The organism is Acidobacteriota bacterium (assembly GCA_022340665.1).
Classification (GTDB): Bacteria; Acidobacteriota; Thermoanaerobaculia; order Thermoanaerobaculales; family Sulfomarinibacteraceae; genus Sulfomarinibacter.
In genome coordinates this window covers 57,672-115,342 of record JAJDNM010000132.1, presented here as the reverse complement: position 1 = coordinate 115,342, position 57,671 = coordinate 57,672, and the positions used below count along the sequence as shown (strand labels likewise).

The following is a 57,671-nucleotide window of genomic DNA, read 5'->3' as shown; positions in this document are numbered from 1 at the left end:
CGTGGGTGATTATTGCAGAGATTCGAATAGACCGTACCTCACGAAACAGTACGGACTCCGGAAATTTAGGTTCAGAATGATTTCAGAAGCACAGCGGAGACGCCGCGGGAATCCGCATCCTGGTAGGCGTCCCGGAGCGACTGGTCGAGCTTCTCCGCGGCCGCAGGCGGCAGGGCCCTGCAATTCACGAGCTCGATGTCTTGCCAGCCGGTCCTGCGAAGGTAGGCATCCGCTGGCGCGTAGGCCGATCCTTCATCCTCACAATCGACGAAAACGATCAGGGTGTGCCGGAGTTCCGCGTCGGAACCGCCTGCATCCCGAGCGTTCGCGGTCACCTTGAGTACGTGAATCACCTGCCTATTTTATTTTAAACCGATAGGGACCGGCCATTTTCTCTGCTTGAAAGCGCCAAGAGGAAGTCGGCGGCCGCCGGGGCCCAGTCTTCCGGCGAGGGGCAGCTGGCCGCCGAGTCCGACCAGCAACTCCTCAGCATGTCGGTGTCGACGATCCCGGGACTGACGGTCACCGCGGCCAGCCCTGGCGGCAGCTCCTGCGCGAGCGCCTGGGTCAGGCCTTCGACTGCCCACTTGCTGGCGCAATAAGGCGCGACCTCGGGCGCCGTCGAACGTCCCCAACCGGAGCTCATGTTGACGATGACCCCGCGTTGGTTGGCGATCATCGCCGGCAGAAAGGCGCGAATCACGTTGGCGGTGCCACCGACGTTAATGTCCAGGACCTTCGAGAATTCATCGGCCGGCACCTCCCACAACGGCGCGTTTCGGTTGATGACGCCCGCGTTGTTGATCAGCAGGTCTGGTGGCGTCATATGGGAGAGCACTTCTTGCGCCCAGTCCGCGACCTCATCCCATTTGGCGACGTCGACGCTATCGAATCGGTGTGGGGGGCCATGGGATGCGCCAAGTGTTTCGATCTCGGCCGGCGATCGCCCGCATCCAACCACCGTGTGGCCGAGCTTGATCAGTTGATTCGTCAGCGCGTGGCCGATGCCACGAGTCGCACCGGTGAGGACGACGATTCGTCGTGCCCTGTCTTCCCCGGTCATCATCCCTCCCAGATCTGAATCCTGTGAGATCTTCGGAATTCTACGGACGCCTTCCCCGGAGGTGCCACTTGATGGCGACGAACGGGAAGCCGAAGAAGATCAGGTTCAGGCCCTTCATGACCGTCATCGAGTAGAGGAAGAAGAGATCGAACTCCTTCCTCGTGATGTCGAACAGGCGAGCGTGAATCGAGTGGACAACATCTCCCAGAACGAGCCACACCACCCAGGTGAAGATCATCGCCCCGATGGTGATGAAGAAGGTTCTGAGAAGAATATCTGCCACGGTGTCGAGTGTCGTTGCCGCGTCTTCGGACAGTGCTTGCTTCATTCGCTCCCCCCCGATCTCACGAGTTTTCCTTCGATTGGACCACCGCGCCTACTATCCAGCATCCAGCATCGAGCATCCAGCATCCAGCATCGAGCATCCAGTATCGGGTGGTTGGGTGGACGTATTCCTGCTGAGCCCCAAGGGCGAAGCCGGGTGGTATAACCTTTCCCACCGGAGGTTGGAATGAAGGTCATCGTACTTGGAGCCGGCAGGGTTGGGGAGGCGATCGTCAAAGACCTGGCCGACAGCGGCCGCTTCGAGGTCACGGCGGCAGACCTGTCGCAGAATGCGCTCGAATCTCTTTCCACGATCCCCGGAGTGACGATCGAGCGTGCCGACCTCGCAGCGCCGGGCGAGATCGCTCGTCTGGTCACCGGCCAGGATATTGCCGTTGGTGCGGTGCCGGGGCCGATGGGGTTTGCGACTCTCGGCCGGGTGATCGAGACCGGCGTCGACGTGGTCGACATCTCGTTCTTCGAAGAGGAACCTTGGTCGCTCAACCAGCTCGCCACGGACCGCGGTGTGACCGCGGTGATGGACTGCGGAGTGGCGCCCGGCAGCTCGAGCCTGATTCTCGGAAGAATCGAGGCTTCCTGGGAAAGGGTCGACGCATTCCGGTGTTACGTCGGCGGGTTGCCGGTGGCACGGCACTGGCCCTACGAGTACAAGGCGGTATTCTCGCCGATCGACGTCATTGCCGAGTACACGCGCCCGGCCCGGTTCAAGGTGAACGGCGAAATTGTCACCATGCCCGCTCTGACAGAGGTCGAGCACCTCGATTTTGAGGAGATCGGGACCCTCGAGGCCTTCAATACCGACGGCTTGCGGACACTTCTCAAGACGTCGAAGGTCCCCGACATGATCGAAAAGACACTGCGCTATCCGGGTCATTCGGAAAGCATGCGCATGTTGGCCAACATCGGATTCTTCAGCGAAGAGTCGCTCGAGGTCGAGGGGGTGCCGGTGCGGCCGGTCGACCTCACGGCGAAGCTCCTGATTCCCGCGTGGCAGCTCGACGAAGGCGACAAGGATCTGACTGTGTTGCGGGTCGAGGTGGAGGGCCTGGTCGAGGGCGAGCACGTGGTGCGGCGGTACGACCTGCTCGATCGTTACGACTCCGAGTCGAACATCACGTCGATGGCTCGTACGACCGGTTACACCTGTACGGCCATGGTCAACGCCTTGGCTGAGGGGCTGTACCCGGATCCCGGCCTGTCGCCGCCCGAACTGGTCGGGCGCAACGAGGAGTGTTTCTTCTACATCTTCGACTACCTGGCCGCCCGCGGTGTTCGTTTCGAGGTCACCGAGCAGATGCTGTAGCGAGCCATCGCGTTAAACATCACGCGGACACTCCAAACTCGATGTGCATTCGGTCCAAAAGGGGTGGGTGGATCGAGCATCGAGCATCCAGCATCGAGTGTCCAGCATCGAGCATCCAGCATTTAGCATCAGAGCAAATCGACCCCGCCGTGGGATGCGAGGGTTCGTTGCACGAGCTCCGTCAGAAGCGTTTCTTTTTGATCGAGCTCGAGCTCGAGGGCGCGGGCCACCACAGGCCAGGCGGCGGTCAGGAGGAACAGAGGCGCCGCGAGGCTGAGAAACAGGAGCCTGCCCTCGCCGCTGGCGCGCGGGTTGTCACCGTGCCCCAGCGACGCCGCGAGACGCTCGAATGCCGTCCGCAGGGGAGGGGTCAGTGATTCGACGGCGACCGTTCCGCCATCCGCAAGATCCCGCAACAGGAGGCGGGCGATGGCGTCGTCGGTTTGCAGGCGATCGAGGAACCGTCGAAGGGCGTCGATCACGCTGATGGTCTCGCGATCATCATTCCCGTCGTTCGTCGGTGGCCCCATTTCGGCCAGAGTGGCGGCAGCCCGACGCAAAACCGCCCGGTACAGTTGTCGCTTGCCGCCAAAATGGTAGGACACCGCGCCGGGATTGGCGCGTGCAAGGTTGCAGATGTCGCGCACCGAGGCTCCCCGGTAGCCGTTGTCGGCGAAGAGGCGGGTCGCGGAGTGAAGCAGTCGTTCACGGGTCGTTAAATTCATACAGTTGTTTGTATCAATTTTTCGCTAAATCATCAAGTCGTCCTCACTATTGCGCTCTCGAAGGCACAATTGGATCGATGGAACCGATGTGGAGAGAGTATAAAGACCAGCAAATCTAGAGAAATGTTTTTAAATCAGTTATTTAACAATTTATGACAAACGATTGTACGAATCTGGATCACCTTTCTTGACTTCGATCGGGTCGCCCAATAGGATCGGTACACAGGATGGGACAGAGCGGTTCGAGTACGGTTGCCGTCATTCCGGCGCGTTGGGCCTCCACGCGGTTTCCGGGGAAGCCGATGGCGGAATTGGCTGGCGAGCCAATGATCGTGCACGTCGTACGCCGTGCGTCCGAGGCGACCATGGTCGATCACGTGATCGTCGCCACCGATGATGCGCGGATCGCCGAGGCGGCGGCGTCGGCGGGCGCTGAAGCGGTGATGACCGGGGAGTGCCCTTCGGGAACCGATCGGGTGGCGGCAGCCATTGCACACCGCGACGAGTGGGAGATCGTGGTCAACGTCCAGGGAGACGAACCGCTGCTCGCCGGCGACAACATCGACGTTCTGGTCGAAGGTCTCCTGGCGAACGAGTCATTCCGGATGTCGACCCTGTGCCGCCCGCTTGAAGCGGAGCGGGTCGAGGACCCGAATGCGGTCAAGGTGGTCCGAGATCACCGGGGCCGTGCACTCTATTTTTCGCGTTCGCCGATCCCATACCCCCTCCATCGCGAGGTGGCGTGGCAGATGTGGCGCCTCCACCTCGGAATCTACGGCTTCCGACGGGATGCTCTGGCGGATTTCGTGTCGCTGCCACCGTCAGAGCTCGAATTGGCTGAAGGGCTCGAGCAGCTGCGGGCCCTGGAAAACGGAATCGAGATTCTGGTTCTCGACGCGCCGCAAGCGGCCTTCGGGGTGGACACGCCGGAGGATCTCGAGCGTGTCGAAAAGATCATCAACGAAGATTGAGCAGGAGGAGTCGAGATGGCGACAAAGTACGTGTTTTTCACCGGGGGCGTTGTTTCGGGCCTGGGCAAGGGCATCTCGGCCTCCTCTCTGGCGGCGCTGATGGAGGCTCACGGCTACTCGGTCACGATGCTCAAGATCGACCCCTACGTCAACGTCGATCCGGGCACCATGTCACCCTTCCAACACGGCGAGGTCTTCGTCACCGACGACGGAGCCGAGACCGACCTTGATCTCGGTCATTACGAGAGGTTCACCTCGGCGACGATGGCCAAAAAGAACAACTTCACCACCGGTAAGATCTACCAGACAGTGATCGAAAAGGAGCGCCGCGGGGACTACCTCGGCAAGACTGTTCAGGTGATCCCGCACATCACCGACGAGATCAAGGACGGCATCCGCGCTCTCGGTGGAGACGTCGATTTCGTGGTCGTCGAGATCGGTGGCACGGTCGGCGACATCGAGTCCCTGCCGTTCCTCGAGGCCATCCGCCAGTTCCGCTCCGAGGCGGGACGCGGCAACGTCCTCAATATCCACCTCACCCTGGTTCCCTATATCAAGGGTTCCGACGAGCTCAAGACCAAGCCTACCCAGCACTCGGTCAAAGGCCTCCTGCAGATCGGCATCCAGCCCGACATCCTGCTCTGTCGGGTCGACCGGCCGCTGCCGGAGGATTTGCGGGAAAAGATCGCCCTCTTCTGCAACGTCGAAAAGCGGCAGGTGATCCCGGCCCAGGACGCGGACACGATCTATGACGTGCCGCTCAAGCTCGCGGCAGAGGGTTTCGATGAAATCGTGCTCGAGATGCTCAACCTCCCGAAGGGTCAGCGCGATCTCAGTCGCTGGCGCGGGGTCGTCGACGCAACCAGAGCCGCCACCGAAGAGGTCACGGTCGGTATCGTCGGCAAGTACGTGGACCTGGCCGACTCCTACAAGTCGCTGAACGAGGCCCTGATCCACGGTGGCCTCGCCAACGGAGTGAAGACCAATCTGGCTTTCATCGACTCGGAGGACCTCGAGGGTTCCGGCTATCCTGGAGAGCTCTTCGAGGTCGACGCGATCCTCGTGCCGGGCGGTTTCGGCAAGCGGGGAATCGAGGGCATGATCCGCGCCATCGAGTTCGCACGCGGCCACAAGATTCCGTTCTTCGGTATCTGTCTCGGGCTGCAGACTGCGATCGTAGAGTTTGCCCGCAATGTCTGCGGCCTCGCCGGAGCCCACTCCACCGAGTTCGTGAGCCAGCCACCCTATAAGGTCATCTACAAGATGCGCGAGCTGGTCGGGGTCGACCAGATGGGCGGCACCATGCGCCTCGGCAAGTACCCGTGTCGCCTGACGCCGGGCTCCAACGCATGGGATATGTACGGGTCGGACGAGGTGTGGGAGCGCCATCGCCATCGCTACGAGGTCAACCCTGAATACGTGCCGCTCTTCGAGGAGAAGGGGTTGGTGGTGAGCGGGAAGTCGCCGGACCGCATATTCGTTGAGGTCATCGAGCTGCAGGATCATCCGTGGTTCCTAGCCTGCCAATTCCATCCCGAGTTCAAGTCGAGACCGTACGATCCGCACCCGATATTCAGTTCGTTCATCGGTGCCGCGGTCGAGTACCGAAACCGGCGCCTCGCCGAAGAGGCCACCGACGACGAGGTCGCCGAGGTTGCGGCAACGGCCGAGGACGACGTGGACGAGGTCATCGACGCTGGCGAATCCGTCGCGGAATCGGTACGGGAGCCGCTGGAGGCCTGATCTCCTAACGTTAGAACGTTCAACGTTTAACGTTCAAACGTTTGAAGGCGGGTGCTAAACTTCCCCCATGACGATCGAGAGCTTCGACCTGATAGACGGCATCACGATCGGCGGTGGTGCGAGGCCCATCTACATCGCCGGACCGTGCGTCATCGAATCGCTGGATTTCGTCATTGAGGTCGCGAGCAGGATTCGCGAGATTGCCGAGCGCCACGGCGTGCCGCTGGTGTTCAAGTCCTCCTTCGACAAGGCCAACCGCTCCGCGGAGTCGAGCTTTCGCGGCATTGGCGAAAAAGCCGGCCTCGAGGCCCTCCAGGCAGTCAAACGGGCGACCGGCCTGCCGGTGATCACCGATGTCCACCATCCAGACCAGGCGGCCGTCGCGGCGGAGGTGGTCGACGTCCTTCAGGTGCCGGCCTTTCTCTGCCGCCAGACCGACCTGCTGCACGCCTGCGGCGAGACCGGTTTGCCGATCAATGTCAAGAAGGGACAGTTCCTGGCTCCGGAGGACATGTCCAACGTAGTCGACAAGATCACCGCAACCGGCAACCAACGGGTTATGCTGACCGAACGGGGATCGACCTTCGGCTATCACAACCTCGTCGTCGACATGCGCGGTCTGCCGGTAATGCGCCAATTCGCACCCGTGATCTTCGATGCGACGCACTCACTGCAGCTTCCGGGAGGGCTCGGCCACGCGACAGCCGGCGCACGCGAGTTCCATCCCTACCTCTCGCGGGCAGCCGCCGGTGCCGGAGTGGACGGTTTCTTCATCGAGGTCCACCCGAATCCACCGGAGGCGCTCTCCGACGCCACCACGCAGCTCTCCTTCGACGAGTTCGACCGTTTAGTCGGCCAGCTCGAAGCGGTTTCCACCGCCGTTCGGGAGGTGGCAGGATGAGCCGTGAAGTGGCACGCGAGGTTCTCGAGGCCGAGGCCAACGCGATCCGCAATCTGAAGGAAAACCTGCCCGAGGCGTTCGACGAGGTGGTCGATCTCCTGGCCGGTATTACCGGCCGCGTTGTGTTTACGGGGTTGGGAAAATCGGGGATCATCGCGCGCAAAATCGCCGCCACCATGAGCTCCACAGGAACGCCGGCCCTGTTTATGCACCCTGCTGAGGCGATCCACGGCGATCTCGGGATGGTAGCTGAAGGCGATCTCGTGGTAGCTATCTCCAACTCCGGTGCCACCGAGGAGATTCTCGAACTCCTGGCCGTGCTGCGCCGCATCGGTGTTCGCCTGATCGCGATCTCGTCGAATCCTGATTCTCCGCTGGCCAATGCGGCAGATCTCCATCTCGACGTTGGCGTGCGCCGGGAAGCCTGTCCGATGAACCTTGCGCCGACGGCCTCGACAACGGCCAGCCTCGCCCTGGGCGACGCACTCGCGATGGCCGTGTCGGTGAAGAAGGGGTTCGAGGAAGACGACTTCGCGCGCCTTCACCCGGGCGGCAAACTGGGCAAACGCTTTATCACGGTGGGAGAGCTGATGCACACGGGGGATGACGTCCCCCGAGTCGCACAGGATGCCGCCATGAAGGACGTGATTTACGAGATGAGCCGCAAGGGGCTCGGTATGGCCACCGTCCAGGACGGCGATGGCCACCTGCTGGGCGTCGTCACCGACGGTGATCTCAGGCGGTTGATGGAACGGGACGCCGATCCGCTGGCGCGAACGGCCGGGGAGGTCATGCACAGGGGCGGCGTCTGCATCCGCTCTGACGAGCTCGCAACCGCGGCCTTGAAGCTACTGGAGGAGAAGCGCATCACGTCGCTGATGGTCTGCGATGAAAATGCCCGGATAGAGGGCGTCCTTCATATTCACGATCTGTGGGGAGTCGGACTGTTTTAATGAAGAATTAGGAATTGGGAATTTGGAATTCCCACCCCTGCCCTCCAGAGTATCTGGACGCTCAGGGTAGGCGGGTGGCCTTCCTAATTCCTAACTCCTAATTCCTAATTCACGAAGGAACACTGAAGAATGCGCCTGACGATTCTGACTACTGGCGGGACCATCGACAAGACCTACGACGAGTTTCAGGGCAGCTTGCGCAACGAGTACACGGTCATCGATGTCATCCTCGATTCGCTGCGTCTCCCGGACCTCGAAATTCGGCACGTCGAGGTCATGCACAAGGACTCCCTGGACATGACGGACGAGGACCGGCAAGTCATCGCGCAGGCCGTGTGCAACGCGGCGCCTACGGCGGATGCCATCGTCATTTTGCACGGTACCGACACCCTCTCCGAGACCGGCGAACTGCTCGTCGAGCGATGCGCCGGAGTTACGATTCCGGTGGTCCTCACGGGCGCAATGCGGCCGTACGAGTTTCGCGATACCGACGCCCTGCAAAATGTTATCGAGGCGCTGATGGCCTCGCGGCTGGTCGATCCGGGGATTTATGTGGTGATGCATAACCGGGTGCTCAGGTTCCCCGGAGTGGTTAAAGACCGCGAAGCGCTCAGTTTCGTCCGGAACGACTGACGCCGTCCCGAATGAGAAATGAGGAATGAGAAAATCCATCCCGCCTTTCCCCAAGAACTTGGGTGGGTGGGCGGCATTCCTCATTCCTAATTCCTCATTCCGAATTCTCCTTGAAGTGGGTTGTTCCGCACTGGCTGAAACAATCCTCGGACTGCAGCGGGAAGCGGTAGGTCCGCGCCAGTCTTTCGACCACGTCGCAGAGGGCCGATCCGTGTTCCTCGTCAAGTCCTTGGTAGAAGAACCGGGCGATGGTGCCATCACCCTTGAAGAGAACGACGGTAAACATCGAACAGCCGGCGAAGTCTGCCTTCTCGTACTGTGAGAGCTGGTCGCGCAGCGTGAATTGCAGCTGGCTCCAGGCCGCGGCCACGTCGTCCCTGCGGTTCGGGAACGCCGAAACCGCCGCCGGGTACTCCTCGCGGAGCTCGGTGATATCGATCCCGACTGCTTCTGCCTCGGAAAAAGAAATGCACAGGGATTGGTCGATGACAGTCCCCGTCGGGTTGGGAGTTCCCGACGCGAACAGCATCACGCACACCGCACACAAGACGATCCTTGTCAGTATTCTCACCGGCGCCCTTCCACATTCCAGCGTAGCACCCGCGCTCATCTGACTGCGCGTCACGAGTTACGTGAGGGAATATCTGCCTTGGCGGGAGTCGGAATTCGAAATTCAAAATTCGTCTACGTTCCGATTCGCGTGACCGTGATGAGCGGCCCTTCGACGTTCGCGTCGTCCGAGAGATCGACCTGGGCTTCGATGCACCACAGATTCTCGTCCGAAGGGTCGAGCAGGATCTGGGTGATCCGCCATTGGTTGGTGCCGATCGAAGTGATCTGGGTGTGCTCGGCGAGCCGTGCGTTGTGGTCGAAGACGATTTCTCCGTGTTCCTCGAAAAACGGTTCGAGGGCGCACGAAAAATCTTCGGGTTCCTGCAGGACCGACGGATCGTCCCGACTGCGCTGGACGCAGGCCGCGGCCTCCTCCCAGTCGCGGCGGGCGAGGGAAGCCACCAGTTGGTGTATCTCGGCGCGCAGCCTCGAGGCGAGCCGGGCCGGGTCGCCCCTCAGCTCACGGGCAGCGAGCATCCGGTGGGCGGTCTTGGAGTCCGGAACGCCTTCGAGCAGCAGCTCTGGGTGCCGCATCGATTCCCATTCCTCGATGAGTGAGGTGTCGATCCGCTCGAGCATTGCCCGCAGGAAGGCGATGACTTCGTGCACCGCCTCGGTCTTGGCCTGGTCGGGCACGTTTTGATCGAGGGTCTTGTAGACCTGTGAGAGGTAGCGCAACAACACGCCCTCGAAACGCTGCAGGCCATAGTGCCGAACGTACTCCGTGAAACCGAGGTATCCCTCGACCATTTCCCGTGCCACCGATTTCGGCTGCACCGCGTCACCCCCCACCCAGGGGTGGTCGCCGCGGAAGTGCTCGAATGCGGCATGGATGTAGTCGGCAATCGGCTGCGGGTGGGTAACCTCGTCGAGACGGTTCATCCGCTCCTCATACGACACCCCCTCCGCCTTGAGGCGGTTGATGAGCTCGGTCTTGAGTCGGTCCACCTGGCGGCGGAGGATGATGGTTGGATCCTCGATCACTGACTCCACCAGGCTCAAGACATCGAGCGCGTGTTCCGGATTTTCTTGATCGAGGCCGTCAACGGCCTCGATCAAGAAAAGTGAGAGGTTGTGGAAGAGTGAAAAATCGACCTGCAGGTCCTCGTCAACCACGACCCAGAGGTAGTTCGAGGCGGAGTCCTTCTCCATGCGGATGATGCCGGCACGGTAGAGCGAGCGGCAGAGCTGGGCCGCTCGCTGGAGATGGCGCATCTTGCCCGCATCGTCATCGTGGCAGTCCGCGATGAGGCGACGAACCGAGGCGAAGTTCCCCGCTTCCGGATCGTTGATGGCCGCGTCGCGCTGCAGGAGGTCAACCAGCATTCCGGAGGTGATCCGGAATCGTGAGCGCAGCTTCTCCGGCGGGTTGGCGACGAGATTCTTGAAAGTGTCCTCCGACCACGAGATCTCGGGAGATCGTCCCCTCGCCGGGGATTTCTTGGGGCGCTTCTTGGGTTTTCCCGCCGCCTTTCGCTGTTCCTTCACCCGCTGAATCGTCTCCTCCGGAGCCTGACAGACGACGTGGCCTTGGTCGTCGAATCCCTTGCGACCAGCGCGACCCGAGATCTGTTTGAACTCGCGTACTTTGAGGCGCGATACCCGGCGGCCGTCGAACTTGGCAAGCTTGGTGAAGAGCACGGTGCGCAGTGGGATGTTGATGCCGACTCCGAGCGTATCGGTGCCGGAGATCACCTTGAGCTGACCCCGTTGGGCGAGCTGCTCGACCTGTAATCGGTACTTGGGTAGGAGACCGGCGTGGTGGACGCCGATGCCGAAGCCGAGAAAGCGTTTGAACTCCTTTCCGTAGGGTGTATCGAAGCGGGTGTCGCCGACGGCCTCCCTGATGGCGGCCTTTTCCTCCTTGGTGGTGAGCTTCATGCTGGTCAGCTTCTGCGCGGTCTCTGCGCACTCCCGCTGGGTGAAGTTGACGAGGTAGATCGGCGTCTTGTCCGCTTCCGTCAACTCCTCGATGGTCTCGTGTATGGGCGTCTCGCGGTAGTCGAAATCGAGCGGTACTGGACGTTCGTCGGACTGGACCAAAACCGCGGTGTGGCCAGTACGATCTTCGATATGCTGCATGATCGCGCTCATGTCGCCGAGCGTCGCAGACATCAGGAGAAATCGGGAGTGGGGGAGTGAGATGAGCGGCACCTGCCACGCCCAGCCGCGATCACGGTCGGCATAGAAATGGAACTCGTCCATCACCACGTACGGCGCGTCGAGGTCCCCACCCTCGCGCAGGGCGAGGTTGGCCAGCACCTCGGCCGTGCAGCAGATCACCGATGCGTCGGGGTTGATGCTCGCATCGCCGGTCAACATGCCGACGTTGTCGACGCCGAGGTCCGAGCACAGCGAGAAGAACTTCTCGCTCGCGAGAGCCTTGATCGGCGAGGTATAGAAGCTCCGCTTTCCTTCGCAGAGGCCGCGGAAGTGGAGGCCGAGAGCGACCAGTGATTTGCCCGATCCGGTGGGGGTGTCGAGCACCACGTGGCGGTCCGCCATCAGCTCGAGCAGCGCCTCCTCCTGGGCGGGGTAGAGATCGAAGCCGACATCTGCCGCCCAGCCGAGAAAGAGGTCGAGGATAACGTCGGCGTCGTCGACGCCACCATCGGGCACCCGTGAGCCTAAAGCGGCAATCTCCTCGGTCATGCGTCAGGCGGTCATTCCCGCGAGCCGTGATCCGAGGATTTCCTGAGCCTGCCCGATGATGGTGTCGATGAGCTCCTGCACGGTCGGCACATCATGGACCAACCCGACGGACTGGCCGGCCGTCATCAGACCGACCTCGGTGTCGCCGTCCTTGAGCACCCGGAGGCCGTTCTGACCGCTCACCAGCGGCGCCAGCTCGGCGATGCCCGCGCCCTGGCCCTCCAGCTCGACGACTTTCTCGGCCACCGGGTTGCGCAGCACCCGCTCGGTGTTCCTGAGCGATCGCATGACGTACATGGTGTCGGTCTCGGAGGCGTTCACGTACCACTGTTTGACGTTGTCGTGAGCCGGGGCTTCCTTGGTCGCGACAAAGCGGGTACCCATGTTCATCGCCTCGGCACCGAGGGCCAGCGCGGCGATCAGCCCCCGCGCGTCGGCGAAGCCGCCGGAGGCGATGACCGGGATGTTGATCGCATCCACGGTGGCGGGGATCAACACCAGCGAGGTGATGTCCTCCTCGCCCGGATGGCCTGCACACTCGCAGCCGTCGATGCTGACGTAGTCGCAGCCAATCGCCTCGGCTTTTCTGGCAAAGCGAACCGAGGTGCACTTGTGGATTACTTTGGCTCCGCCCGCCTTGATGTGCTCCAGATAGGGCTCCGGGTTGCGGCCGGCGGTCTCGACGATTCCGATGCCCTGATCGACGATCACATCGATCAGGCTGCCGTAGTCCTTGGGAATCAGAGTTGGCAGGAACGTTACATTCACTCCGAACGACTTGTCAGTCAGCTCGCGGGTGCGGGCGATAGCGTCGGCCAGACCCTCCGAAGTCTCGAAGGTCAGCGCTGTCAGGACTCCGAGGCCGCCCGCATTCGACACCGCCGCCACCAGCTCCGGTTGAGAGACCCACATCATTCCGCCCTGGATGATGGGATGGTCGATCCCGAAGTCCTCGGTCACTCGGGTCTTGAATACCTGGTCCATGGTTTCACCTCGGTAGCGTCAGGTTGCGTACCGCGACGAAGGTATCACGGTGGGCGGGTCAGGAGGACCGGCGCCTCGATCGAATGAGGAATGAGGAATTCCCTCCCGTGCCCCTGAGAACCGGAAGGGTGGGTGGCATTCACGATTCCTAATTCAAAATTCCGAATTCTGAACTGAATTCGAGAGAATTCAGTTCAGGTAGTACTCCTGCAGCATCGACAACAGCACCGCGTCGCGATCCTCGGGGTTGATCGTCTCGTCCTCCTCGATCTGCGCCTGGAACCCGGCGATGATTCGCGGGTCGACCTTCTGTAGCACCTCCTCAGGGCGGGCGATGCCGCCCCGGCGGCGGAGGTCGCGAGCGTCTCGCGATGAGAGGCCGTCAGCGTTGACGAACCAAGCGCGCTCCGCCCGTTCGGGCTCGAGGCGCGCTCCTGTCAGGTTGGCGCCGGTCAGGTTGACGTCATCCATGCTCCTGACGACCGCGAAGTCGGAGCCGACCGCCGAGGCGAGGGTGAAGTTCGCGCGATCGAAGCTCGCGTCGAAGAACCTCGAGTCGAAGAGATTGGCTTGGGAGAGCTCCGCTCCCGAGAAGTCCGCGAAGTGCAGATCGTCGAGCCGAGTCAGCGATGAATCGACCAGCACACTCTTTTCGAAATGGGGCTCCTCACCATGAATTCCGGTGAGAATCGCGCTCGAGAGGATGGCTTCGTTGAACGATGCCCTGGTGACCTCGGCATCAGTGAGGTTCACCCGGGGCATCTCCGCCAGCCGAAAGTCGGCCCCCTCGAGCAGGGTATTCGAAAAGTCGGCGCCGGTCAGTTGGGCGCCGACCAGGTTCACGGACCTCAGATCGAGCCCGGAGAAGTCCCTCTGCGAGAGGTTGAAGGTCAGAAAATGTGTCGTGTCGCGCAGCGTGTTGAATGTGTACACGTCCTCGTTCTGGAGGAGGATCATCGCGTAGTCCATGTGGTGGGCGTAGAGCTTCGGCATGAAGTGGAACGCGAGGTAGTTGCTGATCTGGAGTGGCTTGCCGTCCTTCATTGCCGTTGTCGCGGTAGCAAGCTCCTCCTCGATCAGGTTTGCGATCTCCTCGAGCTGATTGTCGTGAAGACTCCTTTTGAGGTGGGAGACGCGGAGTGTGCCGGCGATCTCGTTGTAGGCCATCGACCCCACGACTGTCGCCGCGACGCCCAAGACGAACCCGAAGACCATGCCCTCCCATCGAGTCAATCGTTCAAGAACGCTCATCGGTGCCCCCCCGGAACCACATGCGGGAAGCGAGTGGATTCCATCATTTCGATGGTATCAGGATGGGCGTCGAATCGGTCCGAATCGGCGCCGCTGGTCAAGCTTTGCCCGGTGGAGCGACATACTCACTCAGGATCCGCTTCGCGAGCGAGATCTTGTGCACCTCATCGGCGCCGTCATAGATACGAGCGGCCCGTTCGTGGCGGAAGAAATAGGCCAGTAGGGTATCGTCGGTCATGCCGAGCCCGCCGTGGACCTGTAGGGCGCGGTCGATGACCCGCTGCATGGTGTTGGCCACGGTGAACTTGATCATCGAGATGTCCTGCCGTGCTTCCCGCCACCCGCGGTTCTCGATCAGCCAGGCGGTGTGCAGCGTCATCAACCGTGCGGCTCTGATCTCGGCTGCGCTCTCCGCGATCCAGGCGCGAACGATATCGCGGTCACCCAGCACCTTTCCGGGGGCAATGGTGCGGGAGCCGGCTCGCTTGCACATGAGGTCGAAGGCGCGGTTGCAGATCCCGATCCAGCGCATGCAGTGGTGAATACGTCCCGGTCCGAGGCGTTCCTGGGCGATCGCGAAGCCGTGGCCTTCGGGGCCGAGCAGATTCGACTGTGGGACGCGGCACGAGTGATAGAGGATCTCGCCGTGGCTCGCCCAATCCTCGCCGGTGTGGCCCATCACGCTGATGTTGCGCACCAGGTCGAAGCCGGGGGTGTCGGTCGGAACGATGATCATGCTCGCCCGTCGGTGGAGGGGCGCCTCGGGGTCAGTGATCGTCATGACCACCGCGAAGGCCGCGCCGTCGGCGGCAGTCGTGTACCACTTTTGGCCGTTGATGACGTAGTCGTCGCCGTCCTTGACCGCAGTCGTTTCCATCATCACCGGGTTGGAGCCCGGCAGCTCGACCTCGGTCATCGAGAAGCAGCTGCGAATATCTCCGGCGACCAGTGGTTGCAGCCACCGCTCCTTCTGCTCGGGCGTGCCGTGAAGGTGGAGGATCTCGATATTGCCGGCGTCGGGAGCATGGCAGCCGAAGACGAAGTGGCCGAGCGGGGTGCCACCGACGGCCTCGGAGACCAGACCGAGCTCGATCAGGTTCAGGCCCATTCCTCCCAGCTCCCGCGGGTGGCCCGGAGCCCACAGCCCCATCTGCTTCACCATGGCCCTCTTCTTCTCGATCTCGGGCAGCAGCGAGCGAAAGGGATACCGCAGGAAATTTTCCTCCATCGGTATCAGCTCTTTGGCCACGTACTCGTCGATCATGCCGAGGATGGTCTGCATATTTTCGGACAGCGAAAAGTCCATCACGTCTCCCTGAATTGCCTTCGTCTCGCGGCACATCATACCGTCGCGCGACAGATCCAAGGCGTCCGCTCTACGGTAGAATGCGGCGGGAAACTCTGACAATGCGAGACCTCGTCGGTCGTAGCCTGGGTCACTACCGCCTCGTCGAGCTGATCGGCAAGGGCGGGATGGGGGAGGTCTACCGGGCGCACGACGAGCGGCTGGATCGGGACGTGGCGATCAAGGTGCTGCCGGAGGAGGTGGCGGGGGATGCGGAGAGACTGGCCCGCTTCGAGCGCGAAGCGAAGGCTGTCGCCGCGCTGTCACATGAAAACATTCTCGAAATCTTTGACTTCGACACTGCAGGCAGTCTGACTTACGCGGTGACCGAGTTCCTCCGAGGCGAAACCCTTCGACAACGCCTTCGCAAGGCTAACGCTCCGTTGCCTTGGAGGCAGGTTCGGGAGATCGGCTCCGGGGTGGCGAACGGGCTCAGCGCTGCGCATAGCAAGGGGGTCGTGCACCGGGACATCAAGCCCTCCAACATCTTTCTGTGCGAGGATCGCCGGTTGAAGATCCTCGATTTCGGACTCGCGGCGACCCGCGAGGCCACCGACAGCGAAGCGGAGACCGGTTCGATCGAGGCGCCGCTGACCCGCCAGCACTCGGTGATGGGAACGGTGGGCTACATGGCGCCCGAGCAGGTGCGGGGCGATCCGGTTGACCATCGCACGGATATCTTCGCTCTTGGCTGCGTTCTTTACGAAATGCTGACCGGACACCGGGCCTTCGAGCGTGACACAACCGCCGAGATCATGACCGCGATTCTCCGCGAGGAACCGACGTCAGTCGCCGGCTCGGGCGTCGATGTGGCTCCGGAGGTCGAGAGCGCGATACTCCGCTGTCTTGACAAGAATCCCGAGCGACGTTTCCAATCAGCCACAGATCTGGCGTTCCTGCTGCGCTCTCTTCCGGCTGTTCCACCCTCGCACGAAGTTGGTTCGCTGCGCGGCGGCCTCCAGGCGGAAGACGACCGTCCGTCGGTTGGCGTATTGCCGTTCGCCAACATGTCAGCTGACCCGGAACAGGAATATTTTTGTGACGGTATGGCAGAGGAGATCATCAACGCCCTCGCCCAGGTTCAGGGCCTGCGCGTGATCGCGCGGACTTCGGCCTTCGCCTTCAAGGGGAAGCATGAGGACGTGCGGCAGATCGGGTCCGCACTGGACGTCGGCGCCATCGTCGAGGGAAGCGTTCGCAAAGCCGGCGATCGGCTCCGAATCACCGCCCAGCTGGTCGATGCCCGGGACGGCTCTCACCTCTGGTCGGAGCGCTTCGACCGGAATCTCGAGGACGTGTTCTCGATTCAGGACGAAATTGCCCTGGCGATCGTCGAAAACCTCCAGGTCGAGCTTCTTGGGAAAGAGCGGGCAGCGGTCGTGCGCCGTCCGACGGACAACATGGACGCCTACCAGGTATTTCTGAAGGCGTGGTTCTATTGGAACGAGCTGACCGAGCAGGGGTATGCACGCAGCATCGAGTGTTTCAATGAGGCGATCCGGATGGATCCGACATTCGCCAGCGCCTATGTAGGTTTGGCGACTGCGACGCTTTCCCAGAGCTGGTGGGGCGAGCTCGCACCGGTTGAGGGTCTCGCTGCTGCCCGGCCGCTGGTGGCGCGAGCTCTCGAGCTTGATGACACGATTCCGGAGGCGCACTCGTTCAGCGCGATGATCTCGTTCTTCGAGCGCGATTGGGAAGCGGCCGAGAAGGGTCATCTCAAAGCGATTGTGCTGGGGCCGAACGTCGCCGAAACGCACGGTCAGTTCGCTGCACAGCTGTTGTGCCTGCGCAGATTTGACGAGGCGCTGACCCACGCCCGCTTGACCCGGAGACTCGACCCGCTGTCGCCGAACTGGAACACCTGGACCTACTCCTGGGTGGCCCTTGCCGGAGATCGTAACGAGGGTTTGACGGGACTCGAGGGAGTCGTGGCCATGCACCCGAACCACTGGATGCCGCACAATTTCCTGAGCTTCCACTTTGTCCTCGACTCACGATTCGACGAGGCGAGAGCCGAGGCGGAGAAGGCGGTCGAGCTTTCGGGCAACCACTCGAGCGCAGTCACGCAGCTCGCGTGTGTGTGCTACATGCGGGGCGAGACGCATCGCGGAGATGAGATGTTTGAAATTCTCCAGAGCAGGGCACGCACCACCTACGTGCCGCCGACGTTTCTGGCTTGGGTTCACCTCGCACGCAACGAGCCCCATCGGGCAGTCGCTCTACTCGAGAGAGCAGTTCAGGGCCTGGACCCGTGGCTCGCGTTCCACCGCCTCATGGCCCCTCCGTCCGCGCCGGACGATGCTCGGATTGAAGAGTTGCTTCAAGGTGTCGGCCTGTGACGAGCCAGGATTTCGCCGGCACGACCCTCGGGCATTTCCGTGTCGTCGAGCTGATCGGCAAGGGCGGGATGGGCGAGGTCTACCGCGCCCGCGACGAGCGCCTCGACCGGGACGTGGCCATCAAGGTGCTGCCGGAGGCGGTGGCGAACGATCCCGAGCGGATGCGGCGCTTCGAGCGCGAGGCGAAGGCTCTGGCTGCCTTGAACCACCCGAATATCGCAACAGTTTTCGGTTTGGAGACCGTCGAGTCGGGCACGGACTCGGACGCGGACTCGGACGCGGGAGCGAGCCTCAGGCCTCAAGACCCAAGCCTCAGGTCCTTCCTCGTGATGGAGTTGCTCAAAGGCGCATCCCTCCGCGAGCTGATCTCCAAGGGTGGCATCACGACCGGGAAGGCCGTCGAGTACGCGAGGGCAATTGCCGATGGGCTCGCGGCGGCGCATGAAAAAGGGATCGTGCACCGCGACCTCAAGCCGGAAAATATCTTTTTGACGAGCGATGGTCGAATCAAGATCCTCGATTTCGGTCTGGCCAAGCTGAAACTGCCCGAGGCCGAGCTGACCACCGAGACGCCGACTGCAACGCTCGACACCTCGCCCGGCGCCGTCATGGGCACGATGGCTTACATGGCCCCCGAGCAGGTGCAAGGGCAGGCGGCCGATCACAGATCCGATATCTTTGCCCTCGGAGTCGTGCTCTATGAAATGTTCACCGGTCAACGGCCTTTCGGCGGTTCGACGACGGTCGAAACTGCAGCCGCGATCCTCAAGGAGGATCCCGAACCGATCCCGGCTGCGGCCGCCGTGCCCCCGACGCTGGGGAGCGTGGTCGGCAAATGCCTCGAGAAGCGCCCCGAGGACCGCTTCGGCTCGGCCCATGATCTGGCACTGACGCTCGGAGCACTCGACGCTTCCGAGACCGTGCCTCCAAGCGGGGAACAATCGATCATCGGCAAACGGTGGCTGCACATCCTGGCGGTCGTCATCGCGGCCGTCATCGCGCTGCTGGTCATTCTGCCGCCGGAAGCGCTGTTCGACCGCGGAGCGGATGAACCGGTCGTCAAATCGTTGCCTCGGATTGTCGTGCTCCCATTCGAAAACCTCGGCTCGCCGGACGATGAGTACTTCGCGGACGGAATGACCGAGGAGATCACGGCACGCCTGGCAATGATCAACGGGTTCCGCGTGATCTCGAGAACCAGCGCCGTCCAGTACGCCGGCACCGACAAGACCGTCGCCCAGATCGGGGCCGAGCTGACGGTGGACTTCATCTTGGAAGGCACCGTGAGGTGGGCTCGCGGAGAGGGTGGCACGAGCCGCATCAGGGTCACGCCACAGTTGATCCGGGTCAGTGACGATACCCACCTGTGGGCCGAGACCTACGACCAGGTGATCGACGATGTGTTCGAGATCCAGTCGGAAATTGCGCAGAGCGTCACCGACCACCTCGGCGTGTCTCTCGCAGGTGACGCGCGGGCGCTCGTCGATGCCCAGCCCACTTCCAACCTCGACGCCTATCACGCCTATCTGCGCGGTCGACACCTCGCCGCTCAGCCGCACTTCACTTACGAGAACTGGGAACGGGTGATGGCGGCATTCCAAGAGGCGGTTGAGCTCGACCCGGACTTCGCGCTTGCCCACGCGGAGCTGGCCCGAGGCCACGCATTGTTGCGCTATTACCGCCACGACCTGTCGCCGGCAAACCTGGAGTCCGCCGATACGGCCGCACGCAGGGCTCTCGAGCTCGCCCCCGAATCGCCCAGGGTCCACCTCGACATCGGCTATTACCGGCTCTGGGCCTACAGGGACGTGGACGGCGCGCTGGCCGAGTTCGGGCGAGCCGGCGCCGGCCTCCCCGAAAACGCCGAGGTCCTCGATGCGAGGAGCGATGTCTACCTGCTCCAGGGACGCTGGGACGAGTACCTGGACGTGCTGCAGCGCGCCGTCGAGCTGAGCCCACGAAGCGCCAGGCTGATCGCCGGGATCGGGGCGGGGTTGTGGACGACGCGATGCTACCCCGAGGCGATGGTGGCCTTCGACCAGGCCATGACGCTCGCCCCGGAGACCCTGTGGCCATACCTCTACAAGGTCCTCAACCTGTGGAGCTGGTATGGCGACGCCTCAGAGACCCGCCAGATCCTCCAATCGATGCCGCCAACCGAGGATGACTGGGTGAGGTGGATCTGGTTCTGGCAGGAGATGTTCGAAGGGCGGTACGAGCAGGCGATCGGGCGGCTCGAATCGGCGACCGACGGGTGGATCGACCTCAAGATGTGGGCCCGGCCCAACGCCCTTTTTGCCGGCTATGCTTACGAGCGACTCGGCGAGCTCCAGGCCGCTGCGGACGCGTACGAGGCCGCGCGCGCCCTCCTCGAGCCCGCGGCAGCCGCCTCACCCGAGGACCCCCGGCTCCACAGCTCGCTGGGCATCGTATACGCGATTCAGGGGCGGCGTGAGGATGCGGTCCGCGAGGGCGAGCTGGCGTGCACCCTGCTGCCGCGGTCGACGGACGGCTACTACTACCTTCCGTACGTGATCGATCTCGCGCACATCCACACCCTCCTCGGTCAACGCGATGCAGCTGTCGAACAGCTCCAGTACCTGCTCGAGAATCCCGGCTGGATCTCGAGCCCGTTCCTCCGAGCAGACCCGCGCTGGAGCCCGCTGAAGGATGATCCCCGTTTCCAGGCACTTTTGAAGAAGTACGACACCCAAGTGAATTGAAAAAACCAATCCCACAGATTCCTCGGCTCCGGCGTCGCTGCGCTCCGCCTCTACTCGGATTGACAACTACAGTCTAGATTGAAAAGACACCAGGCGGGAGAGTTCCAAAAGATATTCGTCGGGAGTTCTTTTCAGAAATTTAAGAGCCCCGGATTTCGGATCGGTTCGTGACGAGCGGTGCGTGACGACGCGAAAGGTGGGGCATGCGCCGCGCCCGCGAACGAGGCGTACTTGGGGTACGTCGAAGTGAGCGGGCGCAAGCAGGCACCGCAAGGCGTGGTGTCTCGCGGCGCGCAGTAGAACCGATCCGAAATCCAGGGCTCAAAAAAACCGGGTCGGGCGACCCGGAGAGATCAGGGATATGAAAATTGGTCGTGGGAAGCCGGAGCTTCCAGCGACTGCTGAATTGAAGCCGTCGCAACACGGGCCGCTTTCGCATGGCGCGGGGCCGGTGCGCCGACGGACGTTCGGAACCCTATCGTGTTTCGATCCGCAAATCAACTCTTGTTGACGGCTGCGAGGTGGGCTTCGAGGTAGCGGTAATCCGGGGTCAGCGCTCCGCGATGGGCAATCACCGCTCCGAGCAGCTCGGGCGGAATGTCGAGATCGGCGAACGGAACGTCGAAATCGGTCGCCGCCAGGCGGGGCAGGAAGGCTCCGAGGGCAGAGGCGAACTCCTCGGATGCTTCCCGCGGCAGCTCTGCCGGAAGGATGTCGACCGCGAGCACCACCGGACCCCGCCCGTCGACTCCGGAGGCGATCGTGCCCTCCTCGGTGTCGTAGACGTAGACCGGGTCGGAGGGCTCGGTGCACTTGAGTGTGCACTCGACTGCACCTTCGACGTCGCAGCTGAGGTCGCCGATGACCTTCAGCCTGGGCGGTACTTTGGCCAACCAAAGGGCCTTGAGCTGCGATTTCGTCACCAGGCGCGGGTAGCGCTCGTCCCAGTAGTTGCAGTTCATGAGCACCGTCAGGTACGGCAGGAGCCTGCCGCTGACCGATTGGTAACGCCCGGGGTGATTGTAGTAATCCTGAAGCTCGAATGCGCCGCCGTCCGTGGACTCGACCAGGTCGGCCTCCTTGAAGGTCGTCTGGTAGAGGCAGTGGGGCGACGACTCCTCGAAGGCGGATTCCAGGTTGTCTGGCGCCACCTCTCGGGTGGGGAGCTCGGAGAGGATCTCTCGCGCACCTCCGGCGACGTTGCCGTAACCGGCGATGCCGACGATCAACGGTGTCAGCTCTTCCGGAAGACCGTCGGAGGCGATTCGCTCGCCTGCCCGTCGAATCGCGTTCTTGGCTTCGTCCAGGCTGGGATAGGCGTGCGCCGCCTCGATCTCGGCCAATGGTGTCGGCTGGCCTTCCCTGCGCAGGCGTTGGCCGAGCGCCCAGAGGGTGTCGATCATGCCTGCGAGACCGGCAAACCGGCCGAAGAAGATCAGCCTTTTGCCTTGTTCATCGCAGATTTTTTCGTAATCGATGAGGGTGCAGCCGAGCTCGAGAATCTTTGCCAGCATTGGCATGTTGTAGGGCTGGCCCTTGATGACGTGCGAGAAAAACGCGTACGCGGTGCGGGGCTCGAAGAGATCTGGCGGGACCTCTTTGACTCCGAGAATAACGTTGGCTCCGGCGAGGCTCTCCGACACGCGGGCTCCGGCGCGAACGTACTCCTTGTCGCGGAAAACCCGCCGGGCCGAGGGCTGGACCAGCACCTCGATACCGGATCCGTGGACCAACCGGGCGACCAGATCCGGTGTAATCGGTGTGCGTCGCTCCAGCGGGCTCTTTGTTTCACGACGTACCGCGATTGTTCCACTCATGTCATACCTCTCCCGGCAGATTACATCCCCTGGTTTTTCGGTACAAGGCAGTAGACGGCAACTTCCGTTCCCGATCCCGGCCCCGTTCCCGCTCCCGAGAAAATGCCAGAGATTGTGATACTCGTCATCGGGATCGGGTTCGGGAACGGGATCGGGATCGGAGAGTCTCGACAATTCCTCTGCCAGGGAGTAGGGTTTCTTCATGAAGAAACTACTGATCGTGATGGTGTGTGTGGGGCTCCTGATGGGCTGCAAGACAGCGGTCGTGACCCCAGAGGGAACCGATGCCGAGTACAGCCCGGCGGAGGGGGTGCTTCGATCGTATCTCGATGGCTCCGTGCCGGATGTGGTCAACGCCACCAACACCGCGCTCGAGGATCTCGAGCTCGTCGGTATCGACAGCACAGTCGACAAGCTCAAGGGGAAGATCACGGCGCGTATGGCGGTCGGCACCAAGGTCAGCATCTGGCTGGAGGCGGTCGACTTCGACACGACGTCGATCAAGATCAAGGTCGGCACTTTTGGCGACCGCTCGGTCTCGTTGCAGATTCTGAGGAGTATCGAGAAACACCTCTAGGTGAATTAGGAATTCTGAATTAGGAATTAGGAATGCCGCCCACCCACCCTCGGCGCATCACCAAGACCGGGGGGCTGGGCGGGAATTCCTCATTCCTCATTCCTCATTCCTCATTCCTCATTCCTACCTGCGTTTGGCAATGGAAAAAACCCGGTTGTTGGGCCGGGTTCTTTCGTTGAAGTTAGATTGCATCTAAGGCCGTTCGAGCAGGTACGCGAATCCCATTCCGCCGCCGATGCACATTGTGACGATGCCGCGCTTGGCCTCGCGGAGCTTGAGTTCAGAGAGGATCTTGACGGTCAGGACCGCGCCGGTCGCGCCGAGCGGGTGGCCGGTGGCGATGGCACCGCCGTTGACGTTCGTCTTTTCGGGATCGAGGCCGAGCTCGTTGACGCAGTAGACGGACTGACTGGCGAACGCCTCGTTGATCTCGACCAGGTCGATGTCGTCCAGCTTGAGCGAAACCCGGTCGAGCAGCTTGGGCACCGCGACGGTGGGACCGATACCCATCTCGTCCGGATCGACCCCGGCCACCGCCCAGTGCCGAACGTACGCGATCGGTTCGAGTCCCATCTCCTTCGCTTTGTCGTCCCCCATGATGACGACTGCGGCGGCGCCGTCGTTGATCTGTGACGCGTTACCGGCGGTGACCGTTCCTAACGGGTCGAAGACCGGCTTGAGCTTGGCGAGACCCTCGACCGTCGTGTCGGCTCGCGGTCCCTCATCCGTGTCGAAGACGAACTCGCGCCAGCCGCCGTTCTCGCGGACGCGGACTTCGAGCGGCACGATCTGATCGTCGAACTTCCCGGTCTCGATCGCCGCGACTGCTTTGCGGTGCGAGTTGAAGGCGAACTCATCCTGCATCTCGCGGGTGATGTCGTACCGCCTCGCCACGACCTCCGCCGTGGTTCCCATAGCCGCGTAGGCGTTCGGCATGGCATGCATCAGCCCGGGGTAGGCGATCGGTTTGTTCCCGCCCATCGCGACCATTGACATTGACTCGACGCCTCCGGCGACCACGATATCTGCGTTGCCGGCGCGGATGCTGTCGGCGGCAAGGGCGATCGTCTGTGAGCCGGAACAGCAGAAGCGGTTGACGGTGATGGCCGGAACCGCGGTTGGAAATCCGGCCGCGAGGGTGATCAACCGGGCGACGTTCATGCCCTGCTCGCCCTCGGGCATGGCACACCCCAGGATCACGTCACTTACCATCTCCTTCTCGAGACCGGGCGTGCGCTCGACCAGCCCCTCGATCATCTTCGACGTGAAGTACTCGGGGCGGGTGTCGCGCAGGCTGCCCTTCTTTGCCCGGCCGATGGCCGTGCGGGCTGCTGAAACGATGACGGCTTCACGCATCGCTAAAACTCCTTTGATCTTCTCAGTTCCGGAGCGGCTTGTTGTTAACCAGCATGTAGCTGATCCGGTCCTGGGTCTTGGGCTCGCCGCACAGCGAGAGGAATGCCTCGCGCTCGAGGTCGAGGATCGTCTGTTGGTCGACGGTGTCGTTTATCGTTGTGTCGCCCCCGGTGAGGATGCGGCCGAGGTGGCGGGCGATCTTCTCGTCGTGTGATGAGATCCAGTGGGTGAGCTTCATGTTGTGGAGCATCATTTCGAGGGTTGCCTGACCCTCCTTGCCGGGCAGGCGGAAGGATTTCATCATTGGCGGGTGGTACCCTTCGTCGGCCATCGCGATCGCCATCCGCTTGGCAGTCCACAGCTGCTGGTCGCGGTTGATTTCGACCTTGTCGAATGGCCGCAGGTATTTGCGGTCGCGGCCCTCTTCACCCGACGTGGCGACCTTGGCCATGCCGATGTTTTCGAAGGCGGTGCGGATGAACGGAAGATTCGACAGCACCGGCTCCTCGATGCCCTCGAGCACCCTCTCGAGCATGAAGTAGCATCCGCCGCCGGCCGGGATCAGGCCGACCCCGACCTCGACCAGGCCGATGTACGTTTCGGCTGCAGCGCAGACCCGGTCTCCGCCCATGGTGATCTCGCAACCGCCGCCGAAGGCGTACGCGAAGGGTGCCGTGATGACCGGGATTCTGGCCTTTCGGAGGCCGGTGGTCATGCCCTGGAAGGCACGGATCATCTCGTCGATTGCGCCCCACTGATTGGCCTGGATGCCCTCGAGCACCATCAGGAGGTTGGCGCCGGCGGAGAAGTTTTCTCCCTGGTGGTGGATGACGAGGCCGCGGAAGTCTCGCTCGCCAATTTCGACTCCCTTGGCCATGACCTCAATGATGTACTCGTCGATCGGGTTCATGCGCGGCTGCAGGGCCGAGTGGAACTCGACGCAGGCGACGCCATCACCGAGATCCACCAGTGACGCGCCCTTGTTGGAGAAGATGACCTTTTTCTCGTCCCGTTTGATCTCCTTGAGGAAGAGGAAGGTCTCGGGCCGCGGCTCGTCGAGGTAGCTCTTGCTCTCGGGGTCGTAGTACTGGCGTCCCGTGGGCGACTCGACGTAGAAGCTCTCGTGTCCGGCGGCGAGCATTTCGGTCACCCATGGGGCGGGCTTGACGCCGTCGGCCTCCATCTTCTCGACGACCATCTTGACGCCGAGAACATCCCAGGTCTCGAACGGACCGAGATCCCAGTTGTAGCCCCAGCGCAGAGCGTTGTCGATGTCGACGATGGAGTCCGAGATCTCGCCGAGACGGTCGGAGCTGTAGGCCAGGGTGTCGCGCATCAACCTCCAGGCGAACTCGCCGCCGCGGTCTTCGGCGAAGACCACATCGTGGATGCGCTGTCCGACGTCGTGCGTCTTCTTGGCCTCCTTGAGTGACGGGATATCGGGCCGCACCTTGGGCCGGTACTCTCCGGTCTTCCAGTCGATGACGAGCTTGGTCTTGGAGCCGTCATCCTCCTTCTGGATGCGATAGAAGCCGCCCTTGTCCTTGGTCTTGCGGCCGAGGGACCCGGCTTCGATCATCTTGGTGATGAACTCCGGGACCTGGAAGATCTCGCGCTGAGGATCATCCGGACAGCCTTCGTAGATGGTGTTGGTCACGTGCGCCAGCACGTCGATGCCGACCAGATCCGCCGTGCCGAACGATGCGGAACCAGGGTGCCCCATGGCGGGACCCGTGATGGCATCCACCTCGTCCACCTCGTAGTCCATCTCGACCATCGCGTTGATGGTGGCGGCCATGCCGAAGGTGCCGATCCGGTTGCCGATGAAGTTCGGTGTGTCCTTGCCGAATACGATGCCCTTGCCGAGGCGGAAGCGCCCGAAGTCGGTGAAGAACTCCATGATTTCCGGCTTGGTCTTCTCGCCGGGGACCAGTTCGAGCAGGCGCATGTAGCGGACCGGGTTGAAAAAATGGGTGACCAGGAAATGCTCCTGGAAGTCCTCTGATCGACCTTCGGTCATGCCGGCGATCGAGAGCCCCGAGGTATTCGAGGTAATGATGCTCCCCGGTTTGCGTACCTCGTCGACGCGCGCGAAGACCTGCTGTTTGATGTCAAGGCGTTCGACGACAACCTCGACGATCCAATCGCAGTCGGCCAGCCGTTCCCAGTCGTCCTCGAAATTACCGATCTCGATCAGCGGAAGGAAGCGTTTCGAGTAGAGAGCCGCCGGCTTCGACTTCTTGATGCCCTCCAGCCCCGCCGTCGAGAACTTGTTGCGGAATCTCGGGTCGTCGGCCGTGAGTCCCTTCTTCTTGTCCTCGTCGGTGAGTTCCGGCGGAACGATGTCGAGCAACAAAACCGGGATCCCGGCGTTGGCGAGATGGGCAGCAATACCCGAGCCCATGACGCCAGCGCCGAGGACAGCGGCCCTTTGGATTTCAGTGGCCATGAATCAACCTCCCGTCAGGCTGGTGAATGAACACTCATTCATTCTGAACGATTCGCCGCAGGATGGCAAGAAATTTCGAAAGCCTGTTTCGCGACCCCCTGTGAATCTGCGGAAACCGGCGTAGATGAGGTGATTGTGGGCTTTTCCACGGTATCAGTCGCTGTGGTGCGAAGATGGGCAGCGATGCCAAGATGCGGCATACACGACCTCGAAGAGGCCCGGCGGGTCGATGAACAGGTGTTGAAACGCCTCGGACACACGCCCCGAGTTGGAACCCGAATGTGGTACCTTCCGACCATGATTGAGCAGCGTTACCTCCGCTTGGTCCTGATTTCGGCTCTCTGCGTGGCCACGAGCATCGGAGCCCAGGAGATTGTTGCCGAGGACGCGGGTTATCGTGTCGGCGTCGGTGATGTGATCGGGGTCGAGGCATTTCAGGCGAAGGATATCAGCGGCGAATATGCGGTCGAGGCGGCGGGTACAATCACGTTCCCCCTGCTTGGTGCGGTGCCTGTCAGAGGCAAGACCGCCGCAGAAGTTGCTGACCTCCTCGAGGAGCTGCTGGAAAAGGATTATTACGTCGACGTGCAGCTCAAGGTCGAGGTGAGACTCTTTGCGTCGCAGCCGGTGACCCTCCTGGGTGAAGTGCAGAAACCGGGGACCTATTACCTCGAGGGGCGGACGACGCTGACCGAGTTGCTGGCCAAAGCCGGTGGTCTGAAGTCGAGCGCGGGACCGGTGCTCGAACTCCGGCGAACGGCTCGCGAGGATAGTGAGGGCCCGCCGGAACCGATGATTTTCGAAACCGAAAAGCTGTCCACGGGAGAGGCGGGACACGACGTCACGCTTCGGGCGGGCGATGTCCTGTACGTGTCGCCGAAAAAGCTCTATTTCATCACCGGCGAGATCACCCGCCCTGGCCAGTACGAGATCTCGCTCGGAATGACTTTGATGCAGGCGCTCTCACAGGGAGGCGGGGTGAGCAAATTCGCCTCCCAGCTCATCGAGGTGCACCGCGAGGTCGATGGCGAGAAAACGATCCTGAGTTACGACCTGTCACAGATCCGAAAGGGTCGAGTTCCCGATCCTGCGATTTTTTCCGGTGACGTGATCTACGTCAAGCGCCGGTTCTTCTGATACCCAACGGAGGATTGCATGAGCTACCAGAATGTGTTGGCGGAAAATCGCGACGGTGTGATGTGGCTGACTGTGAATCGACCCGAGAAACTGAACGCGCTCAACAGGGCGACGATGGGCGAAATTGAAGCTGTAGTCGCCTCGGCGGCGGCCGATGATGATGTTTGGGCGTTGGTCGTGACCGGTGCAGGCGAGAAGGCGTTCGTGGCTGGAGCTGACATCAGTGAGCTCAACACTCTCGGTCCAGTCGAGGCCAAAGAGTTCGCGCTGCGCGGGCAGGCGGTGTTCCTCCAGATCGAACGCATGACCAAGCCCGTGATAGCGGCTGTAAACGGCTTTGCCCTCGGCGGTGGCTGTGAGCTGGCGATGGCCTGCCACATGAGGGTCGCTTCAACGAACGCGGTATTCGGCCAGCCGGAGGTGAAGCTCGGGTTGATTCCCGGGTATGCCGGCACCCAACGTCTGCCGCGTGTGGTCGGACGGGGTCGGGCACTGGAGATCCTGCTCACCGGCCGCAATGTCGACGCTCGAGAGGCGGAGAGAATCGGTCTCGCAAACGCCGTGTGCGAGCAGACGGAGCTCGTCGACACGGTTGAGACGATAATGAACCAAATCCTCGCCAACGGTCCTCTCGCCGTAGGCCACTGCATCGAAGCGGTCAATCACGGCCTCGACCTGCCCTTCGAGGACGCGTGTCTGCTCGAGGCGACGCTTTTCGGGGTGGGAGCGGCGAGCGAACAGATGCGTGAGGGAACGTCCGCGTTTCTCGAGAAACGGAAGGCACGGTTCAGGTCCTGAATCATTTCGGACGCGCGTCTAGTCCGTCTTCACAATCAGGGGTCCGTGCACAGCAGTCCCCCGAATAACTCTTTTGAAGGCCTACGTAGTATTCTTGAATCGGGAAAAGTGACGACGAGGAGGACGTGTGGTCGACGAACCGAAGTCGAATCCACCCGGTGAGCCCAAAATCAAAGTGGTCGACCGGCGAAAATTCACGGCGGATGGCGACCCCGTGGAAACCGTGGATCAATCTGCCGAGACCGAGGAATCCGGCCAAGCCGCTTCGCCCGGTGGCTCCGAGAAAGTCGATCCGGAAGCGGAAATTCCGCGGGTGGATCCTGAGCCGCCTCCGACCGGAGTCGGCGGACCCTCGTTTTCGCCGTTTCTCGAGCTGGTGGCGATGATCGCCGGACAGGCGGAGATCCTCCTGGTCGGAGCGGAAGATCTGCCGGCCCGACCGGCCGAAGCCAAAAGGATGATCGACTACCTGGGAGTTCTCGAAGAAAAGACGGCAGGCAACCTGTCCGCCGAAGAATCCGAGGCTCTGAGCACCGTCCTCTACCAGCTTCGCACTGATTTTTTGCAGAAAACGTAACCTATGGTTCGCAAGCTCCTTCCCGCCCTCGCCGTGGCTTTGGCGATATGGACGCCCGCGCAGGCAAACATCCTGGACACGTGGCAGGAGGTTCAGGCCAATCTCGAAGAGGGCGATGTCGCGAGCGCGGAGATGGCGATTGGAGCTCTTCAGGAGGAGGCCGTCGAACTCGAGGTCCAGCGCATGACGGGCTTCGCCGCGGCTCTCGTCAGCTGGGCCGAACTCCATCCCGGGGCGGAAGGCGAATCGATGCTCCGAGCCGCCAAACAGCTCGATCCGGACTACCCTTCGAGTTACTTCCTCGCCTCCCGCTGGAGCGCTGGCAAGGGCGCGTCGATTTCGGCATTCAAGCAACGGGTGACTGGCTGGGTGAAACTGATCGACTTCGATCCGACTCGCCGAGTGGTCGGCGCCTGGACCGCGATCTGGGCGATCATCTCGCTTGCGGCCGCGCTGGTGACGATCATTTTCGTGTTGATCATCAGGCACCTTCGAAGCGTCGCATTCGACGCTCGCGATCTCGGAGGCAAGATCTTCCGACCGGCGAACGCGTGGGTGTTCGCGCTCGTCATTGTGCTTCTTCCGCTGTTCGCGGCCCTCGGCCCGGTGTGGCTGGTCGCATACATTTTCATTCTCACCTGGCCCTACCTGAGCCGTCCCCTGAGAATCTGGTCATTTGTGGGCTGTCTGCTGCTGGCGATGGTGGGACCTGCTCTGGCTTGGGTGCAGCACGAAATCCTGCAAACGGAACCGATGATGAACCGTGTCGGGACCATGCTGGATGACAGGCAGTCCGACTTTTCCACCTTGCGGGAATTCTCGGAGGTCGGTGATGAGCTCGATGACATCGCCGACTACCATCTGATCCTCGGCGAGCTGTTTCGTATGCACGGTGAACCGTCGCTGGCAACGCTCGAGTTCCAGAAGGCGACCCTACTCGATCCGGAAAACTCCCGGCCGCTGGTCTTTGTAGCCAATCAGGCGTTGGAAAATGGGAACGCAAAAAGGGCGATTCAACACTACAGTCATGCTCTTGAGCTCGATCCTCAGAATGCATTTGCCTACCACAATCTGTCGCTGGCGTTCGATCTCAGCCGGAGGTTTCAGGAGGGAGATCAGGCTCGGGCGAGGGCGCGGCAGATCGCCGGACGGGAGGTCAAGGAAAACGGCCTCCGGGGGCTCGATCCCAGGATTCGTTATCCACGACTGGACAGCGAGTATGTGGAGGTGTTTCTCGAGACGTTGACTCCCGAGCAGTTGGCGTACGTGGGGGAGGGACCGAAGCCTCTGAATCTGATCAAGCAACCGACCTCGACCCTGTCCCTGGTATTTCTTGTCGGAGCGGTGGTTGGCCTGGTTGTGCTCTTCGTTCGCCTCCGCTGGTTCCCACCGGCCAACGAGTGCAGCAAATGTGGCAAGGTATACCGGCTGGAGGCAGGATTGGGTGAGAGTAGCGTCTACTGTTCTCAGTGCGTGTCGGTCTTTTTGAAGCGGGATGTCGTGTCGATTGAGCAGCAGACCGCAAAGATGGCCCAGATCCACCGTCGGGAAGGCCGGGCCAGGTTCTTGCGACGGGCCGTCGCTTTTGTCATCCCCGGAAGTGTGGCTGTGCTGGACGGGAAGGTGGTCCGCGGGTACACGATCAATATCCTTGCGTGGTTCTTCCTGAGTGGTGCCCTGGTGTGGGTGCCGACGTTCGTTCCTCGGATCGAACCGCTGGCCCCGACCCACTACATTCAGATCGTTTTTCTGATGCTCGTTGGCCTGATCATGGTGCGGTCCGGCGTGAACTCATGGAACCGGAGTTAGGATGGCATTGGAAGGCACTCTTCGGGACTTTTCCTTCGCCGATATATTGCAGCTGATATCGCTGCAGCGAAAGACCGGAGTCTTGACCCTGCGCGCGGAAGATAACGTGGTGACCGTTGCCTTCCAGGACGGCTGCATCGTGGGAGCGTCCACCCTCAACCAGCACACCGAGGACATGATCGGCTTGATCCTGCTCAAGCGAGGAGAGGTCACGGAGGTCGAGCTCGAGGGGGCGCTTCGTCGTCAAGAAGAGACTCTACAGCGGTTGGGCAGGATTTTGATCGACCACCATGTGGTTCCGGTGGAAACGGTGAGGGTGGCTCTTCACCAGCAGATTCTCCAGATCGTGTATCGCGTCTTCAGGTGGTCTGACGGCGAATACCATTTCTCACAAGAGACCGACATCGACTACGACCGCGATCTTTTACAGCCGATGGCTGCCGACTCGATCATCATGGAAGGCGCTCGCATGACCGATGAGTGGCCCTTCATCGATCAGCGGATTCCCGACCGAGATGTCGTCTTTCGCAAGGTCGACCCGTCGCGTCGTCTCGAGGTCGTGGCGGGCAGTGATGACCTGCTCGGTGATCTCGAGTTCAGTTTCGACGGCGACGAAAAGGGCGGTTCCGAGTCCCTCCCGGATGATCAGATCACCGAGAATCAGATGGCGGTGTATCCGCTGATCAATGGGAGAGACTCGGTTTCGGAGATCATCCTCGAGAGCACATTGATCGAGTTCGAAACCTGCAAGGCGATCGCGGAACTCTTCGATCGTGGCCTGATCCGTGAATCGACCCAAGAGGAGATTGCGCGCGAGATGCGGCAGGAGGTCGAGGAACCGGCGACCGAGCGATGGCCAATGTCGTCATTGCCGTGGCTCGCCGTTCCGTTTCTGATCCTGCTCGGCTTTGCTCTTATGATCGTGCAGCGCAATCCCGCAAATCCGGGATTCCACCTGCGCGAGGACGTCTGGGACCGCTACGTTCTCCAGAGCGTATCGTGGATCAGTCTCGACCGGATAGCGCGCCAGGCGGAGACGGCGTTCTACCTCGACGGTGTATACCCGGCGAGTGCCGACCAGCTCGCCGCGGAGTATCCAAGGTCGGTTCCGTCCGATCCGTGGGGACGGCCGTATCGTTTGGTTGAGCGAGGAGAAAAGCTCCTCGTCACGGGTGCCGACAGCGATGGGCAGCCGATCCAGAACCTGATTCTGAGTCGCCACCTCGCGTGGGAAGGGGCCACCGATCGGGTTGGCCGATCTGAAGGGCCGGGTGTCGAGCTCCTACCCTGAGCCGAAATACGGCTCAACTTCCTCAATTCTGCTCTGAAATCAACGAAATAAAGGCCCATTAAAGACTTGACAAAATTACACTCAGGTTTTATATTATTTGGGTGCGATGAAAGTTGAGGAGGATTCAAGCATGTCTCACGTAATTGGAATAGACCTCGGTACCACGAACTCCGTGGTTGCCGTGATCGAGGGCGGAAAGCCCGAAGTCATACCGAATCAGGAAGGAAACCGCACCACCGCGTCGGTGGTTGCTTTTACTGACAAGGGTGAGCGCCTGGTTGGTCAGGTGGCCAAACGTCAGGCGGTCACGAACCCGGAAAAGACAGTTTCTTCGGTCAAGCGCTTCATGGGCCGTCGCTATGACGAGGTGGTCGAGGAAATCAAGACCGTCCCGTACAAAGTGGTGAAGGGCGAAAACGACACCGCTCGCATCGAAATAGACGGCAAATTGTACTCACCACCGGAGATTTCGGCGATGATTCTGCAGAAGCTCAAGGCTGCGGCCGAGGACTACCTCGGATCGAAGGTCGAGCAGGCGGTCATCACCGTTCCCGCATACTTCAACGATTCTCAGCGGCAGGCCACGAAGGATGCCGGCCAGATCGCTGGGCTCAAGGTGTTGCGCTTGGTCAACGAGCCGACTGCGGCTGCGTTGGCATACGGAATGGACAAGAAAGAGGACGAGACGATCGCCGTCTTCGACTTCGGTGGCGGTACCTTCGACATTTCGATCCTCGAGGTGGGGGCTGGCGTGGTCGAAGTGAAGTCGACCAACGGTGACACGCACCTCGGTGGCGATGACCTCGACCAGGTCATCATCGAATGGATGATCGACGAGTTTAAGAAGGATCAGGGGGTTGACCTCTCCCAGGACAGAATGGCAATTCAGCGCCTCAAGGAGGCGGCGGAGAAAGCCAAGATCGAACTCTCGTCGACGATGGAAACCGATATCAATCTGCCGTTCATTACGGCGGACGCGTCTGGTCCGAAGCATCTCAGCCTGAAGCTCTCGCGTTCGAAATTCGAGCAGATGATCGAGCCTTTCGTGCAGCGGACTCTGGAGCCCTGCCGGCAGGCTCTGAAAGACGCCGGGCTCGAGGCCAAGGACGTCGACGAGGTCATCCTGGTCGGCGGATCCACCCGGATTCCCATGGTCCAGAAGCAGGTGACCGACTTCTTCGGCAAGGAGCCCAACAAGGGCGTGAACCCGGACGAGGTCGTAGCGATCGGCGCCGCCGTGCAGGCGGGAGTCCTCTCCGGCGACGTCAAGGACGTCTTGTTGCTCGATGTCACTCCGCTGTCGCTCGGGGTCGAGACCCTCGGTGGTGTGACGGACGTGGTCATCGAGCGCAATACCACGATTCCGGTGCGCAAGTCGAAGGTCTACTCGACCGCGGACGACAACCAGAATCAGGTCGAGATCCACGTTCTGCAGGGAGAGCGCACCATGGCTGCGGACAACCGCACCCTGGGTAGATTCCACCTCATTGGCATCCCGCCCGCACCCCGCGGCGTGCCTCAGATCGAGGTCGCGTTCGACATCGATGCCAACGGCATCCTGCATGTCTCGGCAAAGGACCGTGGAACAGGTCAAGAGCAGAAGATTCAGATCACGAGCTCTTCCGGAATCTCCGACCAGGAGATCAAGAACATGGTCGACCAGGCACAATCTCACGCCTCAGAGGACGAGATGAAGCGCAAAGAGATCGAAACCCGTAACAAGCTCGACGCTCTGATCTACTCGACCGAGAAGCTGGTGAACGAGAATCGAGAGAAGCTGTCGGATGCGGACGGCAAGGCTGCCGACGATTCTATTGCAGAGGCCAAGAAAACCCTCGAGGAGGGCTCGGCCGATCAGATGGAGCAGGCGCTCGAGCGACTGACACAGGCGAGCCATCAGGTTGCCGCAGTCCTCTATCAGAGTGCATCTGCTGATGGAGGCCCGACAGCGGCTAGCCCCGAGCAGTCAGCAGGTGACGGCGGTTCTACCGCTGCAGACGATGATGTCATCGACGCCGAGTATGTCGACGTCGATGCCGACGAAGGGAATTGACGGCCAGGACCTCTAGGTCTGATAACGCTGTGCAGGACCCCGGGGCCGGCTGTCCGCAGCCGGCCCCGAATCATCTCGGTGGTGGTACAGTGAACCCAGCACCACCCCGCAACGGTCGAAGAGTTGGTCGTCCGAGGTGACCGCCACGGGTATTCGGCCTTCAAGGTGGAGGACGGAAATGAAAGCAAAACCGAAGTACCGGATGATCTCCTGGGTGGCGGAAAGGTACAACGTTCACCCGCAGACCCTCCGTCTTTGGGAGAGAGAGGGATTGCTGCAGCCGACTCGATCGCGGGGCAATACCAGATTGTACGATGAGAAGACCTGCGAACGGCTTGAAACAATACTCACCCTGACCCGGGACCTTGGAGTCAACCTGGCAGGAGTGGACATCATCCTCAATCTGAAGGAACAGATCAGGCGGCTTCAGGAGGAAAACGAGCTGATGGGGAATCTGATCCGGCGGACAGTCCAGAAACACACCGAGGTCCCTCGATACCACTCACTTGTGAAGGTCGAAACCACGACACTCAAGGTTTCGGACAAGGAATGAGCCAGCGTGGCGGATCTACGCGGGATGCCGAGGTCGCGACGCTGCGTCGCTACCTCAAAGAAATTGCCAGATACCCTCCGCTGACCCACGACGAAGAGATCGAGCTCGCTGAGCGTGTCCACTCTGGTGACGAGGACGCGGTCCGAGAGTTGGTCGAGTCGAATCTTCGATTCGTGGTCGCCTATGCCAAGCGTTACCGTAATCCGAACGTGCCTTTCCTCGACTTGATTCACGAAGGAAACCTCGGCCTGATTCAGGCGGCAAAGAAATACGACCCCTCGCAAGAGGGTCATGATGTGAAATTCATTACCTATGCGGTGTGGTGGATTCGGCAGGCGATCCTCCACGCTCTCGCCGAGCACGCCGGTTCCTTCCGACTACCTCAGAAGCAAGCCAACATGTTGTATCGAATGGAGCGAATCCGTTCGCTATTGGCCGAGAGGTTCGGGCGCGCTCCCACCGACCAGGAGCTTTCTGAAGAGCTGGGGATCAGCGTCGACGAAGTCCGCGTGCTTTCGCGTGCTGCGCGGTCTTCGCTGTCCCTCAATGAGCCGGTCGACTCCGAGGGCAACTCGGAACTCGGAGATCTCCTCGAGCAGACCGGGCTCCCGGACACAGACGAGCTGTTGTTGCGCGAGAGTTTTGCGCAAGCGCTCGCCGATGCATTGGCCGAGCTGCCGGAGCGCGAGCGAAAAGTACTCGAACTACGGTTCGGCCTCGCCGATGACCAGCCCAAGACCCTGCGCGAGATTGGAGACGTCATGGGACTCTCGCGGGAGAGGGTGCGCCAAATCGAGAGCCGTGCCCTGAACAAGCTTCGCCGGTCGCACAGGAAGCATTCCCTCCAGGGTTTCCTCCGGTAGACGGCTCGACGGGTTCCCCCGCCCCCCTCCCACGGCCCGACGGCACCCATATCGCCAGTTCTGCGACTTCAGCTCGAATGGAGAGCCGTTGAGCCGTAAGGCCGTCCAGCCGTTAACCTGGTGAGAAGACCGGATTAAGCCCGCAATCAATCCGAATCGTCATCAGTCAGTTTCTCGTCGATTTCCCCTACGACCTCGATATCCACTGCCGGCGCCGACCTCCGCACGACTCGTGTGCCCGCCAGGATATCGTGCAGGGTCCGGCGATCATGCCGAATCAGCATTACGAGATGCCCCCATTCGAACGTCATCGAGCTGACGCAATATGCAGCGAGCCGGAGAAGCGCGCGGGAAGGACCTATGGGGCATCGCTGGCGGTAGTCGACGATTCTCAGCCCCACCGCCCACTTCCCCGGTGTCGCTCCAAGGAGGCCCCAGCCGACCACGAAGTAGCACCACCACAGCGCGATCCAAAGACCGAGAATGCCGCTGGCGTGTGCCAGCCACTGCGGGTCGGCCGTCGCCCGGGCGAGCTGATCGATTCCCCCCCAGACGGCGCTCCATTCGAATTTCCTACTGACTGGCAGTGCCAACAGCGCGCACAGGCTGCAGTACACGGCCATGTCGAGCAGCGTCGCCGCCAAACGCAACAAAGGGCCGGCTGGCCGCCAGCCATCTGAAAAATCGAGACGCCGGCTCGAGAGGATTCCGCCGTCGCCCGATGACCCGGAGCTACCGTAAAGACCCTTCTTCATCACATCCTCGGTCCGCGCTCAGGGTACTCCTTTTCATAGTGTGCCGAACGGCGCGGTACGGCGCTGCAAACCCGGTTCGCGGTCGGTTGTTCAACGGGCTCAGAGGGGAGTCAGCCCGCCTGCTTTCTGATGAGCAAGCCACAGGGCCGAGTAGGCGTGGAGAAAACGAAAACGGGATCGGTATATGGTCTCGAGTTGCTGGGTGTCTCCGCGAAACAGCATGTCATCGATGTACCACTGGAAACGCCGGTCGGTATCGCGTGCCCTATCGAGACTTCGAGCCGAGTGCTCGAGAACCTCGAAAAGACGGTCCGGATTGTTGGCATTCTCGAGCCGCGCGATCTCGTTCGTTTCCTCCTCCATCTTCACCCGTAGTGCGGCGCTCGTGAGAAAGAACCGATCGAGATCCCACTCCGGAGTGCCCTTTTCGACCTTCGCCTCGGCGAGCTTGCGATAGGTTTCGATCTCCCTCGGTTCGAGGTTGAGATTTCGAATTTCCGGTGCGGTGGCGATCTGGCTCGGAAGCCGGTCCCAAACGATCATTTCGAGCGCGAACATGATCTTGTGAAGAGTCTCGTTGAGGAGCGGGTCTGGAGGCAAGATCTCGCTGAGGGACGTTTCATCCGGCTGCCGCGTCTGAGATGTTTCGTCCAGGCCCGATTCCGGATCTTCAGGCGGAATGATCTTGTGGGATGCGGTCCTGGCTGTTGTCGAAACTGGGGCGCCCTCGGCGTCCGCAATAATGGGGCGCTTGGAAGCCGGATCGAATTTTGCGAGGACCGCCTGCATCGCTCGGGTCATCTCGGCGATGTCATCCCGTTTGACGTTGTCCTTTCGAGCCCTCGCCTCATAACGGACTCGGATCGTCCGGAATTCCTCGAGTTGCCTCTTGAGGTCTTCGCTCGCCAATTCCGGGTGGTTTTCGAGGTATCTTTCGATGTCGAAAATCCGGTTTGTGTTTTCGACGACCTTCCGTTCCTCCGCCTCGTAGAGGTCTTTGAATCGGTTCTTCGCTTCGATGTTGGTGACGACGATCTCTTTCAGAATCGAGGGATGCATGGCGGTCTTGCCGAGGCGCTGCTTGAGGCTGCGATACCTCTCGTAGACCTTCGATTCGACCAGTGACGGATAGTCTTCGATCGACTCGAGTTCCTCTCGAATGGCCTTCACCGCATCGATGAGAGGCGCCTGTTCGGCAGCCGGCAGCGGCGGCAATTCGATGAAGGTCGTCAGGTGCTTGAAGCTCACCAGCAGGTCGTTCGTGTCCTTGACCGTGATTCGGCCGTCCTCCCCGACCTCCTCGGCGATGCGTGTGAACAGGATGTCGAGCTTGTCCAGGGTGTCCTGCTCGAACTGGCTCGAGATCAGATAGAACTTGAGCAGGGCGGAGAGGACCTTTTCGTCCTGGCGCTTGATGTGATCGAAAAACTTTCGCATCGTCGAAGGCGCGAACTGGCTTTCGATGCGGTCCATTTCGCGTTGAATTCGATTCATCTCTCGCTCGAGCTGATCGAGTTCCGGCGCCGCATTGACCGGGCTTTCGATTCCAATCGTGTGCACCAGATCTTCCAGTCTTCGATGAAGAGCCTGGAAATCGTAGCTGTAGGGCATCGTCCCCTCGCCGAGGTGCTTGAGCACACCACCCAGGAACTGGTAGAACGTCCACAGAGACCTGAAGCGGTCGGAAAGCCTGGTGTACCGGGCGCTCAGGGACTGCGTCTCGGGAGTTTGCATCAACTCAGGATACAACGTTTCGATGCGACGTACAAAGTGAGGGTTCTATGTTGGGAAAGATCGTATTGGGCCGTAAACAGATCGAAGAGTTGGTCGATCGGTTGGCGAGCGAACTCGAGGCGGATCTCGCAGGGAAGGCGCCGGTTTTCATTGGCGTATTGAAGGGATGTGTGTTCTTCCTCACCGACCTCACCCGGCGCATCCAGAAATCTCTGGAAATTGATTTCATTCAGGTGTCCAGCTACGGAGCCAGCACGACCTCCTCGGGCTCGGTAGTGTTGGTCAAGGACATCACCGTCGATGTTCGCGACCGGGACGTGTACCTCGTCGAGGATATCGTGGACACGGGAGTCACCCTGACCGATGTCGTCAAGCTGATCGAGGCTCGGCATCCGAGATCCATCCAGGTAGTGGCTCTGTTGTCGAAACCTTCCCGGAGGCAGGTCGAGGTCGATGTTGCCTTCCTGGGAACGGAGATCGAAGATCTTTTCGTGGTTGGTTACGGTCTGGACTACGGGGAGGCGTACCGGAACCTTCCTGATATCCGGGTTCTCGAGGAATAGGTTTGCCTGCCCCTGCGACCGTCTACGTCTCTGTGCCCGCGAGCGCAGGGCCTGAAGCCTCCACCCGGAGATAAAGTCGCTCGAACTCGATGTAGAGGCCGCGTTTCGGGCCTCGATTCCCAGGCCTGAAAATCAGTGCGTGACAGCTCGGTAAACGCAGGCTAGAATGTGCCGACACGGTTGAATAGGGGAGCACGGATTTTTTCGGGGGTCGGATGAAGCCGAGCGATTACCGCGTGTTGATTCGGGGCGCCGGCGAGCTGGCGTCGGGCACCGCACACCACCTTTACACGCAGGGTTTCAAAAACATTTTGATGCTCGAACGGCGATACCCGAAGGCCGTACGGCGACAGGTTTGTTTCTCGGAAGCGATCCTCGACGGCACGACCACGGTGCAGGGGGTGCCTGGACGTTATGTCCGCAACGTACATGAGGCGGAGGTGGCCAACGAAGCGGGGGCGATCGCGATAGCGGCTCTGGATCTCGATGAAGTCCTCCATGCTTGGCAGCCGAAGATCTTCATAGAGGCAGCAATGTTGCGGAAGAACTGGGGCCTGAAGCGCGAGATCGCCCCGGTGGTGATAGCTCTCGGACCCGGATATGTCGCGAGAAAAGACTGTGACGCGGTGGTCGAGACAGTTCGCGGCCCCCAGGTGGGCGCCGTCCTCGAGGACACCGGCCAGCGGCTTCGCGATGAACCGCCGGCCGAGATCATGGGTTATGGCGGAGAGCGAGCTGTCAAGGCGATTCGAGACGGAATCTTCTTCACCCAGCACCGCATCGGCGGAATGGTTGACCGTGGTGAGCGAATCGGAACCGTAGTTTCCGTGTACGGGGTCGAGGATTTTAGGCAGGGGGTCCCGGTGGATGCCTCGTACCCGGTTACGGCGAGGATTTCGGGTGCACTTCGAGGACTCTTGCGAGACGGCGTGCCGGTCAAGAAGGGCGACCGGATCGCAGACATCGATCCGCGTGGCAGTACCGACGACCTGAACAACATATCCGACAAGAGTCGCCGGGTAGCGGAAGGTGTTCACGAGGCCTTGCTCGGATTAATCGCCGAAATGGAGCGCCGCCGGCCGAAGTCCAAAAAGAAGACCAAGGTTTCTAACACTAAAAAGAGCGCAAAGCCAGGCCCTTCGCGTACGACCAACGCTGGAAAGAAAGCCGGCGGGTCTCATCGAGGTTCGGGCGCGAAGAGCAAGACGTCGAAGAAATCGACCGCGAAACCGAAGGTCAAGGCGACCCCGAAAAGCGTGGCGAAGAAATCCGCGCGCGGGTCGAGGCGATCGACAAAGGGTTGAAACGTCGGCGGTAGGCCGTGGTGAGAATCAGAGAACACATAACGCGCGCGACTTGGCGGCTTCGGCCGCCTGTCCTGGCACTCGGAGGTGGTGGGGCGCGTGGCTTTGCCCACCTCGGAGTTCTCCAGGCCCTCGACGATGTCGGGCTGTCGGTCCGTGCGATCGCCGGCACGAGTATGGGAGCCGTCGTCGGTGGCATGTATCTGGCGCACGGTTCCGCGAGCCGCGCAACTGATCTGTGGCGTGAAGCGCTCGACAAGGATCTGATTCCCGCGGTGAGGTCGATCGGACGGGTACCGGACGCCGACGCCAAGGAGCATCCGCTGATCCAGGTGGCACGACGAATTCGAAACCGGGTGGTGATTTCCTTCGCAATGAATCGATGCACACTGTTGGATGATGCGGCCCTGGTGGAGGCGCTGGAGTTTCTCATCCCCGACGCGCAGTTCTCCGAGCTTTCGAAGCCATTGGTGGTTGTTGCCACGAATCTCGAGACCGGCGCCGAGGTCAGGTTGCGATCGGGACCGATCCGGCCGGCGTTGGTCGCGTCGAGTGCGATTCCGGGCATGGTGCCGGCGGTCGAAATCGAAGGGCAGCCCCTGGTCGATGGGGGAGTGGTCGCGGAGATTCCGTCGGTTGCGGCGCGAGACGAGGGTTGGCCAGTCGTTGCGGTCGACGTCTCGCTCGACGTGCCGTCGCTCCGTCCGGATGACCTCGTGCTCGACACCATGATGCGGACGCAAATGATGACCGCACGTCTTCTTCGTTGCCGGCAGCTCCGCGCAGCGACCCAAGTCATTCGGCCGGGCGTCGGGGATGCAAGGTGGGCCGAGTGGAGTCGCTTCGACGAGTTCGTCGAAGCCGGGCGCACGGCGACGATGGAGTTCCTCGGTCTCTAGGTCGCCCGAATCACCACAGAGACACAAATCCATCTATCACGGCGTAGCCGCATTGCGGCGAAGCCGAGCCCGCCCGCTGAAGACGAAATCGCAGATCACGGGGGTGGGCAGGCTTCATGATGTCTTGGTGCCTTGGTGTTTTTGCGGTTGAGCCGGCTGCCTCACCCGCCATTGACCTGGCGATGCCGTTCCTCGGCTCGGCGAAGCCATTTGCGCCAGGTCGGGGAGGCCTCGAGAAGCTGGGTCACGGTGGTCGGTTCAAGCCCACGAGAGTCGAGCGCATCGAGAAATACCGGCAGCTCCTTCCATGGAGCCTCCTCCCGTTCAGTCGCCATGTGCATGAGAATGATGCCGCCCTCGAGCTTCGGGAACTGGATCAGCCGATCCATGATTGTCCGTGAGTTTTTGTAGAGCGACGAATGTTCGTCCGCGACCCAGTCGTGAGAGTCGAGTGAGGCTCCCTGGAGAGAGCTCCAGCGAACGTGGAGATAACCGACTTCGAGGGCCCACCCCCGGAGGGTCCGATTCTCCTCTCCGTAAGGCGACCGCCACAGCGGTTGCATGACCCGTCCGGTGGCATTGGCGAACGCTTCTTCAGTCCGTCGCAGTTCTCGTTGCAGCGACTCTCTGGTGACGTCGGGCAGGAGTTGATGCCGCCGATTCTTGGCATAGGTCGTGAGGTGTGGGTGCGAGTAGGTATGGTTGCCGACCTCGTGGCCGGAGAGCACTGCACGGCGAATGATTGAGGGATGGCGCTCGATGAACTGGCCGGTGACGAAGATCGTAACCTCGAGCTCCTGCCGTTGCAGAAGGTCGAGCAACTCGGCAGTGCGATTGCTCGATGCGTTTCCGTCGAAGGTAATGGCGATCCGGGGCCCGGCGTCCTGAACCAGCTGGAGAACGGGTGGCGCGATGATAGGTGTAGGAGCTGCCCGTGATGTGATGCCCCGCGAGACGACCAGAGCACGCGCTGCCTGTCGCGGCGTTCCGGTTGGTTTTGGTCTGGGTGTGTCAGTCGGTGCCGGCTCCGGCGTTTCGGTCGGGGAGGGTTCTGGCGTCGCTGTTGGATACGGTGTCGCGGTCGGAGTCGGGAGGACGAGCTCGAGGCCTGCTTCCGTGACGGGGATGATTTGAAGTGGTCCCTCTCCCGACGCGAGATCGAACTGTTCTATCGACCCGTGCCCTTCATCGTCGAGTACGATCACGCCGACCGGGTTGCCATCCCGGAGCAGCAAGACCGAGCTCGCCGGCAACCCGTCTGCCTCGACCCCAACGCCCTGTTCGGTGACGAAGATTCTGGCCGAAATGTCGACCTGCCCGGCTCCGCTGGGCACACTCCCGTCTACACTTCGGCTGACCTCAACCAGTTCGGCGACCTTGATACCGACGGCCGAGAGCAGGAGGGCCGCGGCACCGGCCACGATGGCTATTGCCCAGGCAGGATGAATTGGCTGCCGCGCAAAGTCGAGAACGGCTCTTGCGCTATCACGAATAGCGCCGATGGCCTGGCATTTGCGACCACAGAAGACACGGCCGTGATAGCGCTGGAGACATCCCCCGCACAGCCATTTCCCGCAGCTGGCGCATCGGTGGCTCGCTTCCTTCGAAGGATGGTTGGTGCAATGAGAGGTTACCCGCATGGTCGAGGGTATTTGGAGATTCCTTGTGCGAGATCTGCGGTCGTGGCGGGGCCCGATGTTTTGACGTGCGGTAGTGGTATCGTGTTCGACCAACGGGCAGCAGGATGACACGACCCGGGCCGGGCCGAAAGGGGGCACAAGGTGTGGAACATACCCAATCTCTTGACCGTTTTTCGCATCTTTCTGGTGCCACTCCTGGTGGTTGTCCTGCTGACCGAGGTACCTGACAAGGAATACTGGGGTCTGGGCATATTCCTGCTCGCGGCCCTTACCGATGCCCTAGACGGAATTATAGCCCGCCGTACCGAGTCCATCACGACGACCGGCGCGATGCTCGACCCGATCGCCGATAAGTTGTTGATGAGCGCGGCGTTCATTTCGTTGGTAGAACTGCAGCAGGTTCCGGCGTGGATGGTGACCCTGATCGTCGGCCGGGAGTTTGCAGTGACTGCGCTGCGGTTGATCGCACTGGAACGAGGGATCGCGATCTCCGCCAACTGGCTCGGAAAGGCAAAGACCACGGCGCAGATCATAACCGTGTCGATTCTGATCTTCAGTCTGAATTCAGATCGTTGGGATCTTGTGGCCATGATATGCCTTTGGGTCACGGTCGTGTTGACCGTGGCCTCGATGGTCGTTTACTTCTGGCAGAACCGCAGTGTGTTGATGGAGGAATCGGCGTGAGCCGAGGGCTGCTGCCACGGCAGCTGCCCCTTCATCTGGTTCGCATCGGGCGCCGGCATCCGAAGATTGTTGCAGCCGGAGCGGTGCTGGCCTGGATAGTCGCTCTGCTGCTTTCGTCCAGTGTGCAGGTGGAAACCGACATTCTGTCGTTGGTTCCGCGCGACAACCCGGTCGTCGAGGGATTCAAAACAACCATCGATCGTTTCGGTTCGGTTGACACGCTGCTGGCGGTCATTCATCTGGAGGATGACCGTCCGCTGGAAAGCTCTATCGAGTTTGCCGGCCTCCTGGCCGAAAACCTTCGCACCTGGGACAAGATCGATTGGGTCGAGTACCGGGTCGACAGCACTGCAGAGGCGGCAATTCCGCTGCTTGATCGAGCCGCCCTCTTCCTCGAGCCGTCGGAGCTCGACGAGGTGCTGCGCAGCCTAGAAGATGGTGGGCTCGAAAAAGTCGCCGTTCGCCTGCGGGCGCAATTGATGGCTCCGCAAAGCCTCGTGACCAAGGATCTCTTGCGTCTCGACCCGGTAGGGATGTTGCCGAAGATCCTCGCCAGGGTCCGACTCGGCGGGGTCGGTGTGCGCGTCGATTCCGATACGGGCTGCCTGATCGACGACAACCGACGGTTTCTGTTAATGATGGCCAAACCGGTTCGCCCGGCTCAGGACCTGGAGTTCGACCGCTACCTGGTGGCGGCCCTCGAGGAACGAGTGGAAGAAGTCTCCGAAACCTGGGTCGAGGAGCGTGGCGAGCCTTCGGCACCCGAGGTCGAGTTCACGGGCGGTTATGTGGTGGCACTCGATGACGCCAGGCTGATCACATCAGACATGGTGGTGGGCCTGATCTCGTCCCTTGCAGGCGTGATGGTGCTGTTTCTGCTCGCTTTTCGAAGCCGCGCAGCTCTCGTCTACGCCTTCTTCCCGTTGGTCACCGGAATCGCACTCACGTTTTCCTTCGGTGCAATCGCGTTGGGGCGTATCAACTCGTTGACCTCGGCATTCGGAGGACTGGTAATCGGCCTCGGTATCGATTTCGTCATCGTCCTCTTCGCGCGTTACGTCGAAGAACGACGTTCGGGGGCTTCTCACGAAGATGCCGTAGATGCGATGGGACGATTTACGGGTGTTGGCGTACTGCTGGGTGCGGTGACGACCGCAGCCACGTTCTACTCGTTCCTCGTCACCGATTTTGCCGGCCTGTGGGAACTCGGGCTTCTCACCGGGAGCGGGATCCTCCTGCTTGTCATTACAGTGTTTCTCCTGCTTCCCGCTTTGCTCACGCTCATTCAGCAGCGAGTCCGCCGGGACCGTTCTCTCTACCTGCGTTCGTTCGGATCCGACCTGCTGTGCAGCGCCAGCCTCCGTCGCCCGCGCATCGTTATTATGTTGTCGATCTTCATGACCCTGATTCTCGGTGTTGGTATCCACCGGCTCAAGTGGGACGACGATTTTCGCAACATGCGATCCGGAGACAACCGAGCGATCCAGCTCCGCCAGGAAGTCATGGATGCGTTCGATCTCCGGTTTTCGCCGATGATTCTGCGTTTCGACGGCTCGACCGAAGCCGAAGCGCTGGCCAAGAGCCGCGCGGTTCTGCCCGAGCTCGAACAGCTCGTCGATGGTGAATCCCTGGTTGGTATCGACACCATCGCCGATATTATTCCGGCCGAAGAGGTGCAGCGGCAGCTGATCAGGCGCCTCGAAGAGGCCGAGCCGGCGCTTGACGGATTGGACCTCCGTTTCGAGGATGCCCTCCGCGGCGCCGGACTCAACCCGTCAGCATTCCGAGAGGGCATCGAGCATCTGGTCACCAGTCTCGGGAGGAGAGATCTGCTCTCGCTCTCGGATCTCGAGGGCACACCGCTTGCCCGGGTTGTCGAGCGGTACGTTGCGGCGGCCGACGGAGAGGTGTCGTCGGCAATCTACTGTTATCCCCCGGTCGGCAAATGGCGACGAGGCGCCTCTCCCGCGATGCAGGAATTCCTGTCGCGTCACCAGGATGCGGTTCTGGCCGGGCCAAATGTCATATCGGCTGAGCTTCGGAAAATCGTATGGGATGACGCGATCGCCGCCGCGGTTCTGGGAATCGTGATCGTCTTTCTGCTCTTGTGGGCCGATCTCGGTGGGCCGTTCCGCGCGCTGTTCGCCCTGTTGCCCCTCTTCGTGGGCATGGTGTGGATGCTTGGAGCGATGGCATTCATCGGTCTCCGCCTCAATTTCTTCAACATATTTGTCTTGACGATGATTGTCGGTATTGGGGTCGACTACGGTGTTCATCTTCTCCACCGGTGGTACGAGTCGGGAGGTGACCCAAACGCTGTCGCGGAAACGGCCAAGGCGATCGCGGTGGCTGCGCTGACGACTGTGGTTGGATTCGGCTCACTCGTGCTCTCACACTATCCGGGCTTGAGGTCGGTCGGAGGTGCCGCCATCCTCGGGGCATTGTCAACCGCGGTTCTCGGCATTACTCTGCTTCCGGCCCTCTTGTCGATGAAGGATTCGAAGAAGGAGTCATCATGATCCGCGAACTGAAGCCGAAAGACCTCGCCTGGCGATGTCCGGCCGGCTGGTTGCCGAGGAAAGATTCGACGTCGATCAAACCGGCCTCCACGATTGTCGCCCAAGACCGCGCCGTGGAGGCGATTGCCTTCGGTCTCGCCATGAGAGGCATCGGATTCAACGTGTTCGTGACCGGCATGTCCGGGACCGGCCGGCTGACTACGATCAAAAGCTTCGTCGAAAAGCTGGCCGAAGCTGACGACAGACCGGAGGACATTTGCTTCGTCTTCAACTTCCGAAAACCGGAAGAGCCGAGTGCGATCTTTCTCGAAGCTGGCGCGGGTTTCCGCCTCAAGGAGGGGATGGAAGAGCTGATCGAAGATCTCTCGACGAATCTCCCAGTGATTCTCAACGATCGTGATTTCCGCTCGAGAATCGACCGAGCCGTCGAACCGCTGCAGCGCAAAGAACGTCAGGTGATCGAGGCATTCGAGAAAGAAGTCGCCGATGCCGGATTCGTTCTGGTTCAGGTGCAAGCCGGGCTCGTTACCCGGCCCGAAATTCTCCCGGTTGTCGATGAGCAGCCGGTACCGCTCGAAAAAATCCAGGAGTTGCTGGAGGAGGGCAAGCTCTCCACCGAAGACGTGGAACGTCTTCGAAAGACTCACGCAGAGCTTTCGGAGAAGTTTCGTGATGTCTTCCAGGAGGTCGCCGAAATCAGGCGGATGACCCAGGAACGTGTCGAAGACGTGCGGCGAAAGCTGCTCCAGCCATCTTTCGATGAAGCGGTCAAGAGGATCCGCAAGGATGTCGGCGACCCTCGAGCCAACCCCTATCTGGATGATGTTGCGACCGACCTCGGGGAGAACCTCGAACTGTTCATGGTGTCGCCGGAAGATGTCCCCATGGGCGGCGATCGGTTCCTCCGCTGGCGGGTCAACCTGGTGGTGGACAATACCGATGTCAGCGGGCGGCCGGTGGTGATAGAAACCGAGCCGACGTACACGAATCTGTTCGGCACCATCGAACGCACCTTGACCCAGTCCGGCGAGGCCGCGACCTCGTTCATGCGAATTCGCGCCGGATCTTTGATGCGTGCGAATGGTGGTTTTCTGGTACTCAACGCCGATGATGTCCTTTTGGAGCCTCGTGTCTGGCCGGGTCTGAAGCGTGCCCTCAAGTACAGGCGCGTCCAGATCCAGTCGCTCGAGAGCCTGGTCCTGGGGGCTGCCCTGCTGAAGCCGGAACCGGTGCCGATCGACGTCAAGGTGATCATTATCGGGAGCCGGTCGATCTACGACCTCCTCTTCCGATACGACTCGGATTTTCCGAAGATCTTCAAGGTCCTCGCAGATTTCGACATGGTCTTGACCGCGTCGAAGGACCACGCAAAAGACGTGCTGTCCGTGCTTCGAAGAGTGACCGTGGAGGAGGGTCTCAGGGATCTCGACCGTAGCGGTATGTCTGCGATGCTCGAAGCGGCTGTTCGAATCGGCAAATGGCGGCGGCGTTTTTCAAGCCGCTTCTCGGACCTCGCAGACATTCTCAGGGAGGCCTCCTACCGCGCTGGTCTTGCGAGCTCGAAAATGGTGTCGGCGGAGCATGTGATCGAGGCTCGCAGGGCGAGGAGGAGAAGGCATTCCCTCACCGAGGACCGATCTCACGAGCTCATCAAAGAGGGGATCATCAGGGTCGAAACCAGCGGGGCCGCCGTCGGCCAGGTGAATGGGCTCGCGGTCTACGACCTCGGCCACCACCGGTTCGGGAAGCCCTCCAGGATCACGGCGCAGGTTGGGCTCGGCCGCGATGGCGTGGTCAATGTGGAGAGGCAGGCGGGGCTCTCCGGGCCGACCCACAGCAAGGGCGTCAGCATTCTGACGGGATTCCTGCGGGGTACCTTCGCTCGCCGATCACCGTTGACCATGTCCTGTTCGATCACCTTCGAGCAGTCGTACGGCGGCATCGACGGAGATTCGGCATCCTCCACCGAAATCTATGCCATCGTGTCGGCGATTTCCGGGATTTCGATCAGACAGGATGTTGCGGTCACTGGGTCGGTGGACCAATACGGATACGTCCAGGCGATTGGTGGCGTCAACGAAAAGATCGAGGGATTCCATCGCGTGTGCAGCGAGGGTGGGTTGACCGGGAGTCAGGGGGTCATGATTCCGGCCGCGAATGTTGGCGACCTCCATCTCTCAGACGAGGTCGTGGACTCGGTCACCGAAGGTCTCTTCACCATCTGGGCGGTCGACGACGTCTCCGATGGCATCGGGTTGTTGACCGGAAAGCCGGCCGGAGAGTGGAGCGAAAAAGACGGCTGGAGTGAGGGCAGCGTTTTCGCTGCCTGCCAGGATCGGCTCGACGAAATGGTTCGTTTGATGAGGAAGGCGGTAAAGGAACCGGGCAAGAATGGGGGGGAGAACCCGAGTTCTGAAAACGATACCGAGAACGATTCGTGACCTGCTCTGTGACCTGCATCACGTTGATTTGACACCAAGGTTCGGCGCAATGATAATCATTGAGCGCCGGCGGTGTGAGGCTGCCGATGCCGGTATCGAAGGAGGGGGCCTATGCCCGGGCGTATGAACACGATTATCATCGTGCCCCACAACAAAGCGCGGTTCCTCAAGTTTTCGTTCTCTACGAAGACTCTGGTGATGGCGTCCTGCTTCGTTTTGACCGCCTTGATTCTCTCGGTGATAGCGATTGCCTTCACCGGAAACGCCGTCAATCGTCGGCTCGAAGTGCAGCGTCTGAAAAGTGAAAACGCGGAGCTCGCGAAGGTCAACCAGCAGCTCGAAGTCACGGTCTCCGAGGTGCAGGGCCGACTCGATGAGTTCGAGGAGCGGACCGCCAGGCTCGCCCTTGCTGCGGGCATGGAGTCGGCAGGTGCGGGATTCGCGAGTCCGGCAGGGTCGCAGATCCGAGTCGGAAGCGGAGGCCCGTATGACCGACTCCCTGAATCCCCGGAGGTTTTGACAGCTCAAGGTCGCTGGGTTCAGGCTCAGCTGGACCTGGTCGAGGGTCGATTGAGCGAACAGGGGAAAGTCCTTGCATCGACACCGACAGTCGCGCCGGTCTTTGGTTTGATCACCGATGGTTTCGGTCGCCGCAAGGACCCGTTCACCGGCCGACTGGCTTTCCACCGCGGTCTGGATATCTCGGCTCGACGGGGAACTCCGATCAAGGCACCGGCGGACGGTATCGTGGTGTTCTCCGGGCGTAACGGCGGCCTCGGCAAGACGGTTCGCATCTCGCACGATTTCGGTTTCACGACAGTGTACGGTCACTTGGACAGAATCGATGTCGAGCCAGGTGACGTCGTCAGCCGCGGGCAAGAGATCGGTGCCCTTGGAAACACCGGGCGATCGACCGGGCCTCATTTGCACTACGAGGTTCACGAAGATGGCGCGGCGAAGAACCCGCTCTACTTCATCCTCGACGCCTTCTAGACGGCACCTACCCGAAGCTTTTCCACGCGCCCCTTGGGGTGCGTTTTTGCATCGCGGAAACTCCTTTTCAATTTTGAATTCTCAATTCTCAATTTTGAATCCCCCCAACCCACCCCTGAAAACCGGGGGGATGGATGGGAATTCAAAACTCAAAATTCATAAATCAAACCTTGGTGTCGTTGCATTCGGCGGCGCGCTGGATTAGGCTGCCGAGAACCGGCGACGGTGCCGGTGCCGAGAATCCGGGAGTAAACGTCGCGCCGGGGGTTCCCCCGGCATTTTGTCATCAACGAGGTGTCTTGGATGAACCTATTCGAGAAAGGTATTGAGCTCGTAATCGGGTCGAAGCACGAGCGCGATGTGAAGCGCATGCGACCGGTTGTCGAGGCCATCAATGCATACGAAGCGGAACTGGAAACGCTCGACGACGATGCCCTGCGCAGTCGATTCCAGGCGATCAGGGAACGGGTGCAGGCCGCGGTCACCGACCTGCCGGAGGATCGGCGTGAGCGAAGCGTAAAGGTGCAGGGGCTTCTCGACCCCGAGCTCGAAGAGGTGTTTGCGCTCGTCCGTGAAGCGAGTAAACGGACAACTGGGATGCGCCATTTCGATGTTCAGTTGATGGGCGGAATCGTCCTCCACGAGGGTCGCATCGCGGAGATGCGTACCGGAGAGGGCAAAACGCTGGTCGCGACCCTCCCAGTTGCCCTCAACGCGTTGACCGGACGTGGCGTCCACGTGGTCACTGTCAATGATTACTTGGCACGGCGCGATGCGGAGTGGATGGGCCGGATATATGAGTTCCTGGGCCTCTCGGTGGGATGCATCCAGAATTCGATGAACGATGCCGAGCGGAAGGAGGCTTACACCGCCGACATCACTTACGGCACAAACAACGAGTTCGGGTTCGATTACCTGCGCGACAACATGAAATTCGAGCTCGATCGAATGGTGCAGCGCGATCACGTTTTCGCGATTGTCGACGAGGTCGACTCGATCTTGGTCGACGAAGCGCGGACGCCGTTGATCATATCCGGTCCGTCGGAAGTTTCAGTAGACCTCTACTACAAGGTCGACGCCATCGTTCCCCGGCTTCGAAAGGGTGAGGAGATAGAGGACAAGCACGGGAACAAGGAGGTGACCGGCGACTACTTGGTCGACGAGAAAGGGCAGTCTGCGTCGCTCACCGAACAGGGTGTGGCGCGAGCGGAAAAGATGCTCGGTGTGGACAACCTTTATGAACCGTCCAACATCGAGATTCTGCACGCTGTCAATCAGGCGCTTCGCGCTCACTCTCTCTATCAACGCGACAAGGAGTACATCGTCAAAGACGGCGAGGTCACCATCGTCGACGAGTTCACTGGACGGCTGATGGCTGGCCGGCGCTGGTCCGACGGCCTCCACCAGGCTGTGGAGGCGAAGGAAAAGGTCAAAATTCAGTCCGAGAATCAAACCCTGGCCACGGTAACCCTGCAGAACTACTTCCGGATGTACGACAAGCTCGCCGGCATGACTGGAACGGCTGAAACCGAGGCCGAGGAGTTCGAGAAAATCTACGGACTCGACGTGTCGGTCATCCCGACCAACATGCCGATGATTCGGGCTGACCATGCCGACGTCGTCTACAAGACCGAGAAGGAGAAGTTTCGCGCGGTGATCGACGAAATCCAGGAGTGCAACGCCAACGGGCAGCCGGTGCTGGTTGGAACGGTGTCGATCGAGAACTCCGAGAAGCTCTCGAAACTCCTCCAGAGGAGAAAGATCAAGCATGTCGTCCTGAACGCCAAATACCACGAACGGGAGGCCGATATCGTGGCGCAGGCAGGGCGACTCGGGGCGGTGACCATAGCCACCAACATGGCTGGCCGAGGTACCGACATCGTGCTCGGAGGCAACCCGGATAGCCTGGCCAGAATAGAAGCTGATCCGGCCAGCGACGAGGAGGAGTATTCCAGCGCGCTGGCCCGGTATGAAGAGCAATGCGCCGAGCAGAAAAAACAAGTGCTCGAAGCGGGAGGTCTGCACATCCTCGGCACCGAACGCCACGAATCACGACGCATCGACAACCAGCTCCGTGGCCGCTGCGGCCGGCAGGGCGATCCGGGTTCGTCTCGCTTCTTTCTCTCGCTCGAGGACGACCTCATGAGGATCTTCGCATCTGATTGGGTGCGAAAAATGATGGATCGTCTCGGGATGGAAGAGGACATCCCGATCGAATCCAAAATGGTGTCGAAGTCCATCGAGCGCGCGCAGAAGCAGGTCGAAGGGCGCAACTTCGAAATCCGCAAGCACCTTCTCGAGTACGACGATGTCATGAACAAGCAGCGGGAGGCGGTGTACAGCTTGCGGCGCCGGATTCTCGAAGGGCTCGAGGGTCGAAACTACATCATGCGGGTGGTCGACGAGATTATCGCCTCTCTGGTGGATCACTACTGCCCCGAGGAAAGTGATCCGGCGGATTGGGAGGCCGATGGCCTCGAGAAGGAGTATCGCAGTTACTTCGGGCTTACGGTAGAAGAACTCGGTGTGGACTGGGCGACTGTCAATCGGCCGCAACTCGAAGAAATGCTGGTCGAGGGCGCGAAGGCCCACTATGAGCAGCGAGCCGAGGAGTTCGGGGAAGCGGAGTTCGCCCGGCTCGAAAAATTCCTCCTCCTGGATACGGTTGACCGTCAGTGGAAAGACCACCTGCTCGCCCTCGATCACCTTCGTGAGGGCATCGGCCTGAGGGCCTACGGGCAACGCAACCCGTTGGTCGAGTACAAGCGGGAGTCGTTCGCTCTCTTCGAGGATATGTGGGAGCGGATCGAAGACCACGTTGTCAAGTTCCTCTACCACGCCGAGCCGGTCGAAGACATGCAACTCAAACGAAGGGGCGTCAGCACGACCCTGTCGCATCCCGAGGCACAGGGGTTGGCCTCTTCGCACGCGCAACAGGAGAGAGCGGCGAATACGCCGGTGAGTGCGCCGGACGCCAAGCCGACCACCGTCCGACGCAACCAACCAAAGGTGGGCCGAAACGATCCGTGCCCCTGCGGTTCCGGCAAGAAGTACAAAAAATGCCACGGGGCGGCTAACGTTCAGAAAGGGTAGGGGATGGACGACAAGATTCCGGTTGGCCTGACCTTCGACGACGTGATTCTGGTTCCGTGGCGGTCCGAGGTTCACCCGAACGCGGTCGACGTCTCGACACGACTGACCGGAACCGGCATCGGCCTCAATCTGCCGATCATCTCGGCCGCCATGGACACGGTGACCGAAGCCAACATGGCGATCGCAATGGCCCAGCATGGTGGTCTCGGCGTGGTTCACAAGAACATGTCGATCGAGCGCCAGGCGGAAGAAATCGATCGCGTCAAGCGGTCCGAATCGGGCATGATCGTGGACCCGGTGACGGTCCACCCCGAGCAATCCGTCAGCGAAGCGTTGGACGTGATGGCTCGCTACAAAATCTCGGGCCTACCAGTGATCGACAGCCACGGCCAGCTCAAGGGCATTTTGACCAATCGCGACCTGAGGTTCTGCACGGAATTCGACCGTCCGATCGCGGACTTCATGACCAAGGATAACCTCGTCACTGCGCCGGTCGGAACGACTCTTGACGAGGCGAAGGTCCTGTTGCATCAGAATCGGATCGAAAAACTCCTGGTCGTCGACGAGGAGGGCAACCTCAAGGGCCTGATCACGGTCAAGGACATCAAGAAGGCTCACGACTACCCGAACGCCTGCAAGGACGTTCTCGGGAGGTTGAGAGTGGCGGCTGGCGTCGGCGTCACCGGCGATCTTGCCGAGCGGTGCGCGGCACTGATCGAGCGCCACGTCGATGTGCTCTGCCTCGACAGCTCCCATGCTCATTCGCGGGGCGTCATGGAGGCAACGAAGAAGATCAAGAAAGATTTTCCGGATACGCCGTTGATCGTGGGCAATATCGCCACCGATGGGGCGGCACGGGACCTCATAGATCTCGGAGTCGACGCCATCAAGGTCGGTATCGGACCGGGCTCCATCTGTACCACGCGGGTGGTGACCGGTGCCGGCATGCCGCAGATCACGGCGGTGATGGAGTGCGCGAAGGCGGCCAGGGAGCAGGGCATACCTGTCATCGCGGATGGGGGCATCCGGTACTCAGGAGACATCGCCAAGGCGTTGGCCGCGGGAGCGGACGTCGTGATGATCGGTTCTCTTTTCGCCGGCGTCGAGGAGTCGCCTGGAGAGCAGATCCTCTACCAGGGCCGCACCTTCAAGGCCTATCGGGGGATGGGTTCGATCGGAGCGATGAAGGAGGTCGAGGGCTCTGGAGATCGGTACTTCCAGCAGAGCGGCGGGGACCTCGCCAAGCTCGTGCCCGAGGGTATCGAAGGAATGGTTCCGTTCAAGGGGCCGCTGGCCGATCAGCTGACCCAGCTGGTTGGCGGCCTCCGCGCCGGGATGGGACTTTCCGGCTGCTCGAAGATCGAGGATCTCCATACCAAGGCTCGTTTCATCCGCGTTACCGGAGCGGGTCTCAAAGAGAGCCATGCTCACGACGTTGTCGTGACGAAGGAAGCACCGAACTACCGCATCGACTGACCTACCCGTGAGAGACGCGAAACCGCTTCGACGACACCGGTGCCACCCTCGAATTGTCTGAATTCGTCGCCCTTCAGCCGAGTGACGGCTCGAGGGCGGACGATGCGAAGAGTGGCACCATGACCGCCGACGGGAGACGGTATGCGAAGCGTCGACGATCGTTCTCACCGAAGCGGGTTGGATGAAGAGCACATCCCCTTCCCAATCCCTCTGCTAGACTCCGCCGCATGAAAAAGGCATTGATCACTGGCGTCACCGGTCAGGACGGTTCCTACCTGGCAGAGCTGCTGCTCGAGAAAGGCTACGAGGTGCACGGTTTCGTGCGTCGATCCTCGACCTTCAACCGCAGTCGCATCGATCACCTTCGCAAGGGTGCGATAGGTGACCGCCATTTGCGCCTTCACTATGGAGACCTGGGCGACAGCGAGTCGCTGATCACGGTGTTGGCCAAAGTGAAACCGGACGAGATCTACAACCTCGCGGCTCAGTCCCACGTTGGCATTTCATTCACGATGCCGACCTACACGGGCGAGGTTACGGGCCTCGGCACAGTCCGGCTCCTCGAAGCGGTGCGACAGGTCGTTCCGGACGCTCGTTTCTATCAGGCTTCGTCCTCCGAGCTCTTCGGCGAGGTGGCAGAGGTGCCGCAAAACGAGGACACCCCGTTTCACCCGCGCTCGCCTTACGCGGTTGCCAAGCTCTACTCTTTTTGGGCAACGGTCAACTTTCGCGAAGCCTACGGTCTCTTCACGGCCAACGGAATCCTCTTCAATCACGAGTCACCCCGACGGGGAGAGAATTTCGTTACCCGAAAGATCACGCGAGCAGTGGCGGAGATTGTCAGCGGCCGACGAGATTGGGTCTCGCTCGGTAATCTGGAAGCGCGCCGCGACTGGGGTTACGCCGGTGATTTCGTCGACGCGATGTGGAGAATCCTGCAAGTCGATCGTGCTGACGACTGGGTGATCGGCACTGGTGAAGATCACTCGGTGCGTGAGTTCTGCGAGCATGCATTCGCTCATGTCGGCATCGAGCTCGATTGGAGTGGAGAAGGCGCCGAAGAAACCGGCCGCGATCGGAAGACGGGTGCGATAAGGGTCTTGGTAAATCCGAGATACTTCCGGCCAGCCGAAGTGGATCGGCTGCTGTCGGACGCCTCCAAAGCCCAGCGCGAACTCGACTGGGAACCACGTGTGGGCTTCGATGAGCTCGTACGTATGATGGTTGACGCCGACCTGGAAGCAGTCGGTGCAAACGGAAGATAAGACGTTAAGACGTTAGAACATTGGAACGTTTTTCAACCGTCGATCCTCGGTCTCACGGACCTGACGGGTGGTTGGGCGGAACGTTCAAACGTTACAACGTGTAAACGTTTGAATGTTGCTTGCCTTCGGACTGTAGTCGACATAGCATGCCCTCGCCTGGAGGATCCGATGAAGATCGTCGAATGTGTGCCGAACATCTCTGAAGGACAGCGCCCCGAGATCTACAACGAGGTAGCCCAGGCGGCCGCGGCCGTTTCCGGTGTCGAGCTGCTCGATGTCGACCCGGGGATCGAAACCAACCGCACGGTCATCACCTTTGTCGGGGATCCGGGGGCGGTCCTCGAGGGCGCCTTTCAGCTGGTAGTGGCCGCACGTCGTCTGATCGACATGCGGACCCATCAGGGCGCCCACGGCAGGATGGGTGCCGTCGACGTCTGCCCCTTCGTCCCGGTGGCGGACGTCACCATGGACGACTGCATCGAACTCGCCAACCGACTCGGTGAGCGGGTAGGGAAGGAGCTTGGTCTTCCGGTATTCCTGTACGAGTTTGCGGCGACCCGACCGGAACGGCGTTCGCTCGCTGACATTCGCAAGGGCGAGTACGAGGCGCTCCCATCCAAACTCGAAGATCCCGACTTCGCCCCGGACTACGGTCCGGCTGAATTCGTACCCGAATTCGGGGCAATGGTGACCGGCGCCCGCAAATTTCTTGTCGCGTACAACGTCAACCTGAATGTCACCGACAAGCGTTGGGCCAACCGCGTGGCATTCGACGTGCGGGAAAAGGGGCGCACGGTTGCCGGACCGGACGGGGAAATGGTGCAACAGCCCGGCAAGCTCAATGCCGTCCGGGGCATCGGGTGGTACATCCCGGAGTATGGCTGCTCACAAGTTTCGATGAACCTGGTGGACCTTGACGTGACGCCGGTCCATACCGCCTTCGAGGCGTGCGTCGAAAGTGCCACCGAGCGTGGCTTGAGGGTGACGGGATCAGAGCTCGTCGGCCTGATCCCGCGGGGCGCGATCCTCGAGGCGGGCCGCTATTACCTCGAGCGAATGGGTCGTTCGCGGGGCGTTCCGGAAGCCGATATCGTTCATACCGCGGCCAGATCCCTCGGCTTGAGCGAGGTTTCCGCATTCGAGCCTCAGGAGAAAATCATCGAGGACATCCTGGCAGCTGAACGCCCCCTGGCGTCGATGACGCTGCAGGAGTTTGCCGATGAAACCTCACGTGACTCGGCGGCCCCTGGTGGCGGGTCGGTCGCCGCGCTGGCTGGAGCACTCGGCGCCGCATTGGCCGCGATGGTGGCTAATTTACCCCATCCGAAATCAGATTTCGCCGAGGTGCGCGAAGAGCTCGAGGAGGTCGCCATCAAGGCGCAGACCCTCAAGCAGAAACTCCTGGATGCGATCGACGAAGATACCTGGTCATTCCAGGCTCTGATGGAGGCGAACAGGGTGACGGGGCCCGAAAAGAAGACAGCTGTCAGGGAAGCGACGCTTGGCGCGGCAAGGGTGCCGCTCGAGGTTGCGGAGGCGTGCCCCGAGATCGCCGAGCTGTGCGCCCAGTCTCGGAACCTCGGTATGGAGGCGTCGGCGTCGGACGCTGGAGTGGGCGCCGGGATGGCTCGAGCGGCGGCCCTCGGAGCGGCGATGAATGTGCGCATCAATCTCGTGGACATGGCTGACGATCCGGATGCGAAGACGATGCTCGAGCGCGCCGACAAAGCCGTGCGCGCAACTCGCCGGATTGCGGCTGATGTCGAGGCTGAGGTCTGGGGAGGGCTCGGGGGCGACGTCAGCGATCTGTAAAAAGCCTCCGCGCCCCTTCGCCTGGAGACGAAATCAACGGTAAAACGAATACGGAAGGTTAAAAAATGTTGAGTTCAAAGTCTTGAGTTGCCATCCGCCCACCCCAACGCCGCAATACGGGTGGGCTGGAACTCAAAACTCATAACTCAAACCTGGTTCGGCAATTCGTGTGGTCTGGAGGAATTCAAGCGTGGATGTAGGACCGAATGGGGCTGAGGCAATGAAAAAGGGTGCTGCAGGAACGATCGCGGTTGCGATGGCCCGTGTGTTGCTGCCCCTGTGGCTGGCGACCGGAGCAGTCTTGAAATTGATGGACCTTAGCCCGGTTCATCTGCCGGCTGCCCTCATCAAATGGTGTGGCGAACTCGGCATCGATCTTCTATTCGTCCTCAGGTTTTCGATCGCGGCGGAGCTCATCGGTGCCGGAGTCATGATCCTGCTGCCACCGTTGGCCCGATGGCTCGGGATTGCGATGCTCGCCACCTTCGTACCGGTTCTGATCGGCGATCTGCTACTGGGGGCTTCGAGCTGCGGCTGTTTCGGTGCGATCGAGGTGAATCCCTGGGTTACACTTGTGACGGACCTCACATTCCTCTTCGGATTATTGATTCTCGGACACGGCGAACCGAGGCTCCGGCTGACTCCAATTCTTCCGACAACCAGGGTG

44 protein-coding genes (1 of these 44 only partly in view) are annotated in these 57,671 nt (G+C 61.0%); 29 read left to right on the top strand and 15 right to left on the bottom strand.

Annotated features, from left to right (window positions below):
* Positions 1-71: 71 nt before the first annotated feature.
* Genes LJE93_14980 through LJE93_14970 form a run of 3 tightly spaced genes read right to left on the bottom strand, consistent with a single transcriptional unit; the run spans position 72 to position 1,391 of the window.
* On the bottom strand, positions 72-353 hold the full coding sequence (locus LJE93_14980; GenBank protein ID MCG6950215.1) for a hypothetical protein: 282 nt from the start codon (positions 351-353) through the stop codon (positions 72-74).
* Between the two features lie 14 nt (positions 354-367).
* Complete coding sequence (locus LJE93_14975; GenBank protein ID MCG6950214.1) at positions 368-1,066, bottom strand: SDR family oxidoreductase; 699 nt, start codon at positions 1,064-1,066, stop codon at positions 368-370.
* Positions 1,067-1,103: 37 nt separating this feature from the next.
* Positions 1,104-1,391: a hypothetical protein gene (locus tag LJE93_14970; protein ID MCG6950213.1), complete on the bottom strand. Its 288-nt coding sequence runs from the start codon at positions 1,389-1,391 to the stop codon at positions 1,104-1,106.
* Between the two features lie 183 nt (positions 1,392-1,574).
* Between LJE93_14970 and LJE93_14965 the strand changes: the two genes are divergently transcribed.
* On the top strand, positions 1,575-2,711 hold the full coding sequence (locus LJE93_14965; protein MCG6950212.1) for a saccharopine dehydrogenase NADP-binding domain-containing protein: 1,137 nt from the start codon (positions 1,575-1,577) through the stop codon (positions 2,709-2,711).
* Positions 2,712-2,839: 128 nt separating this feature from the next.
* On the opposite strand, the gene LJE93_14960 is transcribed toward LJE93_14965, so the two are convergent.
* Positions 2,840-3,436: a TetR family transcriptional regulator gene (locus tag LJE93_14960; protein MCG6950211.1), complete on the bottom strand. Its 597-nt coding sequence runs from the start codon at positions 3,434-3,436 to the stop codon at positions 2,840-2,842.
* A 227-nt stretch (positions 3,437-3,663) separates the two neighbouring features.
* Between LJE93_14960 and kdsB the strand changes: the two genes are divergently transcribed.
* From kdsB to LJE93_14935, 5 genes are all read left to right on the top strand, one after another.
* Positions 3,664-4,407 (top strand): 3-deoxy-manno-octulosonate cytidylyltransferase, encoded by a 744-nt coding sequence (kdsB, locus tag LJE93_14955; GenBank protein ID MCG6950210.1) that lies wholly within the window; start codon positions 3,664-3,666, stop codon positions 4,405-4,407.
* Between the two features lie 15 nt (positions 4,408-4,422).
* Positions 4,423-6,150: a CTP synthase gene (locus LJE93_14950; GenBank protein MCG6950209.1), complete on the top strand. Its 1,728-nt coding sequence runs from the start codon at positions 4,423-4,425 to the stop codon at positions 6,148-6,150.
* A 67-nt stretch (positions 6,151-6,217) separates the two neighbouring features.
* The gene (gene kdsA / locus LJE93_14945; protein MCG6950208.1) at positions 6,218-7,051 is read left to right on the top strand and encodes a 3-deoxy-8-phosphooctulonate synthase; all 834 of its coding nucleotides are present in this window, start codon (positions 6,218-6,220) and stop codon (positions 7,049-7,051) included.
* Complete coding sequence (locus LJE93_14940; GenBank protein MCG6950207.1) at positions 7,048-8,004, top strand: KpsF/GutQ family sugar-phosphate isomerase; 957 nt, start codon at positions 7,048-7,050, stop codon at positions 8,002-8,004. Before kdsA ends, LJE93_14940 begins: the two co-directional genes overlap by 4 nt.
* Before the next feature lie 129 nt (positions 8,005-8,133).
* Positions 8,134-8,637, top strand: a complete 504-nt coding sequence (locus LJE93_14935; protein MCG6950206.1) for an asparaginase — start codon at positions 8,134-8,136, stop codon at positions 8,635-8,637.
* A 94-nt stretch (positions 8,638-8,731) separates the two neighbouring features.
* Here the strand turns inward: LJE93_14935 and LJE93_14930 are convergent, their stop codons facing one another.
* The 5 genes from LJE93_14930 to LJE93_14910 form a co-directional block, all read right to left on the bottom strand.
* Positions 8,732-9,208: a hypothetical protein gene (locus LJE93_14930; protein MCG6950205.1), complete on the bottom strand. Its 477-nt coding sequence runs from the start codon at positions 9,206-9,208 to the stop codon at positions 8,732-8,734.
* Positions 9,209-9,321: 113 nt separating this feature from the next.
* On the bottom strand, positions 9,322-11,901 hold the full coding sequence (locus LJE93_14925; GenBank protein MCG6950204.1) for a DUF3516 domain-containing protein: 2,580 nt from the start codon (positions 11,899-11,901) through the stop codon (positions 9,322-9,324).
* Positions 11,902-11,904: 3 nt separating this feature from the next.
* On the bottom strand, positions 11,905-12,885 hold the full coding sequence (locus LJE93_14920; protein ID MCG6950203.1) for a nitronate monooxygenase family protein: 981 nt from the start codon (positions 12,883-12,885) through the stop codon (positions 11,905-11,907).
* 189 nt (positions 12,886-13,074) lie between these two features.
* Complete coding sequence (locus LJE93_14915) at positions 13,075-14,136, bottom strand: pentapeptide repeat-containing protein (protein ID MCG6950202.1); 1,062 nt, start codon at positions 14,134-14,136, stop codon at positions 13,075-13,077.
* Positions 14,137-14,233: 97 nt separating this feature from the next.
* Positions 14,234-15,442: an acyl-CoA dehydrogenase family protein gene (locus LJE93_14910; protein ID MCG6950201.1), complete on the bottom strand. Its 1,209-nt coding sequence runs from the start codon at positions 15,440-15,442 to the stop codon at positions 14,234-14,236.
* A 101-nt stretch (positions 15,443-15,543) separates the two neighbouring features.
* Here LJE93_14910 and LJE93_14905 point away from each other — a divergent pair, with 101 nt between their 5' ends.
* Together LJE93_14905 and LJE93_14900 are read left to right on the top strand one after the other, a co-directional pair.
* A complete protein-coding gene (locus LJE93_14905; protein ID MCG6950200.1) occupies positions 15,544-17,823 on the top strand; it encodes a protein kinase in 2,280 nt (759 codons plus the stop codon).
* Positions 17,820-20,546, top strand: a complete 2,727-nt coding sequence (locus LJE93_14900) for a protein kinase (protein MCG6950199.1) — start codon at positions 17,820-17,822, stop codon at positions 20,544-20,546. Before LJE93_14905 ends, LJE93_14900 begins: the two co-directional genes overlap by 4 nt.
* Before the next feature lie 497 nt (positions 20,547-21,043).
* Here the strand turns inward: LJE93_14900 and LJE93_14895 are convergent, their stop codons facing one another.
* Positions 21,044-22,363 (bottom strand): hypothetical protein, encoded by a 1,320-nt coding sequence (locus LJE93_14895; protein ID MCG6950198.1) that lies wholly within the window; start codon positions 22,361-22,363, stop codon positions 21,044-21,046.
* 202 nt (positions 22,364-22,565) lie between these two features.
* Here LJE93_14895 and LJE93_14890 point away from each other — a divergent pair, with 202 nt between their 5' ends.
* Positions 22,566-22,940, top strand: coding sequence for a DUF3568 domain-containing protein (locus LJE93_14890; protein MCG6950197.1), 375 nt, complete (start codon positions 22,566-22,568; stop codon positions 22,938-22,940).
* Positions 22,941-23,132: 192 nt separating this feature from the next.
* On the opposite strand, the gene LJE93_14885 is transcribed toward LJE93_14890, so the two are convergent.
* The gene (locus tag LJE93_14885) at positions 23,133-24,296 is read right to left on the bottom strand and encodes a thiolase family protein (GenBank protein ID MCG6950196.1); all 1,164 of its coding nucleotides are present in this window, start codon (positions 24,294-24,296) and stop codon (positions 23,133-23,135) included.
* A gap of 22 nt (positions 24,297-24,318) precedes the next feature.
* Positions 24,319-26,745: a hypothetical protein gene (locus LJE93_14880; protein ID MCG6950195.1), complete on the bottom strand. Its 2,427-nt coding sequence runs from the start codon at positions 26,743-26,745 to the stop codon at positions 24,319-24,321.
* Positions 26,746-27,042: 297 nt separating this feature from the next.
* Here LJE93_14880 and LJE93_14875 point away from each other — a divergent pair, with 297 nt between their 5' ends.
* From LJE93_14875 to LJE93_14840, 8 genes are all read left to right on the top strand, one after another.
* The gene (locus tag LJE93_14875) at positions 27,043-27,882 is read left to right on the top strand and encodes an SLBB domain-containing protein (GenBank protein ID MCG6950194.1); all 840 of its coding nucleotides are present in this window, start codon (positions 27,043-27,045) and stop codon (positions 27,880-27,882) included.
* An 18-nt stretch (positions 27,883-27,900) separates the two neighbouring features.
* The gene (locus tag LJE93_14870) at positions 27,901-28,680 is read left to right on the top strand and encodes an enoyl-CoA hydratase/isomerase family protein (GenBank protein ID MCG6950193.1); all 780 of its coding nucleotides are present in this window, start codon (positions 27,901-27,903) and stop codon (positions 28,678-28,680) included.
* A 127-nt stretch (positions 28,681-28,807) separates the two neighbouring features.
* Positions 28,808-29,257, top strand: coding sequence for a DUF1844 domain-containing protein (locus LJE93_14865; protein ID MCG6950192.1), 450 nt, complete (start codon positions 28,808-28,810; stop codon positions 29,255-29,257).
* A 3-nt stretch (positions 29,258-29,260) separates the two neighbouring features.
* Complete coding sequence (locus tag LJE93_14860) at positions 29,261-31,066, top strand: hypothetical protein (protein MCG6950191.1); 1,806 nt, start codon at positions 29,261-29,263, stop codon at positions 31,064-31,066.
* 1 nt (position 31,067) lies between these two features.
* Positions 31,068-32,357 (top strand): DUF4388 domain-containing protein, encoded by a 1,290-nt coding sequence (locus LJE93_14855; protein ID MCG6950190.1) that lies wholly within the window; start codon positions 31,068-31,070, stop codon positions 32,355-32,357.
* 130 nt (positions 32,358-32,487) lie between these two features.
* Positions 32,488-34,410 carry a molecular chaperone DnaK gene (gene dnaK, locus LJE93_14850; protein ID MCG6950189.1) on the top strand — a complete coding sequence of 641 codons (1,923 nt, stop codon included), beginning with the start codon at positions 32,488-32,490 and terminating at the stop codon, positions 34,408-34,410.
* A 178-nt stretch (positions 34,411-34,588) separates the two neighbouring features.
* The gene (locus LJE93_14845; protein ID MCG6950188.1) at positions 34,589-34,963 is read left to right on the top strand and encodes a MerR family transcriptional regulator; all 375 of its coding nucleotides are present in this window, start codon (positions 34,589-34,591) and stop codon (positions 34,961-34,963) included.
* Positions 34,960-35,826, top strand: coding sequence for an RNA polymerase sigma factor RpoD/SigA (locus LJE93_14840; GenBank protein ID MCG6950187.1), 867 nt, complete (start codon positions 34,960-34,962; stop codon positions 35,824-35,826). Before LJE93_14845 ends, LJE93_14840 begins: the two co-directional genes overlap by 4 nt.
* A 146-nt stretch (positions 35,827-35,972) precedes the next feature.
* Here the strand turns inward: LJE93_14840 and LJE93_14835 are convergent, their stop codons facing one another.
* Both LJE93_14835 and LJE93_14830 read right to left on the bottom strand, forming a co-directional pair.
* Positions 35,973-36,581 carry an RDD family protein gene (locus LJE93_14835; GenBank protein MCG6950186.1) on the bottom strand — a complete coding sequence of 203 codons (609 nt, stop codon included), beginning with the start codon at positions 36,579-36,581 and terminating at the stop codon, positions 35,973-35,975.
* A gap of 99 nt (positions 36,582-36,680) precedes the next feature.
* Positions 36,681-38,315: a hypothetical protein gene (locus tag LJE93_14830; protein MCG6950185.1), complete on the bottom strand. Its 1,635-nt coding sequence runs from the start codon at positions 38,313-38,315 to the stop codon at positions 36,681-36,683.
* A 47-nt stretch (positions 38,316-38,362) separates the two neighbouring features.
* On the opposite strand from LJE93_14830, the gene hpt reads away from it, so the two are divergent.
* The 3 genes from hpt to LJE93_14815 all read left to right on the top strand — a co-directional run bounded on the left by hpt (position 38,363) and on the right by LJE93_14815 (position 41,081).
* A complete protein-coding gene (gene hpt, locus LJE93_14825; GenBank protein ID MCG6950184.1) occupies positions 38,363-38,878 on the top strand; it encodes a hypoxanthine phosphoribosyltransferase in 516 nt (171 codons plus the stop codon).
* Positions 38,879-39,093: 215 nt separating this feature from the next.
* A complete protein-coding gene (locus LJE93_14820; GenBank protein ID MCG6950183.1) occupies positions 39,094-40,182 on the top strand; it encodes a molybdenum hydroxylase in 1,089 nt (362 codons plus the stop codon).
* Between the two features lie 20 nt (positions 40,183-40,202).
* Positions 40,203-41,081, top strand: coding sequence for a patatin-like phospholipase family protein (locus LJE93_14815; GenBank protein MCG6950182.1), 879 nt, complete (start codon positions 40,203-40,205; stop codon positions 41,079-41,081).
* A gap of 161 nt (positions 41,082-41,242) precedes the next feature.
* Here the strand turns inward: LJE93_14815 and LJE93_14810 are convergent, their stop codons facing one another.
* Positions 41,243-42,502, bottom strand: a complete 1,260-nt coding sequence (locus tag LJE93_14810; GenBank protein ID MCG6950181.1) for a polysaccharide deacetylase family protein — start codon at positions 42,500-42,502, stop codon at positions 41,243-41,245.
* A gap of 360 nt (positions 42,503-42,862) precedes the next feature.
* Between LJE93_14810 and pgsA the strand changes: the two genes are divergently transcribed.
* The 9 genes from pgsA to LJE93_14765 form a co-directional block, all read left to right on the top strand.
* Entirely contained in the window at positions 42,863-43,405 is a 543-nt protein-coding gene (gene pgsA / locus LJE93_14805; GenBank protein MCG6950180.1) for a CDP-diacylglycerol--glycerol-3-phosphate 3-phosphatidyltransferase, read from the top strand.
* Positions 43,402-45,924 (top strand): MMPL family transporter, encoded by a 2,523-nt coding sequence (locus tag LJE93_14800; protein MCG6950179.1) that lies wholly within the window; start codon positions 43,402-43,404, stop codon positions 45,922-45,924. Before pgsA ends, LJE93_14800 begins: the two co-directional genes overlap by 4 nt.
* Positions 45,921-48,365: an AAA family ATPase gene (locus LJE93_14795; protein MCG6950178.1), complete on the top strand. Its 2,445-nt coding sequence runs from the start codon at positions 45,921-45,923 to the stop codon at positions 48,363-48,365. Before LJE93_14800 ends, LJE93_14795 begins: the two co-directional genes overlap by 4 nt.
* A gap of 111 nt (positions 48,366-48,476) precedes the next feature.
* Complete coding sequence (locus tag LJE93_14790) at positions 48,477-49,358, top strand: peptidoglycan DD-metalloendopeptidase family protein (protein MCG6950177.1); 882 nt, start codon at positions 48,477-48,479, stop codon at positions 49,356-49,358.
* Positions 49,359-49,661: 303 nt separating this feature from the next.
* Positions 49,662-52,451, top strand: coding sequence for a preprotein translocase subunit SecA (gene secA / locus LJE93_14785; protein ID MCG6950176.1), 2,790 nt, complete (start codon positions 49,662-49,664; stop codon positions 52,449-52,451).
* 3 nt (positions 52,452-52,454) lie between these two features.
* Complete coding sequence (gene guaB, locus LJE93_14780; GenBank protein MCG6950175.1) at positions 52,455-53,927, top strand: IMP dehydrogenase; 1,473 nt, start codon at positions 52,455-52,457, stop codon at positions 53,925-53,927.
* Between the two features lie 227 nt (positions 53,928-54,154).
* Positions 54,155-55,192, top strand: a complete 1,038-nt coding sequence (gmd, locus tag LJE93_14775; GenBank protein ID MCG6950174.1) for a GDP-mannose 4,6-dehydratase — start codon at positions 54,155-54,157, stop codon at positions 55,190-55,192.
* Between the two features lie 168 nt (positions 55,193-55,360).
* Positions 55,361-57,004 (top strand): glutamate formimidoyltransferase, encoded by a 1,644-nt coding sequence (ftcD, locus tag LJE93_14770; protein ID MCG6950173.1) that lies wholly within the window; start codon positions 55,361-55,363, stop codon positions 57,002-57,004.
* A 220-nt stretch (positions 57,005-57,224) separates the two neighbouring features.
* Positions 57,225-57,671: the 5' portion of a hypothetical protein gene (locus LJE93_14765; protein MCG6950172.1), read on the top strand. Its footprint extends 531 nt past the window's final position; 447 of the gene's 978 nt are visible here — the first part of the coding sequence; its start codon is at positions 57,225-57,227; its stop codon lies off the right edge, out of view.

Bases quoted from the DNA above. Each gene is read 5' to 3' on its own strand.
- LJE93_14975 (MCG6950214.1), bottom strand. From the start codon at position 1,066: ATGATGACCGGGGAAGACAGGGCACGACGAATCGTCGTCCTCACCGGT.
- LJE93_14970 (MCG6950213.1), bottom strand. From the start codon at position 1,391: ATGAAGCAAGCACTGTCCGAAGACGCGGCAACGACACTCGACACCGTG.
- LJE93_14965 (MCG6950212.1), top strand. From the start codon at position 1,575: ATGAAGGTCATCGTACTTGGAGCCGGCAGGGTTGGGGAGGCGATCGTC.
- LJE93_14960 (MCG6950211.1), bottom strand. From the start codon at position 3,436: ATGAATTTAACGACCCGTGAACGACTGCTTCACTCCGCGACCCGCCTC.
- kdsB (MCG6950210.1), top strand. From the start codon at position 3,664: ATGGGACAGAGCGGTTCGAGTACGGTTGCCGTCATTCCGGCGCGTTGG.
- LJE93_14950 (MCG6950209.1), top strand. From the start codon at position 4,423: ATGGCGACAAAGTACGTGTTTTTCACCGGGGGCGTTGTTTCGGGCCTG.
- kdsA (MCG6950208.1), top strand. From the start codon at position 6,218: ATGACGATCGAGAGCTTCGACCTGATAGACGGCATCACGATCGGCGGT.
- LJE93_14940 (MCG6950207.1), top strand. From the start codon at position 7,048: ATGAGCCGTGAAGTGGCACGCGAGGTTCTCGAGGCCGAGGCCAACGCG.
- LJE93_14935 (MCG6950206.1), top strand. From the start codon at position 8,134: ATGCGCCTGACGATTCTGACTACTGGCGGGACCATCGACAAGACCTAC.
- LJE93_14925 (MCG6950204.1), bottom strand. From the start codon at position 11,901: ATGACCGAGGAGATTGCCGCTTTAGGCTCACGGGTGCCCGATGGTGGC.
- LJE93_14920 (MCG6950203.1), bottom strand. From the start codon at position 12,885: ATGGACCAGGTATTCAAGACCCGAGTGACCGAGGACTTCGGGATCGAC.
- LJE93_14915 (MCG6950202.1), bottom strand. From the start codon at position 14,136: ATGAGCGTTCTTGAACGATTGACTCGATGGGAGGGCATGGTCTTCGGG.
- LJE93_14910 (MCG6950201.1), bottom strand. From the start codon at position 15,442: ATGGACTTTTCGCTGTCCGAAAATATGCAGACCATCCTCGGCATGATC.
- LJE93_14905 (MCG6950200.1), top strand. From the start codon at position 15,544: ATGCGAGACCTCGTCGGTCGTAGCCTGGGTCACTACCGCCTCGTCGAG.
- LJE93_14895 (MCG6950198.1), bottom strand. From the start codon at position 22,363: ATGAGTGGAACAATCGCGGTACGTCGTGAAACAAAGAGCCCGCTGGAG.
- LJE93_14890 (MCG6950197.1), top strand. From the start codon at position 22,566: ATGAAGAAACTACTGATCGTGATGGTGTGTGTGGGGCTCCTGATGGGC.
- LJE93_14885 (MCG6950196.1), bottom strand. From the start codon at position 24,296: ATGCGTGAAGCCGTCATCGTTTCAGCAGCCCGCACGGCCATCGGCCGG.
- LJE93_14880 (MCG6950195.1), bottom strand. From the start codon at position 26,745: ATGGCCACTGAAATCCAAAGGGCCGCTGTCCTCGGCGCTGGCGTCATG.
- LJE93_14875 (MCG6950194.1), top strand. From the start codon at position 27,043: ATGATTGAGCAGCGTTACCTCCGCTTGGTCCTGATTTCGGCTCTCTGC.
- LJE93_14870 (MCG6950193.1), top strand. From the start codon at position 27,901: ATGAGCTACCAGAATGTGTTGGCGGAAAATCGCGACGGTGTGATGTGG.
- LJE93_14860 (MCG6950191.1), top strand. From the start codon at position 29,261: ATGGTTCGCAAGCTCCTTCCCGCCCTCGCCGTGGCTTTGGCGATATGG.
- LJE93_14855 (MCG6950190.1), top strand. From the start codon at position 31,068: ATGGCATTGGAAGGCACTCTTCGGGACTTTTCCTTCGCCGATATATTG.
- dnaK (MCG6950189.1), top strand. From the start codon at position 32,488: ATGTCTCACGTAATTGGAATAGACCTCGGTACCACGAACTCCGTGGTT.
- LJE93_14845 (MCG6950188.1), top strand. From the start codon at position 34,589: ATGAAAGCAAAACCGAAGTACCGGATGATCTCCTGGGTGGCGGAAAGG.
- LJE93_14840 (MCG6950187.1), top strand. From the start codon at position 34,960: ATGAGCCAGCGTGGCGGATCTACGCGGGATGCCGAGGTCGCGACGCTG.
- LJE93_14835 (MCG6950186.1), bottom strand. From the start codon at position 36,581: ATGAAGAAGGGTCTTTACGGTAGCTCCGGGTCATCGGGCGACGGCGGA.
- LJE93_14830 (MCG6950185.1), bottom strand. From the start codon at position 38,315: ATGCAAACTCCCGAGACGCAGTCCCTGAGCGCCCGGTACACCAGGCTT.
- hpt (MCG6950184.1), top strand. From the start codon at position 38,363: ATGTTGGGAAAGATCGTATTGGGCCGTAAACAGATCGAAGAGTTGGTC.
- LJE93_14820 (MCG6950183.1), top strand. From the start codon at position 39,094: ATGAAGCCGAGCGATTACCGCGTGTTGATTCGGGGCGCCGGCGAGCTG.
- LJE93_14795 (MCG6950178.1), top strand. From the start codon at position 45,921: ATGATCCGCGAACTGAAGCCGAAAGACCTCGCCTGGCGATGTCCGGCC.
- LJE93_14790 (MCG6950177.1), top strand. From the start codon at position 48,477: ATGCCCGGGCGTATGAACACGATTATCATCGTGCCCCACAACAAAGCG.
- secA (MCG6950176.1), top strand. From the start codon at position 49,662: ATGAACCTATTCGAGAAAGGTATTGAGCTCGTAATCGGGTCGAAGCAC.
- guaB (MCG6950175.1), top strand. From the start codon at position 52,455: ATGGACGACAAGATTCCGGTTGGCCTGACCTTCGACGACGTGATTCTG.
- gmd (MCG6950174.1), top strand. From the start codon at position 54,155: ATGAAAAAGGCATTGATCACTGGCGTCACCGGTCAGGACGGTTCCTAC.
- ftcD (MCG6950173.1), top strand. From the start codon at position 55,361: ATGAAGATCGTCGAATGTGTGCCGAACATCTCTGAAGGACAGCGCCCC.